Origin of the sequence: Nocardioides sp. Soil796 (assembly GCF_001429525.1) — a bacterium.
GTDB lineage: Bacteria > Actinomycetota > Actinomycetes > Propionibacteriales > Nocardioidaceae > Nocardioides.
In genome coordinates this window covers 562,459-618,881 of the sequence record NZ_LMSQ01000018.1, presented here as the reverse complement: position 1 = coordinate 618,881, position 56,423 = coordinate 562,459, and the positions used below count along the sequence as shown (strand labels likewise).

At 69.0% G+C, this 56,423-nt stretch carries 52 protein-coding genes and 1 pseudogene (2 of these 53 only partly in view); 36 read left to right on the top strand and 17 right to left on the bottom strand.

The features are described 5' to 3' along the window. Window positions 1–234, top strand: partial view of a class I adenylate-forming enzyme family protein gene (locus ASH02_RS14310; protein ID WP_057294962.1) — the 3' end only. Its footprint begins 1,380 nt before the window's first position; the window shows 234 of its 1,614 coding nt (coding positions 1,381–1,614); the start codon falls outside the window, past its left edge; it ends in the stop codon at window positions 232–234. A 62-nt stretch (window positions 235–296) separates the two neighbouring features. On the opposite strand, the gene ASH02_RS14305 is transcribed toward ASH02_RS14310, so the two are convergent. Then, entirely contained in the window at window positions 297–1,064 is a 768-nt protein-coding gene (locus tag ASH02_RS14305; protein WP_057294961.1) for an IclR family transcriptional regulator, read from the bottom strand. A gap of 198 nt (window positions 1,065–1,262) precedes the next feature. Here ASH02_RS14305 and ASH02_RS14300 point away from each other — a divergent pair, with 198 nt between their 5' ends. Next, entirely contained in the window at window positions 1,263–2,861 is a 1,599-nt protein-coding gene (locus ASH02_RS14300) for an ABC transporter substrate-binding protein (protein WP_056688061.1), read from the top strand. 61 nt (window positions 2,862–2,922) lie between these two features. Then, window positions 2,923–3,762 (top strand): SDR family NAD(P)-dependent oxidoreductase, encoded by an 840-nt coding sequence (locus ASH02_RS14295; protein ID WP_057294960.1) that lies wholly within the window; start codon window positions 2,923–2,925, stop codon window positions 3,760–3,762. A gap of 103 nt (window positions 3,763–3,865) precedes the next feature. Here ASH02_RS14295 and ASH02_RS14290 read toward each other — a convergent pair whose 3' ends face one another. The 3 genes from ASH02_RS14290 to ASH02_RS14280 are packed head-to-tail and all read right to left on the bottom strand — an operon-like array spanning window position 3,866 to window position 5,987. Beyond that, window positions 3,866–4,642 carry an SDR family NAD(P)-dependent oxidoreductase gene (locus ASH02_RS14290; protein WP_057294959.1) on the bottom strand — a complete coding sequence of 259 codons (777 nt, stop codon included), beginning with the start codon at window positions 4,640–4,642 and terminating at the stop codon, window positions 3,866–3,868. Further along, window positions 4,639–5,133, bottom strand: coding sequence for a nuclear transport factor 2 family protein (locus ASH02_RS14285; RefSeq protein WP_156409775.1), 495 nt, complete (start codon window positions 5,131–5,133; stop codon window positions 4,639–4,641). Before ASH02_RS14285 ends, ASH02_RS14290 begins: the two co-directional genes overlap by 4 nt. Further along, window positions 5,133–5,987 carry an LLM class F420-dependent oxidoreductase gene (locus ASH02_RS14280; protein WP_056688074.1) on the bottom strand — a complete coding sequence of 285 codons (855 nt, stop codon included), beginning with the start codon at window positions 5,985–5,987 and terminating at the stop codon, window positions 5,133–5,135. The genes ASH02_RS14285 and ASH02_RS14280 overlap by 1 nt, the downstream gene beginning before the upstream one ends. 171 nt (window positions 5,988–6,158) lie before the next feature. On the opposite strand from ASH02_RS14280, the gene ASH02_RS14275 reads away from it, so the two are divergent. Continuing rightward, window positions 6,159–7,052, top strand: coding sequence for an IclR family transcriptional regulator (locus ASH02_RS14275; protein ID WP_056688077.1), 894 nt, complete (start codon window positions 6,159–6,161; stop codon window positions 7,050–7,052). A 157-nt stretch (window positions 7,053–7,209) separates the two neighbouring features. Here the strand turns inward: ASH02_RS14275 and ASH02_RS14270 are convergent, their stop codons facing one another. Together ASH02_RS14270 and ASH02_RS14265 are read right to left on the bottom strand one after the other, a co-directional pair. Beyond that, entirely contained in the window at window positions 7,210–7,785 is a 576-nt protein-coding gene (locus tag ASH02_RS14270; RefSeq protein WP_082620896.1) for a flavin reductase family protein, read from the bottom strand. Between the two features lie 89 nt (window positions 7,786–7,874). Beyond that, complete coding sequence (locus ASH02_RS14265; RefSeq protein ID WP_057295150.1) at window positions 7,875–8,477, bottom strand: TetR/AcrR family transcriptional regulator; 603 nt, start codon at window positions 8,475–8,477, stop codon at window positions 7,875–7,877. A gap of 115 nt (window positions 8,478–8,592) precedes the next feature. Here ASH02_RS14265 and ASH02_RS14260 point away from each other — a divergent pair, with 115 nt between their 5' ends. From ASH02_RS14260 to ASH02_RS14215, 10 genes are all read left to right on the top strand, one after another. Next, on the top strand, window positions 8,593–9,753 hold the full coding sequence (locus tag ASH02_RS14260; protein ID WP_057294958.1) for an acyl-CoA dehydrogenase family protein: 1,161 nt from the start codon (window positions 8,593–8,595) through the stop codon (window positions 9,751–9,753). Then, entirely contained in the window at window positions 9,750–10,721 is a 972-nt protein-coding gene (locus ASH02_RS14255; protein ID WP_057294957.1) for a bifunctional MaoC family dehydratase N-terminal/OB-fold nucleic acid binding domain-containing protein, read from the top strand. The genes ASH02_RS14260 and ASH02_RS14255 overlap by 4 nt, the downstream gene beginning before the upstream one ends. Next, a complete protein-coding gene (locus tag ASH02_RS14250) occupies window positions 10,721–11,845 on the top strand; it encodes an acyl-CoA dehydrogenase family protein (RefSeq protein ID WP_057294956.1) in 1,125 nt (374 codons plus the stop codon). Before ASH02_RS14255 ends, ASH02_RS14250 begins: the two co-directional genes overlap by 1 nt. Next, window positions 11,842–12,267, top strand: a complete 426-nt coding sequence (locus ASH02_RS14245; protein WP_056688089.1) for a MaoC family dehydratase — start codon at window positions 11,842–11,844, stop codon at window positions 12,265–12,267. The genes ASH02_RS14250 and ASH02_RS14245 overlap by 4 nt, the downstream gene beginning before the upstream one ends. Beyond that, window positions 12,264–13,436 (top strand): lipid-transfer protein, encoded by a 1,173-nt coding sequence (locus tag ASH02_RS14240; protein WP_057294955.1) that lies wholly within the window; start codon window positions 12,264–12,266, stop codon window positions 13,434–13,436. The genes ASH02_RS14245 and ASH02_RS14240 overlap by 4 nt, the downstream gene beginning before the upstream one ends. Beyond that, the gene (locus tag ASH02_RS14235) at window positions 13,433–14,233 is read left to right on the top strand and encodes a MaoC/PaaZ C-terminal domain-containing protein (protein WP_057294954.1); all 801 of its coding nucleotides are present in this window, start codon (window positions 13,433–13,435) and stop codon (window positions 14,231–14,233) included. The genes ASH02_RS14240 and ASH02_RS14235 overlap by 4 nt, the downstream gene beginning before the upstream one ends. Window positions 14,234–14,331: 98 nt before the next feature. Further along, entirely contained in the window at window positions 14,332–15,516 is a 1,185-nt protein-coding gene (locus tag ASH02_RS14230) for an acyl-CoA dehydrogenase family protein (protein WP_056688096.1), read from the top strand. 52 nt (window positions 15,517–15,568) lie between these two features. Continuing rightward, window positions 15,569–16,486, top strand: a complete 918-nt coding sequence (locus tag ASH02_RS14225; RefSeq protein WP_057294953.1) for a VOC family protein — start codon at window positions 15,569–15,571, stop codon at window positions 16,484–16,486. A 69-nt stretch (window positions 16,487–16,555) separates the two neighbouring features. Further along, window positions 16,556–17,743, top strand: a complete 1,188-nt coding sequence (locus tag ASH02_RS14220) for a hypothetical protein (protein ID WP_057294952.1) — start codon at window positions 16,556–16,558, stop codon at window positions 17,741–17,743. 15 nt (window positions 17,744–17,758) lie between these two features. Further along, window positions 17,759–18,841 (top strand): hypothetical protein, encoded by a 1,083-nt coding sequence (locus ASH02_RS14215; protein ID WP_057294951.1) that lies wholly within the window; start codon window positions 17,759–17,761, stop codon window positions 18,839–18,841. Between the two features lie 46 nt (window positions 18,842–18,887). Here the strand turns inward: ASH02_RS14215 and ASH02_RS14210 are convergent, their stop codons facing one another. The 4 genes and pseudogenes from ASH02_RS14210 to ASH02_RS14205 form a co-directional block, all read right to left on the bottom strand. After that, entirely contained in the window at window positions 18,888–19,310 is a 423-nt protein-coding gene (locus ASH02_RS14210) for a hypothetical protein (RefSeq protein ID WP_156409774.1), read from the bottom strand. A 228-nt stretch (window positions 19,311–19,538) separates the two neighbouring features. After that, the gene (locus tag ASH02_RS25660; RefSeq protein WP_235539051.1) at window positions 19,539–22,451 is read right to left on the bottom strand and encodes a WD40 repeat domain-containing protein; all 2,913 of its coding nucleotides are present in this window, start codon (window positions 22,449–22,451) and stop codon (window positions 19,539–19,541) included. Between the two features lie 354 nt (window positions 22,452–22,805). After that, window positions 22,806–23,273 (bottom strand): annotated as a pseudogene (locus ASH02_RS27555) (S1 family peptidase); the annotation flags it as partial. A gap of 62 nt (window positions 23,274–23,335) precedes the next feature. After that, window positions 23,336–23,674 carry a CU044_2847 family protein gene (locus tag ASH02_RS14205; protein ID WP_057294949.1) on the bottom strand — a complete coding sequence of 113 codons (339 nt, stop codon included), beginning with the start codon at window positions 23,672–23,674 and terminating at the stop codon, window positions 23,336–23,338. 460 nt (window positions 23,675–24,134) lie between these two features. On the opposite strand from ASH02_RS14205, the gene ASH02_RS26120 reads away from it, so the two are divergent. From ASH02_RS26120 to ASH02_RS14175, 5 genes are all read left to right on the top strand, one after another. Then, window positions 24,135–24,824, top strand: a complete 690-nt coding sequence (locus tag ASH02_RS26120; protein WP_156409773.1) for a hypothetical protein — start codon at window positions 24,135–24,137, stop codon at window positions 24,822–24,824. Window positions 24,825–25,183: 359 nt separating this feature from the next. Beyond that, a complete protein-coding gene (locus ASH02_RS14200) occupies window positions 25,184–26,803 on the top strand; it encodes a DEAD/DEAH box helicase (protein WP_200959142.1) in 1,620 nt (539 codons plus the stop codon). A 917-nt stretch (window positions 26,804–27,720) separates the two neighbouring features. Next, window positions 27,721–28,011, top strand: a complete 291-nt coding sequence (locus ASH02_RS14185; RefSeq protein WP_056688127.1) for a hypothetical protein — start codon at window positions 27,721–27,723, stop codon at window positions 28,009–28,011. 73 nt (window positions 28,012–28,084) lie between these two features. Continuing rightward, a complete protein-coding gene (locus tag ASH02_RS14180; protein ID WP_056688130.1) occupies window positions 28,085–28,471 on the top strand; it encodes a hypothetical protein in 387 nt (128 codons plus the stop codon). Between the two features lie 99 nt (window positions 28,472–28,570). Further along, window positions 28,571–29,923: a cytochrome P450 gene (locus ASH02_RS14175; protein ID WP_082564141.1), complete on the top strand. Its 1,353-nt coding sequence runs from the start codon at window positions 28,571–28,573 to the stop codon at window positions 29,921–29,923. 77 nt (window positions 29,924–30,000) lie between these two features. On the opposite strand, the gene ASH02_RS14170 is transcribed toward ASH02_RS14175, so the two are convergent. Next, window positions 30,001–30,438 (bottom strand): VOC family protein, encoded by a 438-nt coding sequence (locus tag ASH02_RS14170; protein ID WP_056688135.1) that lies wholly within the window; start codon window positions 30,436–30,438, stop codon window positions 30,001–30,003. A 237-nt stretch (window positions 30,439–30,675) separates the two neighbouring features. Between ASH02_RS14170 and ASH02_RS26115 the strand changes: the two genes are divergently transcribed. Next, entirely contained in the window at window positions 30,676–30,840 is a 165-nt protein-coding gene (locus ASH02_RS26115; protein WP_156388529.1) for a hypothetical protein, read from the top strand. Between the two features lie 73 nt (window positions 30,841–30,913). Here ASH02_RS26115 and ASH02_RS14165 read toward each other — a convergent pair whose 3' ends face one another. Continuing rightward, entirely contained in the window at window positions 30,914–32,167 is a 1,254-nt protein-coding gene (locus tag ASH02_RS14165; protein WP_057294946.1) for a DUF1214 domain-containing protein, read from the bottom strand. 28 nt (window positions 32,168–32,195) lie between these two features. Then, window positions 32,196–33,362 (bottom strand): 3-hydroxy-9,10-secoandrosta-1,3,5(10)-triene-9,17-dione monooxygenase oxygenase subunit, encoded by a 1,167-nt coding sequence (gene hsaA / locus ASH02_RS14160; RefSeq protein ID WP_056688140.1) that lies wholly within the window; start codon window positions 33,360–33,362, stop codon window positions 32,196–32,198. A gap of 151 nt (window positions 33,363–33,513) precedes the next feature. On the opposite strand from hsaA, the gene ASH02_RS14155 reads away from it, so the two are divergent. The 5 genes from ASH02_RS14155 (at window position 33,514) to ASH02_RS14135 (ending at window position 37,476) form a co-directional block, all read left to right on the top strand. After that, window positions 33,514–34,677, top strand: a complete 1,164-nt coding sequence (locus ASH02_RS14155; protein WP_057294945.1) for a Rieske 2Fe-2S domain-containing protein — start codon at window positions 33,514–33,516, stop codon at window positions 34,675–34,677. Then, the gene (locus ASH02_RS14150; RefSeq protein ID WP_057294944.1) at window positions 34,677–34,988 is read left to right on the top strand and encodes a hypothetical protein; all 312 of its coding nucleotides are present in this window, start codon (window positions 34,677–34,679) and stop codon (window positions 34,986–34,988) included. The genes ASH02_RS14155 and ASH02_RS14150 overlap by 1 nt, the downstream gene beginning before the upstream one ends. Next, window positions 34,985–35,824 carry an SDR family NAD(P)-dependent oxidoreductase gene (locus tag ASH02_RS14145; protein WP_057294943.1) on the top strand — a complete coding sequence of 280 codons (840 nt, stop codon included), beginning with the start codon at window positions 34,985–34,987 and terminating at the stop codon, window positions 35,822–35,824. The genes ASH02_RS14150 and ASH02_RS14145 overlap by 4 nt, the downstream gene beginning before the upstream one ends. 255 nt (window positions 35,825–36,079) lie before the next feature. After that, window positions 36,080–36,625 carry a TetR family transcriptional regulator gene (locus tag ASH02_RS14140; protein ID WP_200959140.1) on the top strand — a complete coding sequence of 182 codons (546 nt, stop codon included), beginning with the start codon at window positions 36,080–36,082 and terminating at the stop codon, window positions 36,623–36,625. Window positions 36,626–36,729: 104 nt separating this feature from the next. Continuing rightward, window positions 36,730–37,476, top strand: a complete 747-nt coding sequence (locus ASH02_RS14135; protein WP_056688152.1) for an SDR family NAD(P)-dependent oxidoreductase — start codon at window positions 36,730–36,732, stop codon at window positions 37,474–37,476. A gap of 248 nt (window positions 37,477–37,724) precedes the next feature. Here ASH02_RS14135 and ASH02_RS14130 read toward each other — a convergent pair whose 3' ends face one another. Next, the gene (locus ASH02_RS14130) at window positions 37,725–38,651 is read right to left on the bottom strand and encodes a 3-oxoacyl-ACP reductase (protein WP_056688155.1); all 927 of its coding nucleotides are present in this window, start codon (window positions 38,649–38,651) and stop codon (window positions 37,725–37,727) included. 252 nt (window positions 38,652–38,903) lie between these two features. Between ASH02_RS14130 and ASH02_RS14125 the strand changes: the two genes are divergently transcribed. From ASH02_RS14125 to ASH02_RS14115, 3 genes are read left to right on the top strand one after another with little or no spacing between them, the layout of a single operon-like run. After that, window positions 38,904–40,079, top strand: coding sequence for a steroid 3-ketoacyl-CoA thiolase (locus ASH02_RS14125; protein WP_057294941.1), 1,176 nt, complete (start codon window positions 38,904–38,906; stop codon window positions 40,077–40,079). A gap of 2 nt (window positions 40,080–40,081) precedes the next feature. After that, window positions 40,082–42,226: an acyl-CoA dehydrogenase gene (locus ASH02_RS14120; protein WP_057294940.1), complete on the top strand. Its 2,145-nt coding sequence runs from the start codon at window positions 40,082–40,084 to the stop codon at window positions 42,224–42,226. A 22-nt stretch (window positions 42,227–42,248) separates the two neighbouring features. Further along, window positions 42,249–42,911, top strand: a complete 663-nt coding sequence (locus ASH02_RS14115) for a PaaI family thioesterase (protein WP_056688163.1) — start codon at window positions 42,249–42,251, stop codon at window positions 42,909–42,911. A gap of 91 nt (window positions 42,912–43,002) precedes the next feature. Here the strand turns inward: ASH02_RS14115 and ASH02_RS14110 are convergent, their stop codons facing one another. Then, window positions 43,003–44,637 carry a class I adenylate-forming enzyme family protein gene (locus tag ASH02_RS14110; protein ID WP_057294939.1) on the bottom strand — a complete coding sequence of 545 codons (1,635 nt, stop codon included), beginning with the start codon at window positions 44,635–44,637 and terminating at the stop codon, window positions 43,003–43,005. Window positions 44,638–44,787: 150 nt separating this feature from the next. Between ASH02_RS14110 and ASH02_RS14105 the strand changes: the two genes are divergently transcribed. The 8 genes from ASH02_RS14105 to ASH02_RS14070 all read left to right on the top strand — a co-directional run bounded on the left by ASH02_RS14105 (window position 44,788) and on the right by ASH02_RS14070 (window position 54,198). Then, window positions 44,788–45,549, top strand: a complete 762-nt coding sequence (locus ASH02_RS14105; RefSeq protein WP_056688170.1) for an SDR family NAD(P)-dependent oxidoreductase — start codon at window positions 44,788–44,790, stop codon at window positions 45,547–45,549. A 61-nt stretch (window positions 45,550–45,610) separates the two neighbouring features. Then, on the top strand, window positions 45,611–46,849 hold the full coding sequence (locus ASH02_RS14100) for an NADH:flavin oxidoreductase (RefSeq protein ID WP_056890093.1): 1,239 nt from the start codon (window positions 45,611–45,613) through the stop codon (window positions 46,847–46,849). Next, window positions 46,846–48,561 carry an AMP-binding protein gene (locus ASH02_RS14095; RefSeq protein WP_082620894.1) on the top strand — a complete coding sequence of 572 codons (1,716 nt, stop codon included), beginning with the start codon at window positions 46,846–46,848 and terminating at the stop codon, window positions 48,559–48,561. Before ASH02_RS14100 ends, ASH02_RS14095 begins: the two co-directional genes overlap by 4 nt. Before the next feature lie 177 nt (window positions 48,562–48,738). After that, window positions 48,739–49,689: an ABC transporter permease gene (locus ASH02_RS14090; RefSeq protein ID WP_056688176.1), complete on the top strand. Its 951-nt coding sequence runs from the start codon at window positions 48,739–48,741 to the stop codon at window positions 49,687–49,689. Beyond that, the gene (locus ASH02_RS14085) at window positions 49,682–50,719 is read left to right on the top strand and encodes an ABC transporter permease (RefSeq protein ID WP_056688179.1); all 1,038 of its coding nucleotides are present in this window, start codon (window positions 49,682–49,684) and stop codon (window positions 50,717–50,719) included. Before ASH02_RS14090 ends, ASH02_RS14085 begins: the two co-directional genes overlap by 8 nt. Further along, window positions 50,716–51,753: an ABC transporter ATP-binding protein gene (locus ASH02_RS14080; protein WP_056688183.1), complete on the top strand. Its 1,038-nt coding sequence runs from the start codon at window positions 50,716–50,718 to the stop codon at window positions 51,751–51,753. The genes ASH02_RS14085 and ASH02_RS14080 overlap by 4 nt, the downstream gene beginning before the upstream one ends. Window position 51,754: 1 nt before the next feature. After that, window positions 51,755–52,777 carry an oligopeptide/dipeptide ABC transporter ATP-binding protein gene (locus tag ASH02_RS14075; protein ID WP_056688185.1) on the top strand — a complete coding sequence of 341 codons (1,023 nt, stop codon included), beginning with the start codon at window positions 51,755–51,757 and terminating at the stop codon, window positions 52,775–52,777. Continuing rightward, on the top strand, window positions 52,777–54,198 hold the full coding sequence (locus tag ASH02_RS14070) for an amidase (RefSeq protein WP_057294938.1): 1,422 nt from the start codon (window positions 52,777–52,779) through the stop codon (window positions 54,196–54,198). The genes ASH02_RS14075 and ASH02_RS14070 overlap by 1 nt, the downstream gene beginning before the upstream one ends. 273 nt (window positions 54,199–54,471) lie before the next feature. Here the strand turns inward: ASH02_RS14070 and ASH02_RS14065 are convergent, their stop codons facing one another. Continuing rightward, on the bottom strand, window positions 54,472–56,085 hold the full coding sequence (locus tag ASH02_RS14065; RefSeq protein ID WP_057294937.1) for an ABC transporter substrate-binding protein: 1,614 nt from the start codon (window positions 56,083–56,085) through the stop codon (window positions 54,472–54,474). 265 nt (window positions 56,086–56,350) lie between these two features. Then, a protein-coding gene (gene typA, locus ASH02_RS14060) for a translational GTPase TypA (protein ID WP_056688194.1) crosses the window boundary here: on the bottom strand, window positions 56,351–56,423 show its 3' portion. It continues 1,823 nt past the right edge of the window; only the last 73 of its 1,896 coding nucleotides appear in the window; its start codon lies off the right edge, out of view; the stop codon is at window positions 56,351–56,353.

Genomic DNA, 56,423 nt, shown 5'->3' with positions numbered 1-56,423 from the left:
CTGCCCGACGTGCTCGAGTGCATCGTGCTCGGCGTGCCCGACCCCGACATGGGGCAGGCGGTGGCGGCCTCGGTGGTCGTGCGACCCGGCAGCCAAGTCGACGAGGCGACGTTGCGGGCGCACCTCGCGCCGCGGCTGGCGAAGTACAAGACGCCCACCGTGTGGCACATCGGCACCGAACCGCTGCCGCGCAACGCGACCGGCAAGGTGAACCGACGCGACATCATCTGGTGACCGCGCGGCTGCGGCGTCGCCGGGGCGGCGTAGGACGACCTGGGTGAACGGGCCGGCAGCGGTCAGCGGCGGCCGGTCCAGCCGGGAAACATCGCCAGGCTGATCTGGCGGGCGGCGCGGGCGACCTGGGGAGCCAGCGCGTCGAGGCGCAGGTGTCGACGACTCGCCACTCCGATCGCCCCGATCGCACCCGCGGGCGAGAGGATCGGTGCCGCGACCGCGTTGATGTGCATCGGGCAGTTCTCGGCGGGGGACTGGACGATGCCGTGGCGGCGACGTGCCGCATCGAGCTGCTGGTGCAGGCTCGGGAGCCGTTGGGTCCGGTTCTCCTGCGCGAGCAGGACGTCGACCTGCTCCGGCGGCAGCCCGGCCAGCAGCACCCGCCCACTGACTCCACGGTCGGCGGCGATCCGCTTGCCGACACCGGTGACCGGGATGCTGTTGCGCAGGGGCCCGCCGATCTTGTCGAGGTAGTGCACCCGGCCTCCTTCGAGCACCCCGAGGTGGGCCACCGCACCGGTGGCCTCGTGCAGGTCGTTGAGCGTGTCGGACGCTGCCGAGCGCAGGGTGGCGTGGGTCTGGGCCTGGGCGCTGAGGGCCAGCACCCGCGGGCCGAGTCGGTAGCCGCAGACGGCGTGCTCGAGCCAGCCGAGGTCGACGAGCTGGGTGACCAGCCGGAACGCGGTCGAGCGGGGCAGGCCGGTGGCTTCGGTGATGTCTTCGAGGAACATCACCTCGGGTCCGTCGACGAAGCTGTCGAGGATCCAGGTCAGACGTTCGGCGACCCCCGGTCGGGGTGTGGGTGTCGGTTCGATCTGCAGCACGCTCATGGGGTGCCCTCCGTTTCCTCCCGAGGTCTTGAAACCTAGCACTTGCTTGGTCTGGTTGTCGCCGGGTTTCGGCTGCGGCTCTCGCTGGGTGGGAGTGGTCCGGGTGCACCGGCCGACGGGTTGCTTTGCTGCAGGCCGGGCTGCCCGCACGAGGCGTGGATCCCTGGCAGTGGAAGGAAGTCCATTCGTATGACATCAATGAAGATCCGCGCGCGGCGCCAGCTGGGCGGCGTCGCCGCACTGGTGCTGACCGCGGCCATGTTCACGTCGTGCGCCTCGGGCGACGACGGGGAGAAGAAGCACGGCGACGCCGCGACCTACGAGACCGGCCTGGTGAACATCGCCGACGCCGGCGACCCGAAGCAGGGCGGCACGCTCACCTTCGGCGCCTACTCCGAGCCCGCGGTGCTCGACCCGGCCGAGACGATCGTGGCCGGCTCGACCGGTGGTCTCGAGATGTCCGCGATCTACGACGTGCTGATGCGCTGGAACAGCGCCGACAACACGGTGCAGCCGCAGCTCGCCGAGAGCCTCGAGCACAGCGCCGACTACAAGACCTGGACCCTCAAGCTGCGCGACGGCGTGAAGTTCAGCGACGGTACGGCGCTCGACGCCGCCGCGGTGAAGTTCAGCATCGAGCGCTACGTGCGCCTCGGCGCCGATGAGGCGATGCTGTGGAGCGACAACGTGAAGTCGGTCTCGGCGACCGACCCGTTGACGGTCGAGTTCGAGCTCGCGACGAAGTGGCCCAGCTTCGACTACATGCTCACGACCGGGCCGGGCATGATCGTCGCCAAGTCGGCCGGCGAGGGCGAGAAGTTCAAGCCGGTCGGTGCAGGCGCCTTCACCTTCGCCTCGCACAAGACGGCGGAGAGCATCGAGCTCAAGGCCAACAAGGACTACTGGGGCGGTGCGCCCAACCTCGACGGCATCAAGGTCGTGTTCCTCAACGACCCGAGTGCGACGTACGACTCGTTCAAGTCCGACGAGCTCGACGCGGCGTTCACGCGCGAGCCCGACCTGGTCGACGAGGCCGTGCAGGCCGGACAGAGCGGCTTCCTCAACATGGTCTCCCTCGGCAGCGTGGCCGTGATCAACGGCCAGGAGGGGCACCCGGGCAGCGACCCGCGGGTGCGCCAGGCGATGCACATGGCGATCGACCCGAAGGTGATCGCGGACCGGTCGTACGGCGGCGCCGGGCTGCCGAGCAACGAGGTCTTCCCGAGCTCGTCGGTGTGGCACACCGACGTGAAGCCGCTGCCCTACGACCCGGACGCCGCCAAGAAGCTGGTCGCCGAGGCCAAGGCCGACGGCTTCGACGGCAAGGTGACCTACCTCGACGCCTCCGACGCGGCCTCGAAGGAGACCGCGCTGACCGTCAAGGCGTTCCTCGAGGCGGTCGGGCTCACGGTCAAGCTCGACCTGGTCTCGAACGTGCAGGAGCAGATCCAGAAGGTTGCGGTCGACCGCAACTACGACGTCGCCGGGTGGGGGATCAGCTGGCGTGAGGCCGGCCCCTACGGCCGGATGTTCGCCACGCTGCACAGCGAGGGCAACCTCAACGTCGGCATGCCCACCGGTCCCGAGATGGACGCCCTCTTCGACGAGTTCCAGGCCGCCGAGACCGAGGACCAGCAGCGCGAGATCATGGGCCGCATCCAGGCGCAGTGGAACGAGCAGGTGCCGGCGCTGATCTTCAGCCCGACCGGTGAGTTCCTGATGTGGAGCAAGGACGTGCACGGTGTCGTCGACACCACCAACAGCATGGTGCTGCTCCAGGACGCCTGGATCGGCTGATCGGTGGGATCGACCCTGATGGGCAGGCCGGTCATCGTCGCGATCATCGAGCGGGTCTGACATGACTTCACCACGCAGGATCGCGCTGGTGACCGGCGCCAGTCGGGGCATCGGCCGGAGCACGGCGCTGGCCCTCGCGGGAGACGGCTTCGACGTGGCCTTCACCGCCCGCACCGTCACCGAGGGTGAGGGCTCGGTTCCGGGGCGAACCACGCGGGAGGCTGGTGTCCTCCACTCGGTGCCGGGCAGCCTCGACTCGACGACTGCGGCGATCCAGGCACTCGGCGTACGGGCCCTGCCCCTGCGGATGGACCTGGCCGACCCGGCCGGTCCGGCGGCGGTCGCCGACCTGCTCCTGGAGCAATGGGGTGCGCCGACGGTGCTGGTGAACAACGCCGTGCACCACGTCCCGCACGCGCGCTTCCTCGAGCTGGACCTCGGTGACCTCCGGGACAGCCTCGAGTCGAACCTCGTGCGACAGGTGGCGTTGGTGCAGGCGCTGCTGCCGGCCATGGTCGCCGCGGGCGGAGGCATCGTCGCGAACATGTGCTCGGGGTCGGCGAGCATCGATCCACCGGGTCCTCCCGGCGAGGGCGGCTGGGGCCTGGCGTACGCCGCGGCGAAGGCTGGCTTCGGCCGGATCGCCGGTGCGGTGAACGCGGAGTTCCGTGACCAAGGCATCCGTGCGTTCAACCTCGAACCGGGATTCGTGGTGACCGAGTCGGGCCGTGCCCGGGGCGGCACCGACCAGATCGAGGCTCGTGGCTTCACCGGAGCGCCCGTCGAGGCGTCAGGCAGGGTGATCGCCTGGCTGGCGCGCTCGGGCCGCGACGACCCGGAGGCCAACGCACTGCTGGGCACGGTCATCGACGCCCCGCGGCTCTCGGCGCGCCTGCCCTGAGCCGTGCGCCGCTGAGATCCCTGTAACGCGGAACATCCCAGTCACCCGGTGACTGGGATGTTCCGCGTTGTGGCTCGCGTGCTCGGTCAGGCCCGTTCCAGGCTCAGTCCGGGAGCTCGGGCGCCCAGGCCACCCCGTTGATGTGCCCGCCGCCGTCGGCGAAGATCGTGTTGCCAGTGACGTAGCGTGCGCCCTCGCTGGCCAGGAACACCGCCACGGGTGCGATGTCGGCCAGCGGATCGCCCACGCGCCCCATCGGGTTCTGGCCGTCGACCGCCGCGGCCAGCGCGGGGTTCTCGGCCATCACCCGGTGGTACGCCGCACTCTTGGCGCCGGGAGCGATCGCGTTGACCACGATGCCGGTCGGGGCCCATTCCCGGGCCGCCGTCCGCGTCAGGGCGCGCAGCGCCTCCTTGGCCGCGTTGTACTCCAGCGTTCCCATGTGGGCGTTGATGCCGTTGAGGCTCACCATGTTGATCACCCGACCCCAGCCCGCAGCCTTCATGTGCGGGAAGGCCGCCTGCATCGCCCACAACGGACCGCGGAATCCGACGTCCAGGCCGTGGTCGATGTTCTCGTCGGTCTTGTGCTCGACCCGGGAGACAGTGGCGCGGCCCCAGGCGTTGTTCACCAGGACGTCCACCGAGCCGTGCTCGTCGAGTGCGTGGGCGACCATCGCCTCGACCTGGTCGCGCCGGCCGACATCTGTTCGCACGAAGCTGCCACCGATCTCGTCGGCAACCGCCTGTCCCTTCGTCGCGTCGAGCCCGGCGACCACCACCTTCGCGCCCTCGGCCGCGAACGCCCGTGCCACGCCGGCGCCGATGCCGTCACCGCCGCCGGTGACGATCGCGACCCTGCCCTCGAGCTGTCGGGTCATGCGCGCTCCCCATGGGCGCCCTTGACCAGCAGTTCGGGCGCCTCGGCCCGGCCGTCGAGCACCCGGCTGGTCCGCTTGGCGACCAGCCAGCTGTCGCTGCCGCGGACCAGCTCGAAGTGGTGCGCGGTGGCCCGGCGTACGACGAACTCGGGGTCCTTCTCGAAATCTCCGCCGCGGTTGACGATCATCAGCGAGTGGCAGACCGCCACCGCCTCGTCACCGGTCACGGTGATCTTCACGGGCCCGAGGAAGTGGGCGCAACCACCGGCGATCCAGCCCTGATGGTTCTTCGAGCGCACCATCGAGCGGATCTCGTCGCGGCCGTTCATGGTGATCTCGTCGACGTCGTAGACGCCGTCCTCGGTCCACTGGGCGGCGACGTCGTCGGCGGCCCCGCCGTCGACCAGCGGTCCGTAGGTCGCGATCAGCTCGGCGATCGCCTCCTTGTCCTCGAGGCGGCGCAGGCGTTCTTCCAGTGCGGCGACGTCCATCAGATCTCCTTCGCGAGCACGGCCAGGGCTTCCAGCTGCTCGACGTAGTGGCCGGCCGACGTGGCGTCGATCGCCGTGCTCACCACGGTGGCGCCGGCCTCCAGCACGCGCGCCACCTGGTCCCCGGTGCGCTCGGGCTCTCCGATCGGGTCCAGCGGTCGTCCGGCACTCAGCGAGACCTGGAAGTCGTCGGGGAGGTCGGCGTCGGCCAGCATCCGGGTGAGGTCGTCGAGGGAGAGGCCGAAGGGCACCCACCCATCGCCCAGGGTCAGCGCGCGGCGCAGGGAGCGCGGCGTACGCCCGCCGATCCACAGCGGCAGGTGCTCCTGGATCGCGTGCGGTTCGATGACCAGGTCCTCGAAGTCGAAGTGCGAGCCGTGGTAGGTCGGCGTACGACGACCCAGGCTGGCCCGCAGGGCCTTGAGGGCGTCGTCGGCGATGGCGCCGCGGCCCTCGAAGGTGGCGCCGAGCAGGTCGAACTCCTCCTGGAGCGACCCGACGCCGAGGCCCAGCACCACCCGGCCCCCGGAGACGAGGTCGAGGGTGCCGTAGCGCTTCGCGATCTCCAGCGGGTGGTGGTAGCCGAGCACCAGCACCTGGGTGACCAGCCGGATGTCGGTGGTGCGGGCGGCGAGGTAGCTGAGGGTGACCAGCGGGTCCCAGTACGTCGCGCCGCGCTGCTCGGCGACCCCGGTCGGGACCGCCACGTGCTCGCTGCAGGTCAGGTGGTCGAAGCCGAGTCGGTCCGCGGCCTCGGCGATCGTGGCGAGCTCGGCGATGCCGGCTGCTGCCTCCCAGTCACTGTGTGCTCCGGGATTTGCGGTCACGATCGGGCTGACGATGCCTATGCGCATGGGCTCTCCTGACACGCGGTGGGGTGGTTGCTGGGGATGCTGCCACCGGTCAGCTCGGCCGGGTCCGGGCCTCCCGGTGAACGGAACTTCGCGAAGGGCTTGTCCTTGTGGCTGCGGTCACCTAGAATTCATTTCAGTTTGGGGGATCCGTTCTGCAAGGGAGTGGCGCACATGTCTGCTGTCGAGAGTGTCGAGATGCCGGCCAAGGCCGATCGCGAGCTGCCGCCGTCGATGGTCGAGCGGATGACGCTGATCCTTGATGCGTTCACCGGGCCGACGACGCGCCTGACGCTCGAGCAGATCGCCCGCGCCACCCACCTGCCGCGCTCGACCGCGCACCGGATCCTCGACCAGCTCGTCAAGCTGGCCTGGCTGGACCACACGAGCTTCGGCTACGCACTCGGCTCGCGCTCGCTGACGCTGGGCGCCACCGGCGACCGCGGCATCAACGACCTGCGCACCGAGGCCGCGCCGATGCTCCACGACCTGATGGTGCGCACCGGTCTCGTGGTCCACCTGGCGGTGCTCGACCAGGGCCAGGTGCACTACCTCGACAAGATGGGCGGCCGCTTCGCCGGCGCCGTGCCGTCGCGGGTCGGAGGACGGGCCCCGGCCCACTCGACCGCGCTGGGCAAGGCGATGCTGGCCTGGCTGGAGCCCGAGACCGTCGACGAGATCGTCGGCGAGGAGCTCGACCGCACCACCCGCAACACCATCGGCAACCTGAACACGCTGCACCAGGAGCTGCACCGCATCCGGTCCCGCGGTGGTCTGGCCTACGAGCGCGGCGAGTGCTTCACGAACATCGCCTGCGTCGCCGCCGCCGTGCGTGACGCCGACGGTCCGATCGGCGCGATCTCGCTGGTCGGTGACTCCCAGGCGCCGCTCGAGCGAGTGGCCGGGCTGGTGGCAGCCGCCACCCGCGAGCTCTCTCAGGCCCTCTCGCCGCAGCTGGCCAAGCCGGTGCGCCCGCGTCGTCGTACCGACGGCCTCGTCCCCGAGCAGACCTGGTCGCCCGAGACGATGGGCCGCCTGATGGCCGCCGGTCGCAGCAGCTGGATGTGACGCGACCCGCGTCCTTTTGATGCGCGAGCCGTGGGTTTTTGATGCGCGAGCCGTGTGTTTTTGATGCGCGAGCCGTGTGTTTTTGAAGCGCGACCCGTCAGTTCTTGATGCGCGAGCCGTGTGTTTTTGATGCGCGAGCCGTGGGTTCTTGCGGTGCTCAGCCCCAGCGGATGCCGTCGCCCCACGTGAGCATGGAGGCGGGCGTCGCGTCGTGGTGGCTCTGTGCCCGCTCGTCGAAGTCGGTCCCGAACGCACCGCGGTAGAAGATCATCGGCCGCTCGTAGCCGTCGTACTCGAGCTCGCGGACCCGGCCGATCACCACGTCGTGGTCGCCGGCGACGTGGACGTCCTCGACCTCGCAGTGCACCCGCAGCATCACACCCGGCAATGACGGGGCCCCCCAACGCGACAGCTCCCAGTCGAGACCCTCGAAGCGGGTGCCGCGGCTCGAGCCGAAGCGGGCGCACAGCTCGGACTGGGCCTCGCCGAGCACGTTCACGCAGAAGCGCCCGGTCTTCTGGATCCGTGGCCAGCTGCGGCCGCCGTGGTCCGCGCAGAAGAGGATGAGCGGCGGCTCGAGCGAGACCGAGGCGAAGGACTGGCAGGCGAAGCCGACCGGCCCGTCGCTGTCGATACCGGTCACGATGGTCACCCCGGAGGCGAAGATGCCCATCGCGGCGCGCATGTCCCCGGAGGTGGGCGTGGTGTCGGTGGGGCGGACGTCGGTGCTCATGCCTCGAATCATCCGGAGTCGGAGGGCCGTGTGTCCGACCAATCCCGGTCAGTGGCCGCTCGTCGCGCGGGAACGCCTCGGCGCAGGCCTCAGCGGATGAGCTGGTGGGTGGCCTCGTCGAGGATCCGGACCACCTCGTCGACGTCGCGTCCCGCCGCGACGCCGATCATCGCGCCGAGGAACATCATGCTGAGGATGCGGGAGGCCGACTCGATCTCCTCGTCGGTGCGGTCGCCGACGTCGCCGGCGCGCAGGGTCTCGCCGATCCAGCGGGCGCGTTCGGGACCGAACCCGACCGGTCCGTCGAGGGCGGTGAGTGCCGGCGCGCTGGCGACGTACGCCCGATAGAGGGCCTGGTAGAGCAGCGGCTTCTCTCCGGCCTGGCGCATGACCCGGCGGAACACCGCGCTCAGCCGGGCCGCCGGGGTCTTCTCGCGCGGGCGGCGCTGGCGGACGCCCTCCGTGGACCGCTCGCCGAGTGCCATCAGCGCCTCGACCAGGAGCTGGTCCTTGGAGCTCGCGTGCTGGTAGACGGTCGGGACCGAGACGCCGGCGCGCGCGGCCACCTGGCGGATGCCGGCCGCGTCGTACCCGCCCTCGGTGGCGAGCTCGATCGCGGCGTCGATCAGGCGCTCCCGCGTCGCGGCACGCGCGGGCGAGAGGACGTTGTGTACGACGCGGTGGGCAGTCATGCCGGTCACTCTAACCGGGTTCACTCCCGCTGAATAGACATGTGGTTGACACGTGTCTATTCAAGTGTCAATCTGCACGAGTGGGCCCACGACCGGGCCCGGAATCAGGAGTGTCATGGACCTGCGTGAGACCCCCGCCCAGACGGCGCTGCGCCAGGAGCTGCGGGCCTACTTCGCCCAGCTGCTGCCCGACGACGAGCGCCGCGCGGTCGGCGAGGCCGGAGCCGGCGGCGACCGGTTCCGCGAAGTCGTCAAGATGCTCGGCCGGGACGGCTGGCTCGGCGTCGGCTGGCCCACCGAGTACGGCGGGCGCGGCCTGGGCGCCGACGAGCAGTTCATCTTCTACGACGAGATCCAGCGCGCCGGCGTGCCGTTCCCGCTGGTCACGATCAACACCGTCGGTCCGACGCTGATGCAGTTCGGCACCGAGGAGCAGAAGCGCAAGTACCTCCCCGGCATGCTCACCGGCGACATCGTCTTCGCGATCGGCTACACCGAGCCGAACTCCGGCACCGACCTCGCCTCGGTCTCCACCCGCGTGGTCGTCGACGGCGACGACTTCGTGGTCGACGGCGCCAAGATCTTCACCACCGGCGGCAACACCGCCGACTACGTCTGGATGGCCTGTCGCAGCGACCCCGAGGCGGCCAAGCACAAGGGCATCTCGATCCTGATCGTGCCGTGCGACGACCCGGGCTTCAGCTGGAGCCCGATCAAGGCGGTCGGCGGGATGACGGTCACTGCGACGTACTACAGCGGCATCCGGGTGCCGTCGACCGAGCTGGTCGGCGAGCTCCACGGCGGCTGGCAGCTGATCACCGCCCAGCTCAACCACGAGCGCGTCGCCCTCGCTGCCCTCGGCGGCCGGATGATCCAGCTCTGGGAGCAGACCCTGGCCTGGGCCAAGGGCAACGGCGTGATCGAGCAACCGTGGGTGCAGCAGGAGTTCGCCCGCACCCACGCCAAGCTCGAGGCGATGCGGTTGATGAACTGGAAGCTGACCGCGGCCGTCGGCGACGGGTCGCTGCGCGGCGAGACCGCCGGCGCCGCCAAGACCTACGGCACCGAGACGCACATCGACGTGCAACGCACGCTGACCCAGATCATCGGCGCGGCCGGCCGGATCCGTCCGGGCTCGGAGGGAGCCGTGCTGCACGGCCAGGTCGAGCAGCTGTCCCGCCAGGGCATCGTGAACACGTTCGGCGGCGGGGTCAACGAGGTGCTGCGCGACATGGTCGCCACGGTCGGGCTCGGCATGCCGAGGGGCAAGCGATGAGCGCCGGGACGTCGTACGACGACCGGCAGTACGACGAGCGCGTGGAAGCCTTCGTCGGCCGCGTGCTGAACGAGCGCACCCCCGGGCAGGACCCGGTCAACGTGCCGATGATCCGGCACTGGGTCGAGGCCATGGAGGTCGCCAACCCGGTGCACCTCGACGCCGACGCCGCCCGGGCCACCGGGCGCGACGACGTGGTCGCCCCGGCCTCGATGATCCAGGCGTGGACGATGCGCGGGTACGCCGCCACGGTGCGCCCGCAGGCAGCGACCGGCGGCTTCCAGGAGCTGATCGCCCTGCTCGACGAGGGCGGCTACACCTCGGTGGTGGCCACCGACTCCGAGTTCGACTTCGTGCGCGAGGTGGTGCCCGGCGACGAGATCTCCGTGGAGGAGGTCGTCGACTCGATCTCGCCCGAGAAGGCCACCGGCCTGGGCGTCGGGCGCTTCGTGACGACGATGAAGACCTACCGCGACGGTGCCGGCGAGGTGGTCGCCACCCAGCGCTGGCGCACCCTGCGGTTCAAGCCAGCCGCCAAGGTCGAGCCCCGTGCCGAGCGCCCGAAGCCGGCGATCAACCTCGACAACGCCTTCTGGTTCGAGGCGGCGCGCGAGCGCCGGCTCGTGGTGCAGCGCTGCACCTCGTGCCAGTCGCTGCGGCACCCACCGGGGCCCGAGTGCCCCGAGTGCCAGTCGTTCGAGTGGGACACCGTCGAGTGCTCGGGCCGCGGCACGCTCTACTCCTACGTCGTCGCCCATCACCCGCGCCACCCCGCCTTCGACTACCCGCTGCTGATCGCGGTCGTCGAGCTCGAGGAGGGCACCCGCCTGATCACCAACCTGACCGGTGTCACCCCCGAGGACGTCACGATCGGCATGCCGCTCGCCGTCCAGTGGATCGACGACGGACCCGACCTCACCCTGCCGGTCTTCGGCCCGGCAGCGCCCGAACCCACCGAGGAGAGCTGATGGACTTCAACCTCGACGAAGAGCTGATCGACGTCCAGGGCCTGGCCCGCGACATCTTCGACGGCCGCGCGGCGACCGACCGGGTCCGCGAGGTCGAGGCCACCGCGACCCGCGTCGACGACGTGCTCTGGGGAGACCTGGCCAAGACCGGCCTGCTCGGCCTCGCGCTGCCTGAGGAGTACGGCGGCGCCGGGCTCGGCCTCGACGCGGCATGTGTCGTGCTCGAGGAGCAGGGCCGCCACGTCGCACCGGTGCCCCTCTGGTCGGCCGTGGTCGCAGCACTCGCCGTCGCCCGCGACGGTTCACCGGCCCAGCGTGACGCGCTGCTGCCCGGTGCTGCGGACGGCTCGCTGCGACTGACCCTCGCCCTGGAGGAGTTCGGCGGCGCCGCGCCCTCGGTGCCGACGACCACGGCCACCCGTGCCGGTGAGGGCTGGCTGCTCAACGGGGTCAAGGCCGTCGTGCCCACCCCCGGTGGCGCCGACCACGTGCTGGTCTCCGCGACCACGCCCGATGGCGCCGGGCTGTTCCTGGTCGCCAACACCGACCTGGCCTGGGAGCAGGCCGAGACCACGAGCCTCGACCTGGCCGGCACCCTGACCCTCACCGACACCCCGGCCGAGGCGCTCGGCGAGCCCGGTGGTCGGGCGCTGGCTGCCGCGCTGCGTCAGTCCGCCCTCGCCCTCGCCGCCGTCCAGGTCGGCGTCGCGGACGGCGCCATGCGCCTCGCCGCGTCGTACACCTCGACGCGCGAGCAGTTCGGTCGCCCGCTCGGGTCGTTCCAGGCCGTGCAGCACCAGCTCGCTGACTGCTGGATCGACGTCGACGCGATGCGCGTGACGCTGTGGCAGGCACTGACCGACGACGCCGACGCGGGCAACGGCAGCGACAATGACAACGGCGCCGACCGCTCCGCGCTGGTCGCCAAGTGGTGGTGCGACCAGGCCGGCCTCGACGTCGTCCACCGCGTCCAGCACGTGCACGGCGGCATCGGCGTCGACGTCGACTACCCGGTGCACCGGCACTTCCTGTGGGGCAAGCAGATCTCCAGCACCCTGGGCGGATCCTCGGCGGCACTGGCCGACCTCGGCGCCCTGCTGGCCGTCGAGGAGGTCACCTCATGAGCCTCGCACCCACACGTACGCCGAGCTCGGTCACCGTCGGCGATGACCTGCCCGAGCTGGCGATCCCACTGACCCGCACGCTGATCGTGGCCACCGCGATCGCCAGTCGCGACTACCAGGACGTCCACCACGACCCGGGCCTCGCGGTCGAGCGCGGCTCGAAGGACGTCTTCATGAACATCCTCACCAGCAACGGGCTGGTCGAGCGCTACGTCGCCGAGTGGGCTGGACCGGCCGCGCGGGTGAAGAAGATCAAGATCCGGCTCGGCGTGCCCAACTACCCGGGAGACACCATGACGATGAGCGGCTCCGTCACCGCCGTCGACGACCGGTTGGTCACCGTCGACGTCAAGGGCATCAACAGCCTGGGCCCGCACGCGACCGGCTCGGTCGTCGTGGAGCTTCCGGAGGACGCAGCATGAGCGGGCTTTCGGGCGCGACCGCGATCGTCGGCATCGGCGCCACCGAGTTCTCCAAGGAGTCCGGCCGCAGCGAGCTGCAGCTGGCCTGCGAGGCGGTCACCGCCGCCATCGCCGACGCGGGCCTGAAACCCTCCGACGTCGACGGCCTGGTCACGTTCACCGCCGAATCGAGCTCCGAGATCCACGTGGCCCGCAACGTCGGCATCGGCGACTTCAGCTTCTTCTCCCGGGTCGGGTACGGCGGCGGCGCCGCGTGCGGCACGATCGCCCATGCCGCGGCCGCGATCCATGCGGGCCTCGCCGACGTGGTGGTCTGCTGGCGGTCGTTCAATGAACGCTCGGGGGAGCGCTACGGACTCGGGCAGGCCAGTCGCCCGATGGACACCAACGCCGACCGGGCGGCGTACTCCTGGATGACGCCGTACGGCCTGTCCACGCCGGCCCAGTGGGTGGGGATGTTCGCCCAGCGCTACATGCACGAGTACGGCGCCACGTCGGAGGACTTCGGCCGCATCTCGGTGATCGACCGGGCCCGCGCGGCCACCAACCCGAAGGCGCACTTCTTCGGTCGGCCGATCACCCTCGAGGAGCACCAGGCCTCGCGCTGGATCGCCGAGCCGCTGCACCTGCTCGACTGCTGCCAGGAGACCGACGGCGGCCAGGCGCTGGTGCTGGTCTCGGCCGAACGCGCGAAGGACCTGCCGAACACTCCGGCGTACGTGCTCGGCGCGGCCCAGGGCTCCGCCGACGACCAGCACATGATGACCTCCTACTACCGGCCCTCCATCTCGGGAATCCCCGAGATGGGCCTGGTCGGCGACCAGCTGTGGCGGCAGAGCGGGCTGCGGCCCACCGACATGGGCGCCGCGATCCTCTACGACCACTTCACCCCGTTCGTGCTGACCCAGCTCGAGGAGCTCGGCTACTGCGGGCGCGGCGAGGCGGCCGACTACATCTTGGACGGGCACCTCGAGCTCGACGGATCTCTCCCGCTCAACACGCACGGGGGCCAGCTCGGCGAGGCCTACCTGCACGGCATGAACGGCATCGCCGAGGCGGTCCGGCTGGTCCGCGGCACCTCGGTGAACCAGCCGCGCACCGTCGAGAACGTGGTGGTCACCGCCGGCACCGGCGTACCCACCAGCGGCGTGATCGTGGGCGTGGCGTGAGCGACGCCGGCGACTGGGTGGGCCGCGACCTGGGCGAGCGGCAGGTGTCGTACGACGAACGCGACGCGATCCTCTACGCACTGGCCGTCGGCGCCCCGGCCGATGACCTCGACCTGGTCTTCGAGGAGCGGCTCCGGGTGCTGCCGACCTTCGCGTTGACCCTGGCCCAGTGGGCACCCGATGCGCTCGGCTCGGCCGGCGCCTTCGACATCCGTACGGCGGTGCACGGGGCCCAGCGCCTCGACGTCCGCGCGCCCCTGCCGCGCGCCGGCTCCTTCACGATGAAGGCGTCGGTGGCGAACGTGTGGGACAAGGGATCCGCCGCGGTCTTCGAGGTGGCCGTGGAGAGCGAGCACTTCGTGGCGACCTGGTCGCTGTTCGCCCCCGGCGCCGGCGGGTTCGGTGGACAGCGGGGACCCTCGTCGCCGGCCGCTCCCGCCGCCCCGGACCTGCAGCTCGAGGTGCCCACCCGTCCCGAGCAGGCCGCGCTCTACCGCTTGCTCGGCGACCGGCACCACATGCACGTCGACCCGGCCGCGGCACAGGCCGCCGGACAGCCGAGGCCGTTCCTGCACGGCTTGTGCTCCGTCGCCGCGGTGACGCTCCCGCTCGCCGCCTCGCTCGGTGCCCACCCGGCCGACCTGACCAGCCTGTCGGCGCGATTCGCCGGGCCGGTCTTCCCCGGCGACGTGCTCTCCGTCGGGGCCACCACCGATCGGGTGGCGGCTTCCGCGTCGTTCACGGCCACGGTCGGTGACCGCCCGGTGCTGACCGGCTGCTCGGCCGCCTTCGCCTGACCTTCCTGCGCATCGTCCCGATCAGCGGGAGCCCGCGGCACGCCCCGCGGCACCGGCTGTGATCTTTGGTGGGAGGCACCACCAGAGAAGAGGCCAGGATGACCAACACCGTGCTCGACGCCGTCGAGGCCCACGCCGAGGAGTTCGCTGCTCTCGGCCCGGAGAACGAGAAGCTCGGCCGGTTGACCGACCGCACCGTCGAGCTGCTCCGCGAGACCGGGGTGATCCGGATGCTCCAGTCCGCCAAGTACGGCGGCGCCGAGGCGCACCCGCGCGACTTCGCCGAGGTGGTCATGCGCCTGGCCTCACTCGACGGCTCCACCGGCTGGGTGGCCGGCATCGTCGGCGTGCACCCGTGGGAGATGTCGATGTGCGACCCCCGCGTGCAGGAGGAGATCTGGGGTGAGGACCACGACACGTGGATCGCCTCGCCGTACGCCCCGATGGGGGTGCTGCGCCCGGTCGAGGGTGGCTACATCTTCAACGGGCACTGGCAGTTCTCCTCGGGCACCGACCACTGCGACTGGATCTTCCTCGGCGCCTTCCTGGGCGACGAGGAGGGCAACACCCTCATGCCGCCGAAGAACTACCACGTGATCCTGCCGCGCTCCGACTACGAGATCGTCGAGGACTCGTGGGACGTCGTGGGCCTGCGCGGCACCGGGTCGAAGGACGTCATCGTCAAGGACGCGTTCATCCCCGAGCACCGCGTCGTCGAGTTCGCCAAGTTCCTCGACGGCTCGCAGCCGGCCGAGTCCGGCCACACCGACCCCAGCTTCCACATCCCGTTCACGACTGCGTTCCCGCTGGGCATCACGTCGGCCGTGGTCGGCATCGCCGAGGGCGCGCTGGCCGCCCACCTCGCCTACCAGAAGACCCGGGTGCAGATCACCGGGACGAAGGTGAAGGACGACCCCTACGTGCTGTTCGCGATCAGCGCGGCGGCCGAGGAGATCAAGGCGTCGCGCACGGCGATGCTCGACAACGTCACCCGCTTCTACGACAAGGCCGCCGCGGGCGAGGAGGTCACGTTCGCCGAGCGCGCCGCGTCCCGTCGTACGCAGGTGGCCGCTGCCTGGCGCGCGGTGCGGGCCATGGACGAGGTTGTCGCCCGCTCGGGCGGCAACGGCCTGCGCATGGACAACCCGATCCAGCGGTTCTGGCGTGACGGCCACATGGGGCTCGCCCACGCGATCCACGTGCCCGGCTCCGTCTTCCACGCCACCGCACTGACCGACATCGACATCACGCCGCCGCCCGGCCCGATGCTGTCGATGATCTGACCCACCACCCTCATTCCGCCGCACCCTCCCGCACCTGACGAAGGACGAAGCCATGACCCACATCCGCCAACTGGGCTACCTGAAGGTCCAGAGCCAGGACATCCCGCGGTGGCGCGAGCTGACCGTCGACTGCCTGGGAATGCAGGAGACCACCGGGCCCGACGAGAACGGCCTCTACCTGCGCATGGACGAGCGCGCGGCCCGTCTGGTCGTCGTACCGGGGGAGACCGACAAGGTGCTCGCCGTGGGCTGGGAGGTGCGCGACCAGTTCGCCCTCGCCGCCGTCGGCCGTGCCGTCGAGGCCTCCGGGATCGGCGTGAAGGTGCTCAGTCAGGAGGAGTGCGACGAGCGGCGCGTCGAGGCCGGCGTGTTCTTCGAGGACCCGGCCGGGACACCCGTGGAGGTCTTCTTCGGTCCCGTCCTCGACCACAGCCCCGTCCTCACCGGGCACGCGCAGAAGTTCGTCACCGGCGGCCAAGGGCTGGGGCACGTCGTGCTGCCGACCACGGTCGCTGAGGAGACGGTGGACTTCTACACGGAGGTGCTCGACTTCCTGCCACGCGGCGCGATCCGGCTGGGCGGGCTCGACTCGCCGCCGCCCGTACGGCGGGTGCGCTTCCTCGGCGTCAACCAGCGTCACCACAGCCTGGCGGTCTGCCCGGCCCCGCACGGCGAGGCGCCCGGTCTGGTGCACCTGATGATGGAGGTCGACTCGCTCGACGCCGTCGGCCGGGCGCTGGACAAGGTGAACAAGGCCGGCTTCTCGCTCTCCTCGACCCTGGGCCGGCACACCAACGACAAGATGGTGTCGTTCTACGTGCGCGCGCCCGGCGGCTGGGACCTCGAGTACGGCTTCGAGGGCATGCTCGTCGACGAGTCCTACTACACCGCCGAGGAGATCACCGCCGACTCCTACTGGGGCCACGACTGGTCGGGCTCCGAGCCGCTGGCCGCGTTCACGACCCCGTGACGGGGACCTGCAGGACTCCCGACGCCATGCTTTCGGCAGTCACATCTCACGCAGTTGAAGGGATCTCCCATGGGCGCCGATGAACTGGCAGAGAGTTTCGACGGCTTCGTGGAGACCATCGGCCGACTGGCCGACGAGCTGCGGGACGACGAGCTCTACTCGTCACCGGAGAACCGCGCCAGCGCCCACAGGTTCCTGCTGGGGATGACGATCGCCCGGCTCGAGGAGCACGTCCTCTTCGAACCGGACTTCCCGTTCTTCCGGGTGCTCGACACCCGGATCCGTGAGGGTGGCGACAACAGTGACCAGCGGTACCTGATCTCCCGGTTGAACCCGGGTGAGACCTACAGGATCTGGGGCACGCTCGGAGACGCGCAGCGACTCGAGGTCCAGATCTATGCCGGGGACCCCTACCTCGGCTCCGGCCGGATGGCGTCCTACCTGGCGGCCGAGGATCTCCAGGTGCGCGAGGACGGCACCTTCGAGGTGATCGCGTCGTCGGTCGAGCAGCCGGGCAACTGGTTGGAGAATCCGGCCGACGCGACCCGCGTCCTGGTGCGCCAGATCTACAGCGACTGGGCGTCCGCGGCGACTCCCGGGGAGGTGCACATCGACCGGGTGGGGCACGAGGGTGACCTGCGTCCCGCCCTGCAGCCTGACGACCTGGCCGCGCGTCTGCGCGAGGCCACCTCCGACCTGGTCGCGCAGGCGCGCGCCTGGCCAGCGTTGGTGAAGAAGGGCTACCTCGACGCGTCGCCGAACACCCTGTCGGAGCCGTTCGACCCGGGGTCGCGCGGCGGCGTACCCGGGCGATGGATGGTTCGGGGAAACTTCGCCCTCGGCGACGACGAGGCGATGGTGATCACCGCCTGGCCGGGTTCGGGCGACTACCAGGGGATCCAGCTCCTGGACCCGTGGTTCTCCTCGCTGGAGTACGCGAATCGGCAGACCAGCCTCTCGGGCGACCAGGCGCACCGCGACGCGGACGGCGCCTACCGGTTCGTGGTCAGTGCCCGCGATCCCGGGGTCCCGAACTGGCTCGACACCATGGGTCTGGTCCAGGGAGTCATCCTGATGCGCTACGACGGGTCCACGACCCCGGACTTCCCGGAGGACGAGCATCCACGGGCGGTCACGGTGAAGATCGATGCGCTCGGCGACGTGCTGCCGGCAGACACTCCGCGGTTGGGTGCGAAGGACCGCGCCCAGGAGATCGCCGTACGCCGCCGGCACGTCCAACAGCGTTTCGGCAACTGACCGAGGGAGTGACCGATGACGAACAAGGACGGCGCCGGGTTTGCCCGGCTCGCCGAGGCCGTGGCCGCAGCACCGGGCGACCTCGCCCGGCTCGACGCGCCGGAGCGGCCGCTGGACTCGGCCGAGGGGCACCGGCTGTACCTGCGCTACCTCACCATCGGCCTGGAGCTGTTCATCGACTACGGCGACCCGGTCTGGCCGGCCTTCCACAGCAAGACCCGTGACGGCGTCCGCAAGTTCGCCGGGGACAGCCCGGGTCAGCTCTACGACGCCGCACTGGTCAGCTTCGGCCATGAGTACGTCGTCTCCGGGTCGATGGCCGAGACCGAGTTCATCGAGTTCAGCCTCTACGCCGGCGACCTGACCGGACTCAACGCCTCGCCCCGTCGGATGATCGCGTCGGTCACCGAGCAGGACCTCGACCTCGACGACGACGGGAGCTTCGAGCTCCGACTCGACGCCCGCGGCGGGCGCAATGCCCTGCGGATGGAGCCTGACGCCAACTCGATCTCCGTGCGTCGCTACCTGCGCGACCCGTTGCGGGACCGACCGCGCCCGCTCTCGATCCGGCGTACGACGCCGGCACCCCCGCGGGAGCCCTTGACGTCCGAGGACCTGGCAGTCGGCATGGAGCAGGCGATCGGGTTCGCCAAGTTCAACACCCGTGTGTGGGCCGAATGGGCCCACCGTGAACGGTCGCAGCGGCTCAACGTGCTCGAGGCGATGCCCGATGCGGGAGACATCCACACCCCTGCCGGCCACGGCTACCTGACCGGCTACTGGTCGCTGGAACCGGGCCAGGCGCTGATGATCGAGTTCACTCCGGACCCCGATGGCTACTGGAGCCTGGTGCCGATGAACTTCTGGATGGAGTCCTTCGAGTGGCGCTTCGGCGACCGGGTGCACGCCACGAGCTTCGACACCAGCCCGGGCCGGGACGGCGTCGTACGGCTGGTGCTGGCGGAGCAGGACCCAGGCCTTGCCGAGCACGACTGGCTCGCCACCCAGGGGCACTTTGAGGGGATGATCGCCCTGCGACATGCCCGCAGCGCCGGGCCGATCCCGCCGGTCACGACGGCCGTGGTGCGCATCCCTTGACCGGTCGTCGCCTCGCTTGCGGCAGACCTGCTGGGCCGGGACCGGTTCAGCGGCGCATTCGTGCCGTCCATTCCATCAGCTGTCGCGCGGCCAAGGCCAGCAGCTGCCACGCCAGGTAGCACCCGCTCGCGAGGACCACGCCGAACCACAGGTTCGGTGCCCAGCTTGAGTCCCCACCCTCGAGGCTGGCGGCCACCCAGGTCCACAGCACCACGGCTGCCAGCCAGGGCGTTGCCCAGGCCAGCGCCTCTTGGCGCACGGTGAGCGACTCGCGCCCATAGACCGCGGCAAGGAACACGCTCGCCACGACGACGTACGCCGCGCCCATCAGCGCCAGCACCCAAGCGCCCAGAGCCGCCACCAGTAGGAGGCACAGTGCTCCCGAGACGAGGTTGGCCACCAGCACTGGTCGATCGAGTCGGGTCGGCGCCGTCTGAGTTTCAGCGGCGGGGACGCCGGTCGTGTTCACATGCGTCATTGTGTCCGGGCCTGCGTGTGCGCGCAGCCGTTCCGGTGGGATCCCGCGTCTTTCCACCCACATTGACGCAGCTGAAGCCTGTTCGATTGTCTTTGTTCTTGGGAGCCGTCCCAGCCGTGACGATTCGTCGACAGGACTCGATGAGCCACGGCCTTTGCAACATTCTCAATATCTATTCGGTCTGAAACGGGTATGCGGCACCACAGCATCGTGTCTCGTCTAGCGGTGATTGAGAGACAACTCGCCCGCAAGCAGACCAGACTCACACACCAACCCGAAGCTCGCGCGAACCGTTCGGTTGAGCCTCGCGGTTCGTACGACCAGACGACGTACGGGTCCACCTGATACGGCAACACGGGCCAACTCCTTGAGCCTGTCGTCGTATACACGCAGCCAAGAGCCGTCTGCGACGAAGATGTGTAGGACGCCATCTGTGAAGCAGCACGTCACGGCCGTCAGGGATGACCCTGCGCGCTCACTCAAACCGGGCCGTGCCTCATCCCGATACACCAACCGATAATCATCGCGAACGCCAGCGATTCGCAGTGCACCATCGCTCACGCAGAGCATCTGGTCCTCTGTACCGCTGAGGAAGGAGACGAAACTCCACTCACCCTGCCAATCAACCTCTCTCTCCTCGTCAACGTGAACGGCGTGAGCGGATTCGCCCAAGATGCAATCCGTATGGGGAAACCAGTCATCGCCGACATCGGCCGGAGTCCAAGCGTTGTGGGCTTCAACAAATGGCATGCCGAAATCATCGAACTTCAGGTTCGTCGCCGTCATCGCAACGCGGCGATTGGAGTGCGCGGATCGAAACCAAACGGTTTCATCCTTCAATTGATAGAATGTTGCGAAAGGGGTCGGCCATACGGCCATTCGTACGACTTCAGGGCGTTTTTCACGGAGGTTGTCGGCCGAGTCAGTACCCCATACCCGAACGGATCCGTCCTCGGCGGCACTAATGATCCGATGGCCGTCCGTAGTCTCAGCCTGGATTATGTCGACGACATGGTCCTCGTGACCACGCAGGCGCTGGATCTCCGGGCCTTCCTTTTCATAAACGACAAGTGATGTGGCATCAGAACAGACGAGACCCTGGCTAAGGTTCTGAGGAACAGAGCAGACGAATCGAGAATTGGAGACGTGGCCGAGTCGCGTCCGTGTTTCCCCGAACTCCAGGCCAACCTCATGGAGACCACTTGCCGACGAGTAGATGACACTCGACTCCCGGTCTGGTGAGTACCAAGAGTCAAACAACTGGTAGATGATCTCGTCGATCAGCACAGGGGAACTCTCAGCCAACGCGAGATCCTCTGTACGACACAGCATCAGTGAGTTGTCTGAAGTGAGCAACGTCGAAAGGCTCCGTCCACCGCGTAGGACGGAAATACCATTAACTGGCTGGCCCAGTGATTTGTGCAGGCTCGTCTTTCGGCGCATGGCTTTCCGAACATCCAACTGGACAGTGCCGTCAATACATGCGGCAAGCAAGTGTGTCTCAATGCCACGCAAAATCAAGGCAATCCCCGCCAATGGAGCCGTGAAGTGCATTACGCGAACCGACTTGACCCCGACTGGACTGACCCGGACAAGGTGAACGTCGCCTGCATCCGTTGCGATTCCAACGTGAAGGACGCGGTCGTTCCACCTCGCAGAGAGATGCGAGATGGAACCCGAGAACATCATTTCTTGTAGCGCTCGACCGGAACCGTCCATTAACTCGAAAGTAACGGTGCCGTCTGCGTCCCCCACAACAACGACATCTTCACCGCTGATCCTGGCGTGCTCGATCTTGGTCACGGGTCGCTCCTTAACGAGGACTCTGTGATCACTTGAAGCTCGCCAGTCTGCGAAGTGCGGCCACCACGGACCTGTTTGATTGAGTCCTGTGAATTCTGGCACCCCGAACTGCTGTCCAGCCAACGCAAGATAGGCGGAGTGTTCATTGGCGTCGCCGTTGTCCAGGTAGGACTGAACTGAACGAAGCGCTGAACGGGCTCGCCGAGCGGGCTCAGGCAGATCGACGCCACTTCTCTCTGAGTCGCGCAGGACCGCTTCGATGGAGCAATCGCTCAGCATGTGTGGCGAGGTGAGGAGCTCCGCAAGGCGCCCTGCAGCCAGGGCGTGCCCGGGTAAGTGCGACCTGAAGTAGCGGGTGTCGGCGTCATCGGTGACTGTCCTGGCCAGGAGGACGCATTGATCGAACACCTCAGACGTCCGCTCTCCAAGGAGCATGTCGACGAGTGCCTGATGGTAGAGGCGGTACCTCGCGGAACCGTCAACCTCGGCGCTCTCGATTAGGAACGCAGCAGCCGAATGCAGCAGCCAGTCGATGTCCTCAAGTTCGTAGCGAACACCAGTCACGACTTGCGTGATGTTGAGCCAGACGTCTCCGCGAGCGAAGCCGGCGCCGCGAGCATGTGAGAGACCAGACATGAGATCGCGCGCTCGGTCTTCGTCGCTCTCAAACCGTGCGAGGTAGTCGTCGAAGGCGTCACTCACGGTTGATGGAAAACGCCGTGCCCGAAGCTCCTCTTCACTGAGCTCCGGATCGTCGAGCAATGCTCGTGTAATCAACTGCGCTACTAGGTAGATGGGGTACGCAGCCGCAGTTACTTGGCGCGCGACGAGTTCGACTTTCTCGTCTTGGCCCTGATAGGGACTCCGTCCGTCTTCCTCGTTCAACAATCTTCGCTCTACAAATCGCCTGAAGTCCTCACGATTCACATACCGGGGATTGTCCACATCCAGCCGCGTGCATTTCGGGCCCAGGGTCTCAATTAGGCGTTCGTTCTCACTGCCACCGACACCGGATCGGCAAGAAACCACAACGGAGATATTCAAGACAGGCGCAGAGACCCCTACTCGTCGCGTTTCTCGAGCGATACGTAGCCTCGCGGCTTCGTCTGCGGCCTCGTCCAATCCATCCAAGACAAGAATCTTCCGCTGCTTCCGGAGGCGGGGGTCGGCGTTCAGGTGATCCAGGAAACCATCGATGGAAGTGAACGAGCCTCCGAATGCGCGGCGAAGAGCTTCGATGAAGCCGGCCGCCGTGCGCTGGCGTAGGTAGATGCCGTAGACGGTGGCGCCAGGTAATGACACTTCGTCAACGCCCCGCGCGGCGAGCATTGACAGGCGTCGATCTGCAAGAACAGGGAGGCGTGCGAGGACTGCGGACTTGCCCGCTCCGGGCGCACCCGCCACAACCATGAACCTCGCACCCCGCGACTCGGGGGATCTAACGGCCATGGTCAACTCATCAATTAGGACCTCCCGTCCTGTGAAGTACCAACCATCTTCGGCGGCGCTTGCGACTCCACGAGCGCGCGGGAGCCAGTGCTCACGAGCCTCCCTGCTGATCTCGAACTTGCTCCGTACGTATCGGTCGAGACGAGACCAATGACGACGCAGTTGTTCGCTCGGGAGGAAGAAGGCACGAGTTCGATCGGGGCCGCGCTCCCGCGCGATGACAAGTCCAACGACATATCCCAGTTCGACATCCCAAACGGCGCTTCCCGAAAATCCCGGGTCAATGTACCGACTGCCTACCTGGGAGTGGAGCGCTCGCCAAGTGGCGGCAGGCCCTTCCAGTCCGCCAATCTTGCCTGTCGCCCGGACGGTCGCAGGGTCCTCATGCGTAGCGCCATAAATGTGGTAGGCGTGACCGTCTACTTCGACGCCCTCGATAAAGGTTGCCGCTGTCGCACGATCCGGAGCCGGCTCCATGAGCTTTAGAACCGCTAGATCGCCCCTCCCAAAGTCATCCGGGGGCGTCCAACCTTCTCGTTGCACCTGCGCGTTCGAGAGTTGTTCGGGCGTGCGCGGCCACTTGAGTTGGACTATTGCTGGTCCGTCGACGTCTGGACTATAGCTAGGCCGCTGGAGTGCTTCGCGTACGACATGGGCACACGTCAACACCAGTCCCTGCTCGTGGTCAATGAGCGTGGCCATTCCGACATGCTGGCCGGCCTCCGAGACGACCTGCGTCACATGATCGAGCGGACTCGCCATTCTCAGGCCGAACTGCTACTCGGACGGTCCCAGTTCAACTTCACCAGCAGGTTTGCCTCCGCAGATCCCTTGCTTACGAAGACCCCTGCACTAACACCAAACTTGAGGCCGAACGTGACCTCGACTTCATCTGGTGGTCTGACCGCCTCGGCCACTGAGGTCATGACTGAGTCTGCGACATCTCGAATCGTGCTCATAGCCGCTTCTAGAGATTCGCCAGCCTTGGCTAGCGAAGCGCCCCCGACACCGACAGTCTCGTAGCCCCCCTGAGCGAGTGGCTCGCTCAATTCGACGATGACGGTCCTACCATCCGTCTCAAACACGACCAGGTCGGTCGACATCAGTTCGTTTCCTTTGCTCATGGCTCAACGTCTCGGAGCATACGCGGGGCATCCGGACCTTGGCTGCCGAGTGACAAAACAAGACGTTGCTGTTCTTCGGCAGGAGGGCACCTGCACGGCGACGAGCGACAGGAGCGAAACGACCTGATCCAATGCGCAACATCGACGATGAATAGTCGACTGCGATTCGCCATCGAACCGGCCTCACCTAATGGTTGTGCGGATCAGCAGCGAGCAGAAGCTGTACCCCTTAGGGTTCGCACATGCCGGTCTCAGTTCCCGAAAAGACCCTTGAGCACTGGGCCAGCCTGTATCTCACCTATCGCTACCGGTCCAAAGCAGCGTTATGGTGGCCCGCCGACGGGGAGGACGTTGGCGTCCACAGGCATTGCCGAGTCGTCCAGGAAAGTCGGTCCAGCTCGAACTGAAGACCACAATCGTCGGCGCGACCCAACACAAGGTGGGTGTCGACATCGGGCAGCTGTGGGAGTATCTCCAGCGACCGTTCGCCCGTCAGCCGTACTACGTCTTTCCAAGACCGTCGTGGCAGGGTGAACTGCGTATCGCGGCGCAGGCCGCCGGCGTGCACGAGGCAGAGGTCGCTTTTTCGCGCAGCGGCGCACAGTGGTGGTTCGCAGAGTGGATGGTTGTGCTCACAACAGCACAAGTGGCCGCTGTACTCCGTGCCGAGCTTGCGGCTTGGAACCGGCGGGACCGTGGCAAGAAGACAGTGCTCGTCCGGTTTCATCATCCCACCCACCGGCATCCCCACTGGCAGACATCGTGGGGCACTGGGGCGACGCCTGCTCCCGCTGTAACGCCATGGCGCGAGTTCTGGTCCGAGTTGGAGTTGTGCGGGCGACCGGATTGGCCACAGATGGTCCAGATTCCCGCTGTCAACGCGCGCGGACGTGCCCGTTTTCGCAGAGAAGAGGTCCTTAGACTGCTTCGTAACTCGGCAGACCTCGATCCGTTCGAAGCGGCGAATCTCGAGTGGGCCGCTCTCGGCGCTGACGGCGACGGCGGGTATGTAGTCGTCCCTGAGCGCGGCCGTGTCGTCCCGGATAAACGCCATTCGGGTGCTGATCCTGGTCACCGCGTGGCTGTATTCCTCGACGCTCGCGCCCTGTTCCCGGCCGCCGACGAATGACGGCGTCGCCGCATGACATCCGACGCGCTCGTTGCTAGTCAATGGTAGCCGCGCTCTTGCTCTCTTCGTGGTCGGGCCTTTACCTCGATCGGTATGTCGGCGTTGTGGCTGATCATGCGTGGCGGCGTGCGTCATACCGCCGCCAACGGGGCACTGGATGCCGCCCAAGTCGGCGTCTGCACTGGGCGCCGCGGCGGTGGGCGAGCCGACCCTGTGCGTGGGGGCGACCCCGATAGTGTCCGGGGGTGGCCAGTCCTCGCCGATCCAGTGCTCGTCGGCGCAGCTCGTCCCCGCGCCGGGGTGGCGTGCGACAGTCACAGCGGCCGTTGCCGGCACCCGGTCCGGACGAGCGACTGTGGGTGCTTGACGTCCCGTACGGGACGCAGGTCGACGATGCCGCGTGGCATCCGACCGTCAAGGCCCATCTGTACGTCGGGCGTGCTGTGCCCTCGCACCTCGCGCCGTACGCTCCGGGTCCGTTCACGCTCGGTCGGTTCATCGAGAACACCCTCAATCCCGACAACCCGACGCCCAGCCCCGAGCCGACCGACGCACTTGAACCCCGGATGATTCAGTACGAGGCGGCCGATGCGATCGCGGCGCGTGCCGCAGCAGGCGGACGGCAATTCCTGCTGGCTGACGAACCTGGCGTGGGCAAGACGATCTCCGCGGTCCTCGGGGCGACTGCGGTGGGTGACCTGCGCGGTGCGCGACGTGTGCTCGTCATCGCCGACAGACCTGCCGCGATCACGATCGGTCACTGGTGCCGCACGATCATGGCGCTGGGTCACGGCGGTCTCGAATGGGTTGTGATCACGTGGGACCGACTGGAGAAGGTCAAGGACCACACGTGGGAGGTGATCATTGCCGACGAGGCCCACGCCCTGCGACGGACGACGACGAAGCGGTGGAAGCTGTGGGCGCGGATCTCGGGACACGGGAAGCCGCACGACAAGGCGCCGTTCGTCATCGCAACGACTGCGACGCCCGGCCACACTCCACTGGAGCTGCCCTACCTCGCTCCGGCGTATGCGCAGGTGCTGGGCGAGCCCATGAAGGACTGGGCATCGGCCACGCAACCCGGTGCCGCGTTCGCGACCGCCCTCGAACGTCACGGCGTGGGAGTGGAGCAAGGACGCTACGGAGCGACGTGGACCTCCGATCCGGCGCGACGCACTGCGGACCTCAAACTGGTGCGCGGCTGGCTGGCCGAGGAACGTCCTCCGGCGATGCTGCACCGCGCTGCGCCGTGGGGTCCGGTGCCGATCTCCGGCATGCCGGTGGCGCTCACGCCGGCGGAGCGGACGGCGTACGAGGCCGAATGGGGAGAGTTCTGTCGTGAGATGGACATCGCTCGGCGCGGCCGCAATGTAGCGAAGGGCCGGGCCGCGTTGCTGCGCTTCCGGCAGAAGGCCGGGCTCATTCGCGTCGACTCGACGGTCGCCTGGATCGCCCAGCAGGTCCAGGCCGAGCGACAGGTGGCGTGCTCGGTCGAGTTCGTCGCGACCGCCGCCGACCCGATCGCCGATCGACTGCGCGACTCCGGCATCGAAGTCGCCACGATCTATGGCCGCAACCGGTTCGACCCCGAGGCCGAGCGGCTCAGGTTCCAGACCGGACAGGCGAAGGTCTGCGTCTTCACCACGGTCGCCTCGATCAGCCTGCACGCCGGCGAGACCCTGCCAGACGGCCGTCAGGCGAGCATCGAGCCGCGCGTCGGCGTCTTCCACCAAGCCCGCTTCTCGGGCATCGCCGCACGACAGGTGACCGGCCGCACCCACCGCGACCACCAGGTCTCGCCGTGGCACATCGCGTACGCCGAGGGCACCGTTGAGGAGCAGGTCGGCAAGGTGATGGTGGAGCGGATCGCCGCAGCCTCCGACACGGTGGGAGGCGACACCACGGGCCTCACCGACCTGGCCAACCTCCTCGGAGCCGACTGGCTGCCGACCACGACCCTGACCGAGGACGGCGCCTGAGGGGCTGGGCTCACGTAAGGGTCATCGGCCGCACGGGGCAACCAGGCAGTGGGGAGGGCTGCGTTCCACCGCGATATCTGAAGAAGACACACGCGCCGCGGAGCTAGGTGCCATGATTCGCGACGTGAGAGATGCCCGTGCCTACGCCTTCTGGATCCTTCCACCCCTCCTTGCCGTCGTCGTGACCGGTGCATACATGCTGCTTCGGAGCGAGGGACCCATGGGAGAACGCGTCCTGTCGATCGTGGTCTTCGTGGTGTTGGCAGCGCTTGTCCAGACGCTGCTGTACCGCTCCAACCGGGCTCGCTCTAGAACTGCCGCCCGTTCCGCTGATCGGTCATGCAGTGCTTAAGCGTTTGAGTCCGTGGCAGGCCGCGGCCGCCATCACCGCGATTCTCCTTGTCGTGCAGGTGCTACTCGTTCTCGGAGAGGCCAAGGAACCGGGGGCAGAAGAACTGTCGCCGTTGTCGCCCCAAGCGACAGAGATTGCGGTCAGTGCAGCAGCCTTTGTCTTCGTGTTCTTGGTCTTGTGGTTGGTGCTCTCGGTACCCGCCGCGCTGAAGGCGTGGCGGAGCCGTGCCCGAGGCGCATAGCCGCGAAGGGCGGAACGGCACGTGAGAGACAAGGCGGGTACGGTCACGGAGTCGCCCAGCCGTGCCTCGTCGGTCTTGGGAGGCATGTATCGCTGGAAGTGGGGGATCTCGGCAATCCTCTGCGCCGTCCTCGTGTTCGGCTTGAACGACGGGCGTTCTGGACCATGGGCCTGGTTGCTCGTCAGCCTGTTCGTGTTGCTCCTATGGCTACCGATCCTCGTCTTCGGAGCTCGATCGATTCGCGAGGCCGGCAGGTCGTTCCGAGATAGATACGAGCGAGACTAGGTCTCCCTTGGGTTTGTCCACTCACGAACGCAGCGGGAAATGGCCACACAGGTCGCCGACATCGCGGATGATGCGCTCATGTCAACTGGTCAAGCCCTTCCAAGGCCCCTGGGATGGTTCCTGCTCTTCACCGGCGCAGTCGCCGCGATCAGCACCTCCACGGCCATCGCGGATGGCGTGACACGGAGTGACCTGGCGACGTTGGGCTTCGCAGCTTGCCTACTGTTGATGGGCCTTGATCAGTTGTTCTGGCACGGGTCGAAGCCTGCTGTTCGGTGGGTCGGCTTCCCGCTCAGCGTGATCACGTTGGCGTTGTTGCTGACGTCATGAGCGCCGTCTTGCTCAGCCGACCGGGCTGGGGAACTCGATCGCTGTCCAGGCTCGTTGCTGCCACGATGCCTAGATGATGGAACTCAACGCGGAGTCGGCGATCAAGGCCGGGGGCTGGGATCCGCGGTACGCCGTGACCCTTGCGGCCGCCGTACAGGACGACATTGCCGCGGCGCTGGTCGACACCAACGGTGACGAGGCTGACATCGACCTCGACGAGTACGTGCGCGGACCGGACGGTGAGTGGCAGGAGGCGGGGAGTGGCAGCGCCGACGACCAGGGCACCCACTGGTCCTGGCGGATGGTGTCGATCTGGGGGCGGACGGCACCGGGCAGGACTGTCGAGATCGAGTACCTCGGGGTCAGCCACTCGACGGTCGCTCTGGAGACGGGCTGGTGGCTCTTCATCGCACCGTCGACGGATGACTACGAGGCTCTCCCACAGCGGATCCAGCGCTAGAACGTGCGCCGAGGACGGAGCCGCAGCGACTCCCAGGCACCATGGAACTCCTACCTGGGGAGGTTGTCGGGCGCCTGAGCCGGGGACAGACTCGATCGCATGACTACCTCCGCGGAGCCGAGAGTCCCGGCGTACATCGAGGGCTGGCCGCCCCTGCCGACCGGGGAGTTCCCACCCGGCCCGCGACTGCCGTCCGTCGTACAGACCCTGGCCTTCATGCGGTTCCGCAGTGCGTTCGTCCCGCGACTGCACCGACGGTACGGCGACGTCTTCACGATCCGGCTGCTGCCAGACGGGCGGCCACTCGTCGTCTACTCCAAGCCCGACCAGATCAAGGACATCTTCGCCGGCGACCCGGAGAACTTCCATGCGGGCAAGGGAAACGCCATTCTCGGGCCGGTCATGGGGGAGCACTCGGTGCTCCTGCTCGACGCGTCGCAGCACAAGCGCGCCCGCAAGTTGCTGATGCCGGCGTTCAGTGCCCGCGCGCTCAAGGGGTACGAAGAGCTGATCGCCCAGATCGCCAAGGACCAGGTCGACCAGTGGCCGGTCGGCACGACGTTCGCGTCGCTCGAGCGGATGAACGCGCTGACCCTGGCCGTCATCATCCGCGTCGTCTTTGGCGTGACCGACGAGCACCGGGTCGTGGAGCTGCAGCCCCTGATCGACAACGTGGTCAACGTGAACCCGCTCGTCCTGGTCGGCGCGAGCTACCCGCAGCTGGGGAAGATCGGCATGTGGAAGGCGTTCCACCAGAACCAGCGCGAGCTCAACCGGGTGCTGTACGCCGAGATCGCCGAGCGTCGACAGGCCGCCGACCTCGCCACGCGCACCGACGTACTCTCCCAGCTGCTGCACGTCGGCGACCACGAGGGCGAGGACCCACTGACCGACGCCGAGCTGCGCGACCAGCTCGTCACGCTGTTGCTGGCCGGTCACGAGACCACGGCCACCGCGTTGGCCTGGTCGCTCTACGAGCTCGGCCGTTCACCGCAGCTCCTCGGCAAGGCGCAGGGGGCGGCCGACTCCGGCGACGACGCCTACCTCGAGGCGGTGCTGAAGGAGTCGATGCGGCTGCACCCGGTGATCCCCATCGTGACGCGGCTGCTGATGAAGCCGGCCGTCGTCGGGGGAGTGTCGCTGCCGGCCGGTGCGGCAGTCGCCGCATCGATCGAGCTGTCCCACAGCGAGAACTTCGCGGACCCGCAAGTCTTCCGGCCGGAGCGCTTCATCGAGGGCAAGGTCGAGGCCAACACCTGGATTCCCTTCGGGGGCGGCGTACGACGCTGCATCGGCGCCGGCTTCTCGCTGATGGAGGGCGTGACGGTGTTGCGTGAGGTGCTGACCCGCTACGACCTCAGCGCGCAGGGTGACGACGTGGCCAAGGTTCGCAACATCACCAGCGTCCCGAAGCGCGGCGCCCGGCTCGTGGTGACACGACGTACGCCCTGACGGTCCTGCGTCACTGAGGTCGCCGCGTGGGGCCGAGCGGCGGCGTGGCGGCGTGGCGGCGTACCGGCGTACCGGCGTCAGCCGAAGTACTCGAAGAGGGACACGACGATTCCCTCCGGGCCGCGCACGTAGGCCATGCGCACGACGTTCTCGTGCTCGCCGATGCCGCCCACCAGGCCGTATCCCTTCGCGGCCAGCTCGTCGACCGCGCCGTGGAGGTCGTCGACCTCGAAGCTGACGTTGCGCAGGCCCACCTCCGTGGCCAGGGCGTCGGGTGAGCCCGGCTGGTGGTCGGGCCGGACGAAACGCGCCAGCTCGAGCCGGATGCCGTCGGGGGACTTGAGCATCACCACCTCGGTGCGGGAGTCGGGGACGGCGCACACCGTCTCGAGGAACTCGCCCTCGACGAAGGTGCGGCCCTCGATCTCGAGGCCGAGCCCGACGAAGAACTCGGCCGCCTTGTCGATGTCGGAGACGGTGATGCCAACGTGGTCGAAGCGCTTGATGCGTGCCATGGGATTGATCCTCCAGTACTCGTGGTTGGTCCTTCCACCCCTTGGTCGGAGCCGACCAGAGTTTCTCGACATCCGTCACGAGATTTTCTTCGGAAGCTTTCAGTCGAGGTCTCGCTCGGGAGAAAGTCGTCCGGGCTGACCTGTCGAATACGGTCGGGGCCGTTCGTGGAACTGATGAGAGGCCGACACGGACCGCCAACCGGGCGGTCGCCTCGGGACCCGAAGGAGATGACTCAGATGTTCACGATCGAAGAAGACCGCGGCACCTACCGGGGCCCCGTCCGCCGGCACAACGGCTACTACGCCGGAGACTTCACCCGCAGCCAACGCGCCACGCCCGGTGAGATCGCAAAGCTGGCCAGGCTCCAGGCCCCGACCTTCCCGACCCGGTCCACGCACTGACCGCCGGTCCTGCCGCGGGCAGCCTGAGCGTCAAAAGCGGCCCGCCTGACCGTCAGCGCAGGCCTCCTGAGCGTCAGCGCAGGCGACGGGCGAAGGCGGCGGCCCGCTGCTGCAGCTGCTCCGCACGTCCTTCGGGTGTGATCCGGTGCTCGTCGCTGAAGAACGAGGTGACGTCACGGAGCGGGACCACCCGGACCTCGCGCACCGGCTCGGCGTCCTCGGCAACCTGTCCGCCCTGCCACCGGGCGGCGACCATGCCGGCGGTCAGCCCGCCGGTGTCGAGCCAGTTGTGCACGCCGGGGTCGGTCGCGGCCACCAGGTAGGTGAGCGTCCCGTCGGCGTTCGCCTTGGCCTGGCGGTTGTTCAGACCGCCGGTCGCCTCGACGCTGGGGCGGGTGACACCCCAAGGGTCGGTGACCTCGAAGCCCAGGTAGTCGGCGCCGCACGGGTCGAGGGTGACCAGCAACCCCTCGTGGGCGGCGACGTCGAACCGGCCCACCACCGAGGCCCCGAAGGGCCGCGGCGTCGGCTGCTTGATCGCGTTGAGCGGTCGTACGTCGTGGATCAGCTGGTTGTCGTAGTCCAGCCAGTAGCGGCTCAACCGCTCCACGTTGGCCACGGCCAGCTCGACCAGGTCGGCATCCGTCGGCTCGGGTGCGGCGTCGGGCCCGGCGATCCGCTCGATCTCCAGCCACAACGGGTCCTGGGACTCCCAGTCCGTGAGGGCGTCGCGCACCAGCATCCAGGTCGAGGTCGGTGCGGTCAGGAGGTGCGGTCGGTCGTCGACCGGCGCAGGCCCGACCGTGAGCTCGAAGCGACCATCGGCGTCCGGCACCAGCTGTGACGAGAGCACCACGGAGGCGATCGCGGCGCCCTCACGGGTCACGTTTCCGTCGGCCTCCGGGGCGCCGTAGCAGATGAACGAGAACTGGGCGGCCGGCACCTCCGGCACCCGACCGCGGACGACGTACGTCGACTCGCCGTCGACCGCGCTGCGGCGGTGCACGTTGTCGGGATTGTCGATGCCGTAGCCGGAGTTGGGCATGTCGATCCCGTGCCAGCCGTGGGCCGAGCAGGCCGACCACAGGAAGACCGGCCGGGCCGGGTCCGCGACCAGTGCGTGCTGCACGGCGGCGACCGTGATCGACGCGGCCGCGGCCTCGAGGGAGGCGACGCCGGCGGGGTGCGAACCGTAGTTGCGGTCGGCTCGGTAGAGCGCTGCGACCCGGTCGCGGGCGGCCCGGAGCTCCGGTGTGGCGAGGAGGTCGAGCGCCCGCCGTTCGAGAGCGAGCTGGCTCGCGGTGGACAGGGGACCGGTGCCGGTCATGGTGCTCCTTCTCGGTCGAGCTGTCGGTTCAGATGAGGTTGTCCTCGACGGTGATGCCGAAGACGCCCTTGCCGTAGAGGGCGAGGGTGCGCTCGACGTCGTTGGCCACGTGCACCGAACCCGCGTGGGCATCGCGCCAGGCCCGGCTGATCGCACTGGTCCAGTGCAGCGAGCTGCCGCCGGCGGTCTTGAAGAGGATGTCGATGGCCTCCAGGGCGCGCTCGGTGCCGAGCACCTGGTCGCGCCGGGTGCGCAGTCGCAGCTCCATCGGGATCTCGCCGCCGGCCGCTGCCGCGGCGTACATCTCGGACATGTTGCGGTCCATCTGCAGCACCGCCCCGTCGACCGCCGACGACGCCCGCGCCACCGCGACCTGTGCGAACTGGTCCTCCGCGAAACGACCGCCGCCGAGGCTGAGCCGGAGTCGGTCGGCCATCTCGCCGACGTATGTCTCCAGGCAGCCGGCCACGGCGCCGAGCACCGGCGCGGTGACGGCGGTGGTGAAGATCGCGCCGAACGGCATCCGGTAGAGCGGCCCCTTGTTCACCTTCTGTCCCGGCCCGGTGAGGCGGGCGTGCTCGAAGTTGCGGAGCGTGCGGTGCTCGGGGACGAAGACGTCCTCGACCACCACGTCGTTGCTGCCGGTTCCGCGCAGCCCGACCGTGTTCCACACGTCGAGGATCTCGACGTCGGCGCGCGGCACCAGGGCGGTGATGAAGTCGACGGGGTTGCCGGTCGGGCCGATCACCAGGGCGCCGAGGAGCAACCACTCCGCGTGGTTGCAGCCGGAGGAGAAGCTCCATCGGCCGCTCATCCGGTAGCCGCCCGAGGCCCGCTTCAGCTGCCCCACCGGGGCGTACGACGACGCGAGCAGCACGTCCGGCCCGTCGGACCAGACCTCATCCTGGGCGGCCTTGGCGAAGAGCGCCACCTGCCACGGGTGCACGCCCATCACGGAGCTGACCCAGCCGGTGGAACCACAGGCGCCGGAGATCATCCGGACCGCCTCGTAGAACCTCAGCGGCTCGAGCTCGAGGCCGCCGTACTTCTTGGGCTGGAGCATCCGGAACAGGCCGGTATCGGTGAGCTCCGCGATGGTCTCCTTCGACACCACGCGGGCCTCGTCGGTCGACACGGCACGCTCGGCGATCGCCGGGAGGAGGGCTCGCACGTTGTCCAGGACGTCTTGGCTCATGCGGCCAGAATGCGGCCACTCGGGGACGCGATCGGCGACTTCTTCCGTTGAGTGGGACTTCGGTCCGCGCGCGCTCGGGGGCGGGTCGAGACTCGAGCGAAAGATCGGTGAGTGGCACACCCCCCCCAGGCACGGACGGAGACAGACGGACATGACTGCAGTCGAGGACGAGGTTCGCCGGATTGAAGCAGACGCTGCACCCACCCGGTTCGCCCGGGGGTGGCACTGCCTCGGCCTGGCCAAGGACTTCCAGGACGGCGAGCCGCACCAGGTGCTGGCCTTCGGACAGAAGCTGGTCGTGTTCGCCGGCGAGGACGGCACGGTGAACGTGCTCGACGGCTACTGCCGCCACATGGGCGGCGACCTGTCGCAGGGCACGGTCAAGGGCAACGAGATCGCCTGCCCGTTCCACGACTGGCGCTGGGGCGGGGACGGCCGCTGCAAGGCGATCCCGTACGCCCGTCGCGTCCCGTTGCGGGCCCGTACGGCGTCCTGGCCGACGCTGGTCCAGGACGGCATGCTCTTCGTCTGGAACGACCCGCAGGGCAACCCGCCGCCGGCCGACGTCACCATCCCGCGGATCGCCGGCGCCACCGACGACAACTGGACCGACTGGACCTGGTACACCACGGTCATCGAGGGTGCGAACTGCCGCGAGATCGTCGACAACATCGTCGACATGGCGCACTTCTTCTACATCCACTACTCGTTCCCCACCTACTTCAAGAACGTCTTCGAGGGCCCGGTGGCGACCCAGTTCATGGAGGGGGAGGGACGTGAGGACGTCGCGCGTCCCCAGTCCGAGGGCAGTGGTGCTCCGAAGGCCACCGGCAACAGCTCCGTGGCGGCGTACCACGGTCCGTCCTTCATGATCGACGACCTCGTCTACCACTACGAGGACGCGGACCTGAAGAGCGTCCTGATCAACTGCCACTACCCGATCGACGCCAACTCCTTCGTGCTGCAGTACGGCGTCATCGTCGAGAAGCGGGTCGGCATGGCCGACGAGGAGGCCGACGCGATGGCCCAGAAGATGGGCGACTTCATCAAGATCGGCTTCGAGCAGGACGTCACGATCTGGAAGAACAAGGCACGCGTCGACAACCCCCTCCTGTGCGAGGAGGACGGACCCGTCTACCAGCTGCGCCGTTGGTACGAGCAGTTCTACGTCGACGTCGAGGAGGTCACTCCCGAGATGACCGAGCGCTTCGAGTTCGAGATCGACACCACGCGGCCGAACGAGGCCTGGAAGGCCGAGGTCGCCGCGAACATCAAGGCGCGGGACGCGTCCGCCGTGCAGGAGCAGACGGTCTGATGGCCGTCCGCCCCGACAACCGGCTGGCCGACGGGCCGATGCAGCCCGTCGGCTGCGAGGCCTGTGGGGCACGGGTCCTCGCGCGCAAGAGCAGCTGGGAGCAGACCTCGATCCAGTGGTCCGACGAGGCAGCCCAGACCTGTGTCGAACGGCGGGCAGCGTCGCCCCGACCCGGCCCGAACGGTGCCGCCTTCGCCGGCTGCGCCAGCCTGCGGGACTCGGTCATCAAGGCAGTCCACCGCGGCGACGTGGACGTGCAGGTCGACGAACCACTCAAGACGAATCCCGAAGGCGAGCACGCACACGCATGACGACCAACCCGATCAACGAAGACTCGATCAACGCAAAGCAGCTGAACGCGGAGAACTACGGCCCCTGGGCGGTCATCGCGGGCGGCTCGGAAGGCGTGGGTGCCTCCTTCGCCCACCAGCTCGCCGACGCCGGCCTCAACCTCGTCCTGCTGGCCCGCAAGACCGGGCCGCTCGAGGAGACCGCCGCGGCCGTCCGGGCCAAGGGTGTCGAGGTGCGCACCCTGTCGGTCGACCTGACCGAGGTCGACGCGCCCAAGAGGGTCGCCGAGGTGACCGAGGATCTCGAGGTCGGCCTGCTGGTGTTCAACGCCGGCGCCAACACCTACGGCCACGAGTTCGTCAGCGGTGACCTGGAGAAGTTCAGCCGGGTGATCGACCTCAACATCACCGCCCAGCTGGCACTCGTGCAGCTGTTCGGCGCACCGATGAAGGAGCGTCGCCGCGGCGGCATCCTGCTGGTCGGTTCGTTGGCCGGGCTCCTGGGCTCGGCGCAGATCAGCATCTATGCCGCGGCCAAGTCCTTCGGCCGGATCTTCGCCGAGGGGCTGTGGCTCGAGATGCGCGACTACGACGTCGACGTGGTCGAGTTCGTGCTCGGGGTCACCCGTACGCCGGCAATGGCCCGGGCCGGGCTCAACTTCGACATCCCCGGCATGCACGTCTCCGAGCCGGACGACGTCGCCCGGCAGGCACTCGCCGCACTCACCCACGGACCGATCCAGGTCGCCGAGGGCAACGAGAAGGCCGTGGAGATCCGCAGCGGCAGTGATCGCCGCAAGCTGGTGCTCGGGGCGCACGAGGCGTCCAAGCGGATGCTGCCGCCCTCGTCGGAGTGACCTGGCGCCCAGCCACTGCCAGCAGGCCTGCCGAGCCCAGGGTCTGCCGAGCGCCGGTCGGGCGAGCCCAGGTCTGCCGAGCGCCGGGCGGGCGCGTTGTCGCCCGGCGCCGATCCCGCTCACCGGTAGAGTTCCGCGCGCACGGTGAGAGCCTCGCGAGACGATGGCTCCGACATCGACGAGGGGAATGACGTGCCGAGAATCGGCGAGGTGAGGCCGCCAGCGCAGCCGAACTCACCACAACAGCAGGAGCGCGTGGAGCGCATCCTCCGCTCCGCCGCCCGCCAGGGAGCCGCCAACGGGCTCGAGCGCGTGCAGATGCTCGAGGTGGCCAAGGAGTCCGGCGTCGCGATCGCGACGCTCTACCGCTACTTCCCCTCGAAGATGCACCTGTTCACCGCGGTCATGCAGAGCCAGATCCAGCGCATGGAGGGCGCGGTGGCCGACGTGGACCCGGACGCCGACCCGGTGGTGACCGTCACCGAGCTTTTGATCCTGGCGACCCGACAGATGCTCAAGACCCCCCTGCTGACGCACGCGATGATGGTCTCCAACAACGCGGCGTTGCACGCGACGCACGCCGACGCCAACGTCACCCATGCGTCGTTCTCTGCCTTGTTGCTGGGTGCTGCGGGTCTCGCCGAGCCGAGCGCTCGCGACGAGCAGCTCGCCCGACTGATCGAGCAGGCGTGGTACGGCGTGATCACCGCCGCGCTCAACCAGCGGAACCCGATCGAGCAGGTCGAGGACGACATCCAGGTCTCCTGCGCGCTGCTGTTGGCCGAGTGGTCACACTCCTGATCCGCGACCGCGTCTGATCTGCGACCGCGTCCCCGGCCCCTCGGCGTACCACTGAACGGGAGCGGGCGGCCGCACCCGGCCCGCCCACCCCTACGGTCGCGAGCATGAACAGGTTCAGCGGGGTCAATGCACTGGTCACCGGCGCCGGGTCGGGCATCGGTCGGGCGACCGTCCTTCGTCTCGTGTCAGAGGGCGCAGCGGTGTTCGCGGTCGACCGGGACGAGACCGGCCTGGCCGAGACCGCCGAGTGCGCCGTCGGCAACCCGGGACGCATCGAGACGGGTGTCGTCGACGTCACCGACGAGGAGCAGGTGATCGCGACAGTGGCGACCGCCGCCGAACGACTCGGCGGCATCGAGGTGCTGATCAACGTCGCGGGCATCCAGCGCACCACGCCGATCGAGACGCTGAGCGTGAAGGACATGCGCGAGCTGTTCGAGGTGAACACCATCGGCACCGCGCTGTTCTGCCGTGAGGCCCTGCGCCACCTGCCCGACGGAGTCGGTGTGATCGTCAACGTGGCCTCGACCGCGGCCGATCACGGCAACCCGTACATGAGCGCCTATGCCGCGTCGAAGGGGGCGGTCCTCGCGCTGAGCAAGACGCTGGCCGCCGAGCTGGTCGGACGCGGCATCCGCGTCGTACCCGTCTCGCCCGGCAACACCGCCACGCCGCTGACCGCCGCAGTGAGCCCCGGCGACCTCGACTTCAGCTACTTCGGCCGGGTGCGTTCCCTGCTGGGCACCGCCCAGCCCGAGCAGATCGCCGCCGCGATCGCGTTCGCCGCCTCGCCCGATGCGTCGTACTTCACGGGTGCTGAGCTGCGGGTCGACGGCGGATCGCACACCTGAGCCTCCGACCGAGGNCCGGGCGGCACTCGGTGGTGCGGCCCACCTGGGCCAACTCGCCCGCCTACTCGGTCCGATCGGACCGAGTGCCACTGCCTACTCGGTCCGATCGGACCGAGTGTGAGGGNCTACTCGGTCCGATCGGGCCGCAGCCCCTAGTGCTCGTCCCGCTTCCCCGGAGGAGGCGGGGCCACCCGGAGCTGACGACGACCCGAACCCACGGAGGTCGCCGCCGCTCGCAGGCCGGCCGATCAGTTGGCGATGTTCTCCACGCCGGTCGTGTCGAGCTCGGCAACCGAGTACGCCGCGTAGGTCTGGTACGGCGAGCGCCCCTCGAAGTGCGAGCCGAGCTGCACGGCCAGCTCCTCGGCCGAGAAGACCCCGGAGGATGCGGTGAACTTCTTCTCGACCTTGGGCGAGTCCATCAGCGCGACCATGTCGCCGTACACCACGAAGACCTGGCCGTTGATCTCCGCGGACGCGGGGGAGGCCAGGTAGGAGACCAGCGTCGCGACGCGCTCGGGCGCGAGGATGTCGAGAGTGCGCTCGCTGTCGGGGTCACCGGCGAAGACGTGCGCCGTCATGTCGGTGCGGGCGCGCGGGGCGATCGCGTTCGCGGTCACGCCGTACCGGGAGAGGCCTTGGCTGGCGGAGAGGGTCAGCGCCACGATCCCCGCCTTGGCAGCGGAGTAGTTCGGCTGCCCGGCCGAACCGAACAGGAACGCCTCGGAGGTGGTGTTGACCAGGCGCCCGTAGATCGGACCACCAGCGGCCTTCGAGGCGGCGCGCCAGTGCACGGCGGCTGCGCGGGAGAGCGAGGCGTGGCCCTTCAGGTGCACCCGGATCACGTCGTCCCACGCGTCCTCGGTCAGGTTGAAGATCATCGAGTCGCGCAGCACACCGGCGTTGTTGACCACGATGTCGAGGGAGCCGAACGTGTCGACCGCCGCCTCGACGAGCCGGTCGCCGAGCGCCCAGTCGCCCACGTCGCCGCGGACGGCGAGTGCCTCGCCACCGGCCTCCTTGATCTCCGCGACGACGGCGTCGCCGGCCTCGCTGTAGTCGTTGACCACGACGCGGGCACCGGCCGCGGCCAGCGACAGCGCCTCGGCGCGGCCGAGTCCGCCGCCGGCTCCGGTGACGATCGCGGTGCGTCCGGCCAGGCTGGTCTCGCTCATGTTGCTCCTTCGACTCGGTGCGGATCCGACGCGTCTCGTGCCGCGTCGACGCCGGCCCGGGCACGGGTGGCTCGGGACAGCGGGGTGCGGCGAAAGTACGTCGTACGTCGGCAGCGCTGCCCGGACGAGTCCCGGTCAGTGGAGCCGACGGGGCCGCGACACGGATCACGCCCGGTGAGTGGGACGCCGGACGCCGCCAGACCCCGCGAACGGGCGACCCTGCTGGGACAGTCCGACACAGGAGGAACAGTCATGCCCGAAGCAGTGATCGTCGAGGCCGTCCGCACACCGGTGGGCCGTCGCAACGGATGGCTCTCCGGCCTGCACCCGACCGAGATCCTGGGTGCCGCCCAGCGGGGCGTGATCGAGCGCGCGGGCATCGACCCGGCGTCCGTGGAGCAGGTCGTCGGCGGTTGCGTGACCCAGGCCGGCGCCCAGGCCAACAACGTGACCCGCAACTCCTGGCTGGTGGCGGGTCTGCCCCACACCACTGCCTGCACGAGCATCGACTGCGCCTGCGGCTCGTCGCAGCAGGCCGTGCACATGATCTCCGGACTGATCGCGTCGGGCCAGATCGACGCCGGCATCGGCTGTGGAGTCGAGGCGATGAGCCGGGTCTTCCTCGGCGCCGCCCTGGCTCCCGGCACCGGGATGCCGATCCCCGACGGGTTCGAGATCGACCTGCCCGACCAGTTCACCGCGGCCGAGCGGATCGCCCGGCACTACGGCATCACCCGCGCAGCCGCTGACGAGCTCGGCTTCATCTCCCAACAGCGTGCTGCCGTCGCCTGGGCAGAGGGTCGCTTCGACGACGTGCTGCTGCCGCTGACCGCGCCGGTGATGGAGAAGCAGGAGGACGGCACCCTGCGCGCCACGGGCCAGACCATGGAGGTGACCCGCGACCAGGGCCTGCGCGAGACCACGCTCGAGAAGCTGGCCACGCTCTCGCCGGTCGTCCCCGACGGCATCCACACGGCCGGCAACTCCTCACAGATCAGCGACGGCGCGGCCGCCGTACTGCTGATGAGCCGGGAGCGCGCCGAGGCCGAGGGCCTGCGCCCGCGCGCCCGCATCGTCGCCTCCGGCATGATCGGGTCGGACCCGCACTTCCACCTCGACGGGCCGATCGCCGCAACCCACCACGTGCTCGGCAAGGCCGGCATGAAGCTCGGCGACATCGACCTGGTCGAGATCAACGAGGCGTTCGCCTCCGTCGTGCTCTCGTGGGCCAAGGAGCACAAGGCCGACATGGACAAGGTCAACGTCAACGGCGGCGCCATCGCGCTCGGCCACGCCGTCGGCTCCACCGGCGCCCGCCTGCTCACCCAGGCCCTGGCCGAGCTCGAGCGCTCCGACAAGTCCACCGCGCTGGTCACGATGTGCGCCGGCGGAGCGCACGCGACCGCCACGATCATCGAGCGGATCTGACTGTGGGCAGCATCGGACTCGACGAAGACCTGACGGCGCTGGCCGAGTCGGTGCGGGGGCTGCTGAGCCGCCACGTCACCGAGGATGCCGTGCGCGCCGCCGTCGAGCAGAAGGACGAACAGCTCCCCGGGTGGTGGCCGCAGGCGGCGGCACAGGGCCTGTTCGGGCTGCACCTTCCCGAGGAGGTGGGCGGCGCCGGGTTCGGCCTCCCCGAGGTGGCCGTGGTCGCCGAGGAGCTCGGCCGGGTGCTGGCACCCGGCCCCTTCCTGCCGACCGTGCTGGCCTCCGCCGTGCTCCACGCCGGCGGTCACGAGCAGCACCTGCCCGGGCTTGCCGACGGTACGACGACAGGTGCGGTCGACCTCTCGCGCGACGGCCTGGTCGGAACGCAGACCCCTGACGGCTTGCGGGTTTCCGGGACCAGTGGCGTGGTCATGGGCGGGCAGCTGGCCGACGTGTTCGTGCTTCCGGTGCAGGTTTCGGGCGCGACCCGTTGGATCGTCGTGCCGAGGTCTTCGGGACAGGTCACCTCGCAGCCCAGCCACGACCTGCTGCGCCGCTTCGCCACCGTCACCGTCGACGACCTCCACGTGTCGAGGGCCGACGTGCTCGACCTCGACCCGCAGCGGCCCCTCGACCTGGCCGCCGTACTCCTCGCCGCGGAGTCGGCCGGCATCGCCGACTGGGCGACCGCGACGGCCGCGGAGTACGCCACCACCCGTGAGCAGTTCGGCCAGCCGATCGCGAAGTTCCAGGCGGTCAAGCACCGGGTCGCCCGGATGCTGGTGCGCACCGAGCAGGGCCGGGCCTGTGCCTGGGACGCGGCGCGCGCACAGGCGGGTGCCTCGTCCGACGAGGCCTCGCTGGCCGCCGCGATCGCCGGTGCCACGACCGTCCCCGGCGCCTCCGTCGTCGTGAAGGACCTGATCAACACCCTCGGTGGCATCGGCTACACGTGGGAGCACCTGGCCGGCTTCGCCCTGCGCCGGACCGGCTCGACCTCGATCCTGCTCGGCTCGAAGGCCGTCTGGGAGCAACGCGTGGCCCGCCTCGCGCTGGCCGGCGTACGACGCCCGCTCGGCCTCGACCTCCCGCCGGAGGCGGAGGCGATCCGCGCAACGATCGGCGCCGAGCTCGACACCGTCACCGACGAGAATCCTCAAGCCAGGTTGGCAGAACTCGGCTACACCGCACCGCACTTCCCGGCCCCGTGGGGCAAGGACGCCGACCCGGTCACCCAGGTGGTGATCGCCGAGGAGCTCACCGAGCGGGGCCTCGAGCCGCACGACATGATCATCGGCAACTGGGCCGTCCCGACGCTGCTCGCGCACGGCGACTCGGCGATCCAGGACCGTCTCGTGCCGCCGTCCCTGCGGGGCGACATCGAGTGGTGCCAGATGTTCTCCGAGCCCGGTGCCGGGTCGGACCTGGCCGCGCTCAGCACGCGCGCGGAGCAGGTCGAGGGCGGTTGGCGGATCAACGGCCAGAAGGTCTGGACCTCGGGAGCACGCAGCTCCGACTTCGCGATCCTGCTGGCCCGCACCGACATGGACGTGCCCAAGCACAAGGGCCTGTCCTACTTCGTGCTCGACATGACCACGCCCGGCATCGACATCCGACCGCTGCGTGAGCTGACTGGGGGATCGCACTTCAACGAGGTGTTCCTCGACGACGTGTTCATCCCCGACGAGATGCTCGTCGGTCGGCCGGGTGACGGCTGGAAGCTGGCGATCACCACGCTGGCCAACGAACGGGTCCACATGACCTCGAACTCGGCCACCGGCACCGCCGAGCTGCTCTTCGAGCACGTCGACCGCGAGGACCCGCTGCAGGTCGCGGCCCTCGGGCGCCTGATCGCCGACGCGCAGTCGGGCGGGCTGCTCGGCCTGCGCCAGACGATCCGGTCGGTGTCGGGGCTCCAGCCCGGCGCCGAGTCGAGCCTGGCCAAGCTGGTCACGGCGGAGAACATCCAGGACACCTGGCAGACGCTGATGGAGTTCCAGGGCGGGGCCTCGCTCGTCGTCGACCCGGAGGAGCGGACCGCCACCTGGTGGTTCCTCAGCAGCCGGGCGCTGACCATCGCCGGCGGCACGACCGACGTACAGCTCAACATCATCGGTGAGCGGATTCTCCGCCTTCCCCGCTGACCTCCTCCGGAAGGAAGACGACATGACCGAAGAGACTGCCCAGCGACCCCTGGTGGTGAAGGGCGAGACCCGGCGACTCGAGGTGCTGACCGCGGCGCCCAACAACGACGGCGTCGACAAGGCGGTCGTCGCCGCACGACGTGTCATCGAGACGCTGCTGCACGCCGGCGACCGGACCTCGGCCGAGATGGGCGCGATCGCGTCCCAGCTCAACGCCGTCGCCGACCACCTGGACGAGCACGTCGGTCCGATCGACGAACGCCTGGTCGACATGTGGGCCGGTGAGGGCGTCAGTCGCCACGACCCGATCACCGGACCGGAGAACGCGATCGCCCCGCCCCTGGCCCTGGCGGGTCGCGACGACGGCTCGATCGGGGGAGTGGTCACCTTGGGTCTGCCCTACCAGGGGCCGCCGGGCCACGTGCACGGTGGAGTCTCCTCGATGCTGCTCGACCACGTGCTCGGCGTCGCCAACGCGTGGGCCGGCGACTCGGGGATGACGAAGGTGCTGACCCTGACCTACCACCGGCCGACACCGCTGTTCCGCGAGCTCGCCATCACCGGCCGTCAGACGAAGGTCGAGGGACGCAAGATCTGGACCACCGGCGAGATCACCGTCGACGGAGAGCTGTGCGTCTCGGCCGAGGCGCTCTTCATCAACGCCCAGGTCGCCCGCCCCCACTGACACAGATACTCCCTGACGTTCCGGTCCCTCTGCCAAGGGCCGAAACGTCAGGGAGTATCTGTTCTTGAGGGCCGGAACGTCAGGGAGTATCTCAGTTTTCGGCGAGGACGGCGGAGCGCTTGACCTTGCCGGTCGCGTTGCGGGCCAGGGGCACCGACGTCAGCCGCCAGTGCGCGGGCACCTTGTAGTAGGCCAGCTCCCGCTTCAGGAACGCGGTCAGGTCGTCGACCGACGGCTCCTTCTCACCGTGCACGACGACCACGGCCACCTCCTGGCCGAGGTCCTCGTGGGCCACGCCGTACACCAGGCACTCGACGACGTCGGGGTGCTCGGTCAGCACGTTCTCGACCTCCACCGGGTAGACGTTCTCCCCGCCGCGGATGATCAGGTCCGAGCGCCGCGAGCTGAGCCGCAGCCGGCCCTGCTCGTCGATCTCGCCGAGGTCTCCGGTGTGCAGCCAACGGTCCTCGCGAATGGTGTCGGAGGTGGCCTCGTCGTTGCGCCAGTAGCCGACCATGTTGTAGCAGCTGCGCACGCACACCTCGCCCTCCACGCCGGGTCCGAGCGCGTTGCCCAACGGGTCGCGGATCTCGAGCTGGACGCCGTACGTCGCCCGGCCGACGGTGCCCGGCACCTCGGCCTGGTCGGCCGGTGTGGCCGCGGAGACGCCGGTGCAGGTCTCCGTCAGTCCGTAGCTGTCGACCAGCGCGGTGGCGAAGGGCAGGTTCTCGCGGAGCCGCTGCTTCAACGCCAGCGACGACGGTGCCGAGGCCAGCGAGAACGAGGTCAGCGAGCTCAGGTCGAACTTGTCGGCGATGTCGGCGTCCAGCATCCGCGAGGCCATCGTCGGCACGGCGCCCCAGTTGGTGACCCGCTCCTTCTCGATCAACGCGTAGATGCGCTCGACGTCGAAGGCGCCGAGGTGCAGCACGACCTTGGAGCCGGTGGCCAGCCGCGGGAGCGCCAGGTTGTGCAGGCTGGCGATGTGGAACAGCGGGGAGACCAGCAGGTAGGCGCGGTCCCGCGGGTCGGTGGGGTCGCCGAAAGCGGCGAGCAGAGCGTCGTTCATCCGGTGGTACTCCACGACCGCGAGCAGGTTGCGGTGCGAGTGGGTGGCGCCCTTGGGGTGGCCGGAGGTGCCGGAGGTGAAGATCAGCACCGCCGGGTCGTCCTCGGCGACGTCGGCCGAGGGGAGTGGTGCGTCGGGGTGGGCGGCGCGCAACGTGGGGACGTCGTCCTCGACGGTCAGCACCGGCAGCCCGTGCTGCTTGAGCGCGTCGACGCGCTTGGCGTCGGCGATGGCCAGCACCGGCTCGGTCAGGCCGAGGCCGTGCTCCACCTCGCGGTCGGACCACCAGGCGTTGAACGCGACCGCCACCGCGCCCAGGGACACGACCGCCCAGAAGCTCTCGATCCACTCGATCGTGTTGGCGGCGGAGATGACGACCCGGTCGCCCTTCTTCACGCCGTACTCGTCGGTGAGGGCCTTGGCCAGGGAGGAGACCCGGGACGCGTGCTCGGCGAAGGTGACCCGATCATCGGCGGTGGCGACGTAGGTGCGGTCGCCGTACTGCACCGAGTCGGCGAGGACCTCGTGGAGGGCGCGTGCCCGGTTGCGGTAGACCGGCATACGGGTGCCCAGGACGTCGTCCTCGACCATCTCGAAGGGCCCACCGGGGCCGACGAGTCGGGCGTAGGCGGCCATCGGGTCGTGAGTGGTCGTCATCGGGCTGGAGCTCCTCATGTGTCTGTACGTCGGACGGCGTACTCCGCCGGTCCGTCCAGTCTGCGGAGCCGTGACCGCCGCCACGCGGGTGCCTCCCGGTGACCGGGACGGGTCCCCACCCGGACGTGTTCCGCGGCGAAGCATGTTGCCATGAAGAGTCTTGCAGGACATGTCGCGCTGGTCACCGGATCCGGACAGGGAGTGGGTCGCGGCATCGCCGTCGCACTCGCCGAACGAGGCGCCGACGTCGCCGTCGTGGGCCGCACCCTGGCCAAGCTGGAGGACTCCTGCGCGGAGCTGGCCGGCCTCGGCGTCACCGCGCGGCCCTACGAGTTCGACGTCACCGACCACGACGGCATCCCTGGCCTGGTCGACCGCGTGGTCGGCGACCTGGGCCGCCTGGACGTCCTGGTCAACAACGCCTACGTCGGCGCCTACGGGCCCCTGCTCGGGATGAGCCGTGACGACTTCGAACGAGGATTCCGGAGCGGTCCGTTCGCGGCCTTCGAGTTCATGAAGGCCGCGCACCCCCACCTCGTGGCCCAGGGCGGCGGCTCGATCGTCAACCTGGTCACCTCGGCGATGGTGCGCTGGGACCCCACGACGTACGGCGCCTATGCGGCCGCGAAGACGGCGCTGCGATCGCTGACCCGCACCGTGGCGGTCGAGTGGGGGCCCGACAACATCCGGGTCAACTCGATCGCCCCGCACGCACTGTCGCCGGGCCTGGCCGGGTGGGCCGAACGCAACCCGGAGGAGGCCGAGGCGTTCGTCGCCTCGATCCCGCTGCGGAGGATCGGCGATCCCGTGGCCGACATCGGGCGGGCGGTGGCAGCCCTGGTCAGCCCCGAGCTGCAGTACCTCTCCGGGGCCACCATCCCGCTCGACGGTGCCCAGGCGTTCTTCGGCTGACGGTTCCGGTCAGTGGGAGAGCGGAACGCCGGCCCGACGGCGCCGTCCTAGCGTGCGGAGCATGACGACCTCCACCCCCGTGCCCGACGTGCTGTCGCCGGCCACCCTCGGCCCGCTGACCCTGCGCAACCGGGTGATCAAGGCGGCCACCTACGAAGGCCTCAGCCACAAGTCTCTGGTCACCCAGGACCTCGTCGACTTCCACGTCGGCTACGCCAAGGGCGGGGTCGGGATGACCACGGTGGCCTACTGCGCCGTGGCCAAGGAGGGGCGGACCGACCGTCACCAGATCTACTGGACCGACGAGTCGTTGCCCGGACTGCGGGCACTGACCGACGCCGTGCACGCCGAAGGAGCCGCCGTCTCGGCCCAGATCGGCCACGGCGGTCCGGTGGCCAGCCCCAAGGGCAACGGCCTGCCTGCGCTGTCCCCGAGCCGGCACTTCCACAAGACCTCGTTGAGCTTCGCCCAGGAGATCGGCGTCCACGACATCCAGCGTGTGGTGCGCCAGCACGCCGAGGCGGCCCGCCGGGCCGTGCGGGTCGGGTTCGACGCGGTCGAGGTGCACCTCGGCCACAACTACCTGGCCTCCTCGTTCCTCAGCCCGAAGGTCAACCACCGCACCGACTCCTACGGTGGCTCCCTGGAGAACCGGGCCCGGTTCGCCCGCGAGATCATGCGCGCCGTCCGTGACGAGGTGGGCAGCGAGATCGCGATCCTCGCCAAGATGAACATGGACGACGGCGTGCCCGGCGGCTTCTGGCTCGACGAGGCGATCCCGGTCGCCCAGTGGCTCGAGCAGGACGGCACCGTCGACGCGCTGGAGATGACCGCGGGCAGCTCCCTGCTCAACCCCATGTACCTCTTCAAGGGCGACGCCCCGCTCGAGGACTTCGCAGCGGTCATGCCCCAGCCGATCAAGCTCGGCGTGAAGCTGGTCGGCAAGCGGCTGCTGCACAGCTACCCCTACACCGACGGCTACCTCCTCGAGGACGCCATGCAGATCCGCGACGCGGTCAAGCTGCCGATGATCCTTCTTGGCGGGGTCACCGACAAGGCGATGATGGACAAGGCGATGGCCTCCGGCTTCGAGTACGTCGCGATGGCGCGTGCCCTGCTGCGTGAGCCCGACCTGATCAACCGCATCGCCGCCGACCGGGACACTGCCTCCCTGTGCATCCACTGCAACAAGTGCATGCCCACCAACTTCACCGGAACCCGGTGCGTCCTGGTCGACCGGAGCACCACCCGCTCCGCGAGCTGGGGCAAGCCGGAGGGCTACGTCGGGGCGGTCCGATGAACGCCATCACTGCCAAGAAGGCGCCCGTCGGCCGGCCGCAGGTCCCTGCGGAGGAACGGCTCGAGACGATCGCGGACCTGCTGCTGGCCCGCCTGGGCGACGAGCACCCCGGCCTGCTGGACGGCGACTCCTCCTGGACCTGGGACGAGGTGGTCCGTGAGAGCGCGGCCCGCGCCGCCTGGGCCGAGGAGCTGCGCGACCCGGAGCGCCCGTTCCACATCGGCATCCTGCTGGACAACCAGCCCGAGTTCATCTTCTGGCTGGGTGCGGCTGCCCTGGCCGGCGCCACCGTCGTCGGCATCAACAGCACCCGAAGCGGTGACTACCTCGAGCAGGAGGTACGGCACACCGAGCTCCAGCTCGTGGTCACCGACGCATCCGGCGACACCCTCCTCGACGGTCTCGACATCGGCGTCCCGAAGGACAGGTTCCTGCGCACAGACGAGCCGTCGTACGCCGAACAGGTGGCGGCCCACACCTGTGAACCCACCCGCCGGCCGGAGATCGACGCGAAGACCCAGATGCTCCTGCTGTTCACCAGCGGCACCACCGGTGCCTCGAAGGCAGCGCGGGTCAGCCAGGGACGCCTCGTCGGCCTCGGCTACCAGAACACCGCGAAGTACGACGTGCGCCGCCACGACATCTCCTACTGCTCGATGCCGCTCTTCCACGGCAACGCGGTGATGGGGTTGTGGGTGCCCACCCTGACCGCGGGCGGAACCGTGGCGCTGGGCCGCAAGTTCTCCGCGTCCCGCTTCGTCGACGAGGTGCGTGCCTACGGGGCGACGTACTTCACCTACGTCGGCAAGGCGATCGGCTACGTGCTCGGCACCCCCGAACGCCCCGACGACCACACGATCGCGCTCACCCACGGATTCGGCACCGAGGCGTCCCCGGAGGACCGGGCCCGGTTCCTGGAGCGCTTCGGCGCCACCCTGCTCGAGTCCTACGGGTCCAGTGAGGGTGCCGGCATGGTCGCCCTCGACCCCGCCGCACCGACCAGCGCCCTGGGCCGTCCGGCCCACGACGGTGTCAAGGTCGTCGACCCGGAGTCGCGCGAGGAGTGCGCGGTCGCCGAGCTCGACGAGCACGGCCGGGTGCTCAACGCCGAGCTGGCCGTGGGCGAGCTGGTCAACACCACCGGCGCCGCGGCGTTCGAGGGCTACTGGAAGAACCCGGAGGCGGACGCCGAACGGGTGCGCCACGGGTGGTACTGGACCGGGGACCTCGGCTTCCTCGACGACCAGGGCTTCCTCTACTTCGCGGGGCGCTCGGGCGACTGGATCCGGGTGGACTCGGAGAACATCTCCGCGCTGCTCACCGAGCGGGCGCTGCGTCGCCACGACGACATCCTCACCGCTGCCGCCTTCGCGGTCCCGGACCCGCGGGCGGGGGACCAGGTGATGGCCGCCGTGGAGATCCCCGAGGGACGCACCTTCGAGGACCTCGACCTGGGGGCCTTCCTGGCCCGGCAGCAGGACCTCGGCACCAAGGGCGCCCCGCGCTTCGTCCGGGTCTCGCACGCCCTGCCCAGCACCGGCTCCAACAAGCTGCGCAAGAAGGAGATCCAGCTCGACGGGTGGCGCACCGGCGACCCCGTCTTCTGGTGGGTGGGTCGCGGCGAGCCGGCGTACGAGCCGATGACCGAGGCCGACAAGGCCACCCTGGTCGCAGAGTTCGACGCCAACGGGCGCCGCCGCTTCCTGCCCTGAATCCGAACCCGTCACCACCGGTTCCGGTCAGCGGGATCGCGGCCGGTGTGGTCGCAGTCACCAGACCTAGTCTTCCCACAATGTCCTCGCCCGGTCACCGACCGTGCCCCATCCGACGAAAGGACCACCGCTGATGAGCCTGGTTGTCCGACGCCCCCGGAGCGGAGACGGTCGCTGATGCGCCGGATCGCGCTCCGTGCCGGCGAGCTGCTGGCAGTCCTCTTCGTGGTCAGCTTCGGCGTGTTCGCGATGGTGACCCTGATGCCCGGCGACCCCGCGGTCGCCATCCTCGGGGAGGGCCACCCCAAACAGGACTACGTGGACCTGCGCCAGGAGCTGGGTCTGGACGACCCGCTGCTGACGCGCTACTGGCACTGGCTCTCCTCGGCCGTCACCGGCGACCTCGGTCGCTCCCTGGTGCCGCCGCAGGGGGACGTGACCGATCGCATCCTCGGTGCCCTCCCGGTCAGCTTCCAGCTGGCCACCATGGGCCTGCTGATCGCCCTCGTGCTGGCCGTCCCGCTGGCGATGTGGTCCGCCGCCCACGCCGGTGGCCTCGTCGACCGGATCATCAGCGCGTCGATGTTCGCGATCCTGTCGATCCCGTCCTTCCTGGCCGGCCTGCTGCTGATCATGGTCTTCGCCAACGGCCTCGGCTGGTTCCCGCGGGCGCAGTGGGTGCGGATCAGTGAGGACCTTCCGGCCAACCTGCACCATGCCCTGCTGCCCGCGCTGGTCATCGCGATGATGGAGCTGGCGCTGTTCACCCGCATCCTGCGCAACGACCTGATCGTCACCCTCAACGAGGACTACATCCTCGCCGCCCGTGCCAAGGGCATGCCGCCGTGGCGGATCATGGTCACCGACGCGTTGCGCCCGTCGTCGTTCTCGCTGGTGACCCTGATGGGCATCAGCCTGGGGCGCCTGATCGGGAGCACCGTGATCGTGGAGTACCTCTTCGCACTGCCGGGCATGGGATCGATGATCGTCACCGCCGCCAACCAGGGCGACTTCCCCCTGGTCCAGGGCGCGGTCCTGATCATCGCCCTCGTCTACGTCGTGGTGAACGCCAGCATCGACGTCTCGTATGGCTATCTCGACCCGAGGACCCGCCGTGTTCATGCGTAGTGACAAGTCCCGTGCCCGCGCGGAGAACCGCACCCGCACCCTCCTGGTCGGAGCGGCGCTCCTGGTGGCCGGTGGTGCCGTGGCCGGCTTCGGCTGGACCACACCGACCCTCGTCCTGGCCGGCAAGGCCGTGCTGGTCCTGGCCGGGCTGGGGCTCATCTTCCACGGGATCGCCCGCCTGGTCGTGGGCTTCCGCGGCAAGCCGGTCGACCTGCTGTTCGTCCTGGCCGTGGTCTGGCTGATCGGCATCTGCGTGGCCGCGGTGCTCGCACCCCTGCTGCCCCTGGGCGAGCACAACGACGTCGCGAAGACCCTCGTAGAGCCGACCAACATGGCGCCGAGCCTGCTCACCGACCACCCGTTGGGCACCAACAACCAGGGCCTGGACCTGCTCTCCCGCTCGCTCCACGGGGCCCGTACGTCGTTGGCGATCTCGCTGCTGGCGGTGACCATCGGCACCGTCGTCGGCGGCGCCATCGGTGTGATGGCCGGCTACTTCCGCAAGGGCGTCGACAGCGTGGTCGGCATCTTCACCAACGCGCTGCTCGCGGTGCCGCCACTGATCCTGCTCATCACGCTGAGCACCTTCCTCGACCCGAGCCTGCGCAACATGGCCCTGGCCCTGTCGTTGCTGACCATCCCGAGCATGGTGCGCCTGGCCCGCGCCAACACGATCGCCTTCGCCCAGCGCGAGTTCGTGATGGCGGCCCGGCTGATGGGGGCCACCCGGTTCCGGGTGATGACCCGCGAGCTGGTGCCCAACGTGCTGCTCCCGGTCTGCTCGATGGCGGTCGTGATGATCTCCGCGCTGATCGTGGCCGAGGCCTCGCTGAGCTTCCTCGGCCTCGGCATCCAGCAGCCCGACCCGACCTGGGGCAACATGATCGCGGAGGGTGAGGGTGGCGCCATGGAGGACTACCCACACATCGTGCTGGTTCCCGGCGCGTTCCTGTTCCTGACCGTCTTCTCCTTCAACCTCCTGGGCGAGAAGGCCCAGAAGCGGTGGGACACGAGGAGTGCAAAGCTGTGAACGACACCAACGAACTCGTCCTCGAGGTTGCCGACCTCCACACCGTCTTCACCACCCCTCGCGGGGTGATGCGGGCAGTCGACGGAGTCTCGATGTCACTGCGCGCGGGGGAGACCCTCGGCATCGTCGGCGAATCCGGCTCCGGCAAGTCCGTGCTCGGCCGCACGGTCATGGGCCTCATCGCCGACAACGCCACCACGGCCGTCTCCGGCTCGGTGCGCATCGGCGGGCACGACGTACACGCGATGAAGCCGAAGGACCGGCGCAAGCTCTGGGGCCCCGAGGTCGCGATGGTCTTCCAGGACCCGATGACCTCGTTGAACCCGGTCAAGCGGGTCGGCGCCCACATCACCGAGGCGCTCCGACTGCACCTCGGCCTGAACCGCAAGGACGCGCACGAGCGGGCGATCGACCTCCTGCGTCAGGTGTTCATCCCCGAGCCCGCGCGCCGGATGAAGCAGTACCCGCACGAGCTCTCCGGAGGCATGCGGCAGCGCGTGGTCATCGCGATGGCACTGGCCTGCGACCCCAAGCTGCTGATCGCCGACGAGCCGACCACCGCGCTCGACGTGACGGTGCAGAAGCAGATCCTCGACCTTCTCGCGTCCCTCGCCTCCCAGCGCAACATGGCGACGATCCTGATCAGCCACGACCTCGGCGCAGTGGAGGGCCGGACCGACCGGGTCGCCGTGATGTACGGCGGCCGGACGGTGGAGACGTCTCTGACCTCCCGGGTCTTCGCCCGACCTGCGCACCCGTACGCCGAGGCGCTGCTCGCGTCGATCCCGCGGATCGCCGATGCACCCCACACGGTGCTGCGGGCGATCGAGGGCGCGCCACCCAACATGCTCGCACCGCCCGGCGGCTGCAGCTTCGCGCCGCGATGCCGCCTGGCGCAGGACCGGTGCCGTGAAGAACAACCCCAGCTCCGGGAGATGAGCGACGGGGTACGTGGCCTGCATGCCGAGGCGTCACACCTCGGCGCCTGCCACTTCCCCCTCACCGAGGTCACCGAACGACAGGAAGTGGGCTGACATGGCCGGCAGCGGAACCGCACACATGCGCCCCGACGCGTCCCCCGTGCTCACCGTCGACCAGATGGTCGTGGAGTTCCCGGTCGGCCGCAAGCAGGTCGTCCACGCCGTGTCTGGCCTCAACATCGACCTGCTGCCGGGGGAGACCCTCGGCATCCTGGGCGAGTCGGGGTGCGGCAAGTCCAGCGCCGGCCGTGCCGTCATGCAGGAGCCGCCGCCGACCTCGGGCGAGGTGCGACTGGATCGGCAGGCCCTGACCGGCCTCAAGCCGCGTGAGCTGCGCCGCGCGCGCTCGAAGATGCAGATGATCATGCAGGACCCGGTCTCCTCCCTGAACCCGCGCCGGAAGGTCCGCGACCTGGTCGCGGAGGGCCTGGCGATCTGGGGTTTCGAGGGGGACGACAAGGACGCCGCCGTCCGCGAGACACTCGTCGCGGTGGGCCTCGACCCCGACGTGGTGTGGGACCGGCGGGCGCACGAGCTCTCCGGCGGCCAGTGCCAGCGGGTGTGCATCGCGCGGGCACTGATGATGAACCCGGAGGTGCTGATCTGCGACGAGCCGGTCTCGGCCCTCGACGTGTCGGTCCAGGCGCAGATCCTCAACCTGCTGGAGAAGACGAAGGAGAAGTTCGACTTCTCGATGATCTTCATTGCCCACGACGTCTCGGTCGTGAAGAACATCAGCGACCGGGTGATGGTGCTCTACCTCGGCAAGACCTGCGAGGTGTTGCCGTCGACCGGCATGGAGACCGCCGCCCTGCATCCCTACACGCGCACCCTGATCGCCTCGATCCCCGGTGGCGAGGAGATCGCCACCCCCGGCGACCCGGTCACCGGGCCGGTGGCCTCCGACCGGCCGATGTCCGCCGCGGCGACAGAGCTCCCCTCACCGCTCAACCCGCCCTCGGGCTGCCGGTTCCGCACCCGTTGCCCGCTCGCCACGGACCGCTGCTCCGCCGAGGAGCCCCAGCTGCGTCCCGTCGGTGAGGGTCATTTCATCGCCTGCCACAACGTGGCCGTCTGATGTCCGTCATCGACGCCCACGACCTGAACCAGCCCCTGGATGCCATCGCCCTTGCGGCGTCGATCCGCAACGGGGAGACCTCCGCGCGTGAGGTCGTCGACGAGGCGATCGCCCGGATCGAGAAGCACAACCCGGTGCTGAACGCCGTGATCGCCACCCGCTTCGACGAGGCGTTGGCCGAGGTCGACGCCGGGCTGCCCGACGGTCCGCTGCGCGGCGTACCGGTGCTGGTCAAGGACCTCAACATGGACGTCGCCGGGCTGCCCAGCAGCCGCGGCAGCCGGCTCTTCGCGGAGCACGTGCCCGACCGCGACTCCGAGCTGGTGGCCCGCTACAAGCGGGCCGGCATGGTCGTGCTCGGCACCACCAACAGCCCCGAGTTCGGCCTGAACGCCAGCACCGAGCCGCAGGTCCACGGGCAGACCCACAACCCGCGCGACCTCACCCGGTCACCCGGCGGATCGAGCGGTGGCTCCGCCGCCGCCGTGGCCGCGGGCCTCGTGCCGGTCGCCCACGCGAGCGACGGAGGCGGCTCGATCCGCATCCCGGCCTCGATGAACGGCCTCTTCGGGCTCAAGCCGAGCCGAGGACGCGTGACCAGCGCGCCGGCACCGTCGACCCTCAGCGGTCCCGCCTCGGTGCACCACGCCGTGACCACCACGGTGCGCGACAGCGCCCTGCTGCTGGACATCTCGTCGGCACGCCTGCCGGGCACCGCCATCGGTGTCCCGACTCCCGCCCAGTCGTTCGCGACCCTCGCCGCGCAGTCGCCCCGGCCGTTGCGAATCGGCCTGGCCACGGCGTTCGCCGACGGACCGGAGACGGATCCGGAAGTGCTCGCGATCGTCGAGCGGGCCGCTGCCCTGTGCGAGTCGCTCGGGCACACCGTCGTCCCGATCAAGACCCCGTGGGTGCCGGGTGAGGTGAGCGCGGAGACCGCGCCGCTCATGGGCATCGCCTTCACGGTCGCGGTGCAGGACCGGCTGGCCGAGCTCGGCCGCGAGCTCCTCGACGACGACCTCGAGCCCTTCACCCGTCAGCTCTTCGAGCACTACCGCGCCCTGCCGGCCACGGCGCTCTCACGGTCGCTCAGTGCGGCCCAGCGCATCGGCTGGGAGGTCGGCGCGACCTTCGAGCAGTACGACGTGCTGCTGACGCCGACGGTCGCCCGGCGGGTGCCGTCCCTGGGGCTGCTCGACACCACCCGCCCCGAGTCGATCTACCAGCACGCCGCGACCTTCTCGGCGTGGACCAGCGTCTTCAACGCCACCGGGATGCCGGCCATGTCGGTGCCGCTCGGCACCGACTCCGACGGCCTGCCGGTCGGCGTGCAGTTCGCGGCCGACCTCGGCGAGGAAGGGCTGCTGCTCTCGCTGGCCGGCCAGCTCGAGGCCGCCGCACCCTGGGTCCGCACGGCCTGACCCGTCCAAACGGTGCCCACGCGCTCTCGCGATCGAGAGCCCGTGGGCACCGTTGTCTGTTCGTCCGGCACTCGTCGTACGACGTGGGCACCCGTCGTACGACGGCACGCGTGCACCCGTCGTACGACGACGGCACGCGTGGTGCGCCGGCTGCTCGTCGTACGACGACGAGTGCGCGCGTGGTGCGCCGGCTGCTCGTCGTACGACGAAATGCGGAGAACGCCCGGCTCCACGGGGGAGGAGCCGGGCGTTCGGTCTGTTCGGTCCGTCAGGTCACTTCTCGAGCCATGCCTTGTCGAAGAGGATGATCGTCTCGCCGCTGCCCTTGATGCCGTGGACGTTCTTGTTCCACGCGTTCACCATGGCGCCGGAGTTGATCGCCACGCCGGGCGCGTCCTCGGCGAAGAGCTCCTCGATCTTGGTGAGCACCTCCTTGGCCGCCTCCGGGGTGTCCTTGCCCTCCAGCTCGGCGAAGAGCTTGTCCATCTCGGGGTTGGAGTAGCCGGGGACGTTGGTCGGCGACTGCGCGCTGAGGGCCGACACGAGGCGGCCGTAGACGTTCTCCTCCTGGATCGAGGTGGCCGACGTGGCGATGTCGAAGTCGTGGTCGACGTAGACCTTCTGGATCTGGTCCGCGACGTTCTGCACCAGGTCCAGCTTGACCTCGAAGCCGACCGCCTCGAGCATCGCCTGGATCGCGATCGCCCCCGACTGCGAGTCCTGGTCGGTTCGGGCCAGCACCCGGATCTTGCCGTCGAAGCCGTCGGCCTTGGCCTCCTTCACGAGCTCCTTGGCCTGATTGGAGTCGGTCGGCGTCGCCTCGACGCCCGGGGACCACTTCGAGTCCGGCCCGAGGAGCAGCTTGCTCGGGTTGCCGGCACCGTTGGCGATGCGCTTGAGGTAGATCTCCGGGTCGAAGGCCAGGGCGATCGCCTGGCGCACCCGCTTGTCCTCGCCGGGCGAGCCCTCGCGGTTGTTGATCCACAGGTTGTTGGCCATGCCGGCGTGGTTGACCATGCCGGAGACCTTCGCCTTGATGGCGTCGTCGACGGTCTCGGTGCCGCGGAGGAACGCGACGTCGACGCCACCGGACTTCAGGGTCTCGTAGCCGGTGCTGTCCGGGCCGAGCAGCACGAACTCGATGGAGTCCAGGGCGGGGCGACCGCCCCAGTAGTCGTCGTTGGCCACGACGACGGTCTTCTCGGCCGGCGCGTAGCTCTTGAACTTGAACGGCCCGGCACCGATCGGCTTGAAGGCCTCGGGGTTCTTGTAGGCGGCCGGAGCCATGATCATGCCGGGGCCGTTGGTGAACACGTTCGGGAACGTGGCCCACGGGTGCGCGAGGCTGATCTCGACGGTCAACGGGTCGACGGCCTTGAGCGACTTCACCTCCTGCTTCATCAGCAGGGCGTTCAGGCCGTAGCCGGAGGTGTAGTAGTTGACGCTGCCGATCACGGCGTCGGCGTCGAGCGGCGTGCCGTCGGTGAAGGTGACCCCGTCACGCAGCTTGAGCGTCCACGTCTGGTTGTCGCTCGACTCCAGGGACTCGGCCAGCTGCGGCTCGAAGGTTCCCTCGTCGCCGTTGTAGCGCATGAGGGTGTCGAAGACCGCGGCCATGATGTTGCCGCCGGTCGAGCCGGTGGGGAAGGTCTGCGTCGGGTTGAGGGTGCGCGCCTCGGAGTACTCCGACACGCGCAGCGTGCCGCCCTTCACGGGGTCGCCCGACGCCTCCTTGACGTTCATCATCCGGGTGGAGTAGTCCACGTCGGAGGAGGACCCCTTGGTCCCGCCGTCGTCGGCCGAGGTGTCGGCGCACCCGGTGACGACGAGGGCGGCTGCTGAGAGCAGAACCGCCCATCGCGCCCGGGTCGAGATGCGTGTCTTCACTGTTCCTCCATGTGTGACGGGTGGTCCGAGGTCACCGCATTCTGTGTCTGTGGTCACAGCGTCGTGCGGTCCGCGAGCGCGGTCCGGCGGAGGTCCCACTCACCGGGAGGAATGCCGGGTTGTCCGGTTTCTCCGTCTTTCCCAGGTGGCCTTCTACGGCGGGAAACGCGAAACGGACCATCCCCTGCTCGGGAGTGGTCCGCTTCGCGACTCTGGCCAGCGTCGTCTCTGCCGGCTGCTGCCTTCGGCCCGGTCGGGGCGCCTGCTACTTGTTGGCCTTGCGGGCCTGCGACGCGGTCTTCGCGCGGGCGTGGGCGTCGAGAACGACCTTGCGGATC

Excerpts from the sequence above, each read along its gene's own strand:
- ASH02_RS14125 (WP_057294941.1), top strand. The coding sequence starts at position 38,904 with ATGCCCGAAGCAGTGATCGTCGAGGCCGTCCGCACACCGGTGGGCCGT.
- ASH02_RS14285 (WP_156409775.1), bottom strand. The coding sequence starts at position 5,133 with ATGGACGTCGCCGCACTGGAAGAACGCCTGCGCCGCCTCGAGGACAAG.
- ASH02_RS14135 (WP_056688152.1), top strand. The coding sequence starts at position 36,730 with ATGAACAGGTTCAGCGGGGTCAATGCACTGGTCACCGGCGCCGGGTCG.
- ASH02_RS14150 (WP_057294944.1), top strand. The coding sequence starts at position 34,677 with ATGGCCGTCCGCCCCGACAACCGGCTGGCCGACGGGCCGATGCAGCCC.
- ASH02_RS14165 (WP_057294946.1), bottom strand. The coding sequence starts at position 32,167 with ATGACCGGCACCGGTCCCCTGTCCACCGCGAGCCAGCTCGCTCTCGAA.
- ASH02_RS14145 (WP_057294943.1), top strand. The coding sequence starts at position 34,985 with ATGACGACCAACCCGATCAACGAAGACTCGATCAACGCAAAGCAGCTG.
- ASH02_RS14185 (WP_056688127.1), top strand. The coding sequence starts at position 27,721 with ATGGCCACACAGGTCGCCGACATCGCGGATGATGCGCTCATGTCAACT.
- ASH02_RS14155 (WP_057294945.1), top strand. The coding sequence starts at position 33,514 with ATGACTGCAGTCGAGGACGAGGTTCGCCGGATTGAAGCAGACGCTGCA.
- ASH02_RS14220 (WP_057294952.1), top strand. The coding sequence starts at position 16,556 with ATGGGCGCCGATGAACTGGCAGAGAGTTTCGACGGCTTCGTGGAGACC.
- ASH02_RS14230 (WP_056688096.1), top strand. The coding sequence starts at position 14,332 with ATGACCAACACCGTGCTCGACGCCGTCGAGGCCCACGCCGAGGAGTTC.
- ASH02_RS14295 (WP_057294960.1), top strand. The coding sequence starts at position 2,923 with ATGACTTCACCACGCAGGATCGCGCTGGTGACCGGCGCCAGTCGGGGC.
- ASH02_RS14130 (WP_056688155.1), bottom strand. The coding sequence starts at position 38,651 with ATGAGCGAGACCAGCCTGGCCGGACGCACCGCGATCGTCACCGGAGCC.
- ASH02_RS14250 (WP_057294956.1), top strand. The coding sequence starts at position 10,721 with ATGGACTTCAACCTCGACGAAGAGCTGATCGACGTCCAGGGCCTGGCC.
- ASH02_RS14205 (WP_057294949.1), bottom strand. The coding sequence starts at position 23,674 with ATGTCGACCGACCTGGTCGTGTTTGAGACGGATGGTAGGACCGTCATC.
- ASH02_RS14100 (WP_056890093.1), top strand. The coding sequence starts at position 45,611 with ATGACGACCTCCACCCCCGTGCCCGACGTGCTGTCGCCGGCCACCCTC.
- ASH02_RS14180 (WP_056688130.1), top strand. The coding sequence starts at position 28,085 with ATGATGGAACTCAACGCGGAGTCGGCGATCAAGGCCGGGGGCTGGGAT.
- ASH02_RS14280 (WP_056688074.1), bottom strand. The coding sequence starts at position 5,987 with ATGCGCATAGGCATCGTCAGCCCGATCGTGACCGCAAATCCCGGAGCA.
- ASH02_RS14255 (WP_057294957.1), top strand. The coding sequence starts at position 9,750 with ATGAGCGCCGGGACGTCGTACGACGACCGGCAGTACGACGAGCGCGTG.
- ASH02_RS14075 (WP_056688185.1), top strand. The coding sequence starts at position 51,755 with ATGGCCGGCAGCGGAACCGCACACATGCGCCCCGACGCGTCCCCCGTG.
- ASH02_RS14260 (WP_057294958.1), top strand. The coding sequence starts at position 8,593 with ATGGACCTGCGTGAGACCCCCGCCCAGACGGCGCTGCGCCAGGAGCTG.
- ASH02_RS14275 (WP_056688077.1), top strand. The coding sequence starts at position 6,159 with ATGTCTGCTGTCGAGAGTGTCGAGATGCCGGCCAAGGCCGATCGCGAG.
- ASH02_RS14175 (WP_082564141.1), top strand. The coding sequence starts at position 28,571 with ATGACTACCTCCGCGGAGCCGAGAGTCCCGGCGTACATCGAGGGCTGG.
- ASH02_RS14245 (WP_056688089.1), top strand. The coding sequence starts at position 11,842 with ATGAGCCTCGCACCCACACGTACGCCGAGCTCGGTCACCGTCGGCGAT.
- ASH02_RS14265 (WP_057295150.1), bottom strand. The coding sequence starts at position 8,477 with ATGACTGCCCACCGCGTCGTACACAACGTCCTCTCGCCCGCGCGTGCC.
- ASH02_RS14305 (WP_057294961.1), bottom strand. The coding sequence starts at position 1,064 with ATGAGCGTGCTGCAGATCGAACCGACACCCACACCCCGACCGGGGGTC.
- ASH02_RS14070 (WP_057294938.1), top strand. The coding sequence starts at position 52,777 with ATGTCCGTCATCGACGCCCACGACCTGAACCAGCCCCTGGATGCCATC.
- ASH02_RS14225 (WP_057294953.1), top strand. The coding sequence starts at position 15,569 with ATGACCCACATCCGCCAACTGGGCTACCTGAAGGTCCAGAGCCAGGAC.
- ASH02_RS25660 (WP_235539051.1), bottom strand. The coding sequence starts at position 22,451 with ATGCTCGCCGCGCGGGGCGTTGACGAAGTGTCATTACCTGGCGCCACC.
- ASH02_RS14300 (WP_056688061.1), top strand. The coding sequence starts at position 1,263 with ATGAAGATCCGCGCGCGGCGCCAGCTGGGCGGCGTCGCCGCACTGGTG.
- ASH02_RS14240 (WP_057294955.1), top strand. The coding sequence starts at position 12,264 with ATGAGCGGGCTTTCGGGCGCGACCGCGATCGTCGGCATCGGCGCCACC.
- ASH02_RS14085 (WP_056688179.1), top strand. The coding sequence starts at position 49,682 with ATGCGTAGTGACAAGTCCCGTGCCCGCGCGGAGAACCGCACCCGCACC.
- ASH02_RS14095 (WP_082620894.1), top strand. The coding sequence starts at position 46,846 with ATGAACGCCATCACTGCCAAGAAGGCGCCCGTCGGCCGGCCGCAGGTC.
- ASH02_RS14115 (WP_056688163.1), top strand. The coding sequence starts at position 42,249 with ATGACCGAAGAGACTGCCCAGCGACCCCTGGTGGTGAAGGGCGAGACC.
- ASH02_RS14110 (WP_057294939.1), bottom strand. The coding sequence starts at position 44,637 with ATGACGACCACTCACGACCCGATGGCCGCCTACGCCCGACTCGTCGGC.
- ASH02_RS14170 (WP_056688135.1), bottom strand. The coding sequence starts at position 30,438 with ATGGCACGCATCAAGCGCTTCGACCACGTTGGCATCACCGTCTCCGAC.
- ASH02_RS14105 (WP_056688170.1), top strand. The coding sequence starts at position 44,788 with ATGAAGAGTCTTGCAGGACATGTCGCGCTGGTCACCGGATCCGGACAG.
- hsaA (WP_056688140.1), bottom strand. The coding sequence starts at position 33,362 with ATGAGCCAAGACGTCCTGGACAACGTGCGAGCCCTCCTCCCGGCGATC.
- ASH02_RS14090 (WP_056688176.1), top strand. The coding sequence starts at position 48,739 with ATGCGCCGGATCGCGCTCCGTGCCGGCGAGCTGCTGGCAGTCCTCTTC.
- ASH02_RS14270 (WP_082620896.1), bottom strand. The coding sequence starts at position 7,785 with ATGAGCACCGACGTCCGCCCCACCGACACCACGCCCACCTCCGGGGAC.
- ASH02_RS14215 (WP_057294951.1), top strand. The coding sequence starts at position 17,759 with ATGACGAACAAGGACGGCGCCGGGTTTGCCCGGCTCGCCGAGGCCGTG.
- ASH02_RS26115 (WP_156388529.1), top strand. The coding sequence starts at position 30,676 with ATGTTCACGATCGAAGAAGACCGCGGCACCTACCGGGGCCCCGTCCGC.
- ASH02_RS14290 (WP_057294959.1), bottom strand. The coding sequence starts at position 4,642 with ATGACCCGACAGCTCGAGGGCAGGGTCGCGATCGTCACCGGCGGCGGT.